The 57,671-nt window shown below is 71.2% G+C and carries 49 protein-coding genes (2 of these 49 cut by a window edge); 21 read left to right on the top strand and 28 right to left on the bottom strand.

What is annotated here, in order from left to right:
• The 3 genes from B0I28_RS12175 to B0I28_RS28265 all read right to left on the bottom strand — a co-directional run.
• Positions 1-1,100, bottom strand: partial view of a potassium channel family protein gene (locus tag B0I28_RS12175; RefSeq protein ID WP_106364102.1) — the 5' portion only. The gene continues 712 nt to the left of window position 1, outside the view; only the first 1,100 of its 1,812 coding nucleotides appear in the window; it begins with the start codon at positions 1,098-1,100; the stop codon falls past the left edge of the window.
• 84 nt (positions 1,101-1,184) lie between these two features.
• Entirely contained in the window at positions 1,185-2,210 is a 1,026-nt protein-coding gene (locus tag B0I28_RS12170) for a GNAT family N-acetyltransferase (RefSeq protein ID WP_106364101.1), read from the bottom strand.
• A gap of 71 nt (positions 2,211-2,281) precedes the next feature.
• Complete coding sequence (locus tag B0I28_RS28265; protein ID WP_106364100.1) at positions 2,282-3,136, bottom strand: lytic transglycosylase domain-containing protein; 855 nt, start codon at positions 3,134-3,136, stop codon at positions 2,282-2,284.
• 598 nt (positions 3,137-3,734) lie between these two features.
• Between B0I28_RS28265 and B0I28_RS12160 the strand changes: the two genes are divergently transcribed.
• The 8 genes from B0I28_RS12160 to ccsB are packed head-to-tail and all read left to right on the top strand — an operon-like array spanning position 3,735 to position 11,859.
• Positions 3,735-5,732 carry an adenylate/guanylate cyclase domain-containing protein gene (locus tag B0I28_RS12160; RefSeq protein ID WP_181245765.1) on the top strand — a complete coding sequence of 666 codons (1,998 nt, stop codon included), beginning with the start codon at positions 3,735-3,737 and terminating at the stop codon, positions 5,730-5,732.
• On the top strand, positions 5,729-7,033 hold the full coding sequence (gene hemL / locus B0I28_RS12155) for a glutamate-1-semialdehyde 2,1-aminomutase (protein WP_245888957.1): 1,305 nt from the start codon (positions 5,729-5,731) through the stop codon (positions 7,031-7,033). The genes B0I28_RS12160 and hemL overlap by 4 nt, the downstream gene beginning before the upstream one ends.
• Positions 7,030-7,683 (top strand): histidine phosphatase family protein, encoded by a 654-nt coding sequence (locus B0I28_RS12150; protein WP_106364097.1) that lies wholly within the window; start codon positions 7,030-7,032, stop codon positions 7,681-7,683. The genes hemL and B0I28_RS12150 overlap by 4 nt, the downstream gene beginning before the upstream one ends.
• Before the next feature lie 23 nt (positions 7,684-7,706).
• Positions 7,707-8,276: a TlpA family protein disulfide reductase gene (locus B0I28_RS12145; protein WP_106364096.1), complete on the top strand. Its 570-nt coding sequence runs from the start codon at positions 7,707-7,709 to the stop codon at positions 8,274-8,276.
• A complete protein-coding gene (locus tag B0I28_RS12140; protein WP_106364095.1) occupies positions 8,276-8,494 on the top strand; it encodes a hypothetical protein in 219 nt (72 codons plus the stop codon). The genes B0I28_RS12145 and B0I28_RS12140 overlap by 1 nt, the downstream gene beginning before the upstream one ends.
• A 40-nt stretch (positions 8,495-8,534) precedes the next feature.
• Positions 8,535-9,287 carry a cytochrome c biogenesis CcdA family protein gene (locus B0I28_RS12135; protein ID WP_106364094.1) on the top strand — a complete coding sequence of 251 codons (753 nt, stop codon included), beginning with the start codon at positions 8,535-8,537 and terminating at the stop codon, positions 9,285-9,287.
• Positions 9,284-10,885, top strand: a complete 1,602-nt coding sequence (gene resB / locus B0I28_RS12130; RefSeq protein WP_245888956.1) for a cytochrome c biogenesis protein ResB — start codon at positions 9,284-9,286, stop codon at positions 10,883-10,885. The genes B0I28_RS12135 and resB overlap by 4 nt, the downstream gene beginning before the upstream one ends.
• Entirely contained in the window at positions 10,882-11,859 is a 978-nt protein-coding gene (gene ccsB, locus B0I28_RS12125) for a c-type cytochrome biogenesis protein CcsB (RefSeq protein WP_106364093.1), read from the top strand. The genes resB and ccsB overlap by 4 nt, the downstream gene beginning before the upstream one ends.
• A gap of 134 nt (positions 11,860-11,993) precedes the next feature.
• Here ccsB and B0I28_RS12120 read toward each other — a convergent pair whose 3' ends face one another.
• From B0I28_RS12120 to B0I28_RS12100, 5 genes are all read right to left on the bottom strand, one after another.
• A complete protein-coding gene (locus tag B0I28_RS12120) occupies positions 11,994-13,604 on the bottom strand; it encodes a hypothetical protein (RefSeq protein ID WP_106364092.1) in 1,611 nt (536 codons plus the stop codon).
• A gap of 2 nt (positions 13,605-13,606) precedes the next feature.
• Positions 13,607-14,317: a hypothetical protein gene (locus tag B0I28_RS12115; RefSeq protein ID WP_106364091.1), complete on the bottom strand. Its 711-nt coding sequence runs from the start codon at positions 14,315-14,317 to the stop codon at positions 13,607-13,609.
• Positions 14,318-14,329: 12 nt separating this feature from the next.
• Entirely contained in the window at positions 14,330-14,659 is a 330-nt protein-coding gene (locus tag B0I28_RS12110; RefSeq protein WP_106364090.1) for a hypothetical protein, read from the bottom strand.
• Between the two features lie 201 nt (positions 14,660-14,860).
• Positions 14,861-15,940 (bottom strand): MHYT domain-containing protein, encoded by a 1,080-nt coding sequence (locus B0I28_RS12105; RefSeq protein ID WP_106364089.1) that lies wholly within the window; start codon positions 15,938-15,940, stop codon positions 14,861-14,863.
• Between the two features lie 80 nt (positions 15,941-16,020).
• Positions 16,021-16,824: an MHYT domain-containing protein gene (locus tag B0I28_RS12100; protein WP_106364088.1), complete on the bottom strand. Its 804-nt coding sequence runs from the start codon at positions 16,822-16,824 to the stop codon at positions 16,021-16,023.
• A 637-nt stretch (positions 16,825-17,461) separates the two neighbouring features.
• Between B0I28_RS12100 and B0I28_RS12095 the strand changes: the two genes are divergently transcribed.
• The 4 genes from B0I28_RS12095 to B0I28_RS12080 all read left to right on the top strand — a co-directional run bounded on the left by B0I28_RS12095 (position 17,462) and on the right by B0I28_RS12080 (position 22,215).
• The gene (locus B0I28_RS12095) at positions 17,462-20,584 is read left to right on the top strand and encodes a sensor histidine kinase (RefSeq protein WP_106364087.1); all 3,123 of its coding nucleotides are present in this window, start codon (positions 17,462-17,464) and stop codon (positions 20,582-20,584) included.
• Between the two features lie 45 nt (positions 20,585-20,629).
• The gene (locus tag B0I28_RS12090) at positions 20,630-21,028 is read left to right on the top strand and encodes a roadblock/LC7 domain-containing protein (protein ID WP_030161947.1); all 399 of its coding nucleotides are present in this window, start codon (positions 20,630-20,632) and stop codon (positions 21,026-21,028) included.
• Between the two features lie 215 nt (positions 21,029-21,243).
• Positions 21,244-21,621 carry a DUF742 domain-containing protein gene (locus B0I28_RS12085; protein ID WP_106364086.1) on the top strand — a complete coding sequence of 126 codons (378 nt, stop codon included), beginning with the start codon at positions 21,244-21,246 and terminating at the stop codon, positions 21,619-21,621.
• Positions 21,622-21,627: 6 nt separating this feature from the next.
• Complete coding sequence (locus B0I28_RS12080; protein WP_106364085.1) at positions 21,628-22,215, top strand: GTP-binding protein; 588 nt, start codon at positions 21,628-21,630, stop codon at positions 22,213-22,215.
• 576 nt (positions 22,216-22,791) lie between these two features.
• On the opposite strand, the gene B0I28_RS12075 is transcribed toward B0I28_RS12080, so the two are convergent.
• The 7 genes from B0I28_RS12075 to deoC all read right to left on the bottom strand — a co-directional run bounded on the left by B0I28_RS12075 (position 22,792) and on the right by deoC (position 31,111).
• Positions 22,792-24,381, bottom strand: a complete 1,590-nt coding sequence (locus B0I28_RS12075) for an HNH endonuclease signature motif containing protein (RefSeq protein WP_146148063.1) — start codon at positions 24,379-24,381, stop codon at positions 22,792-22,794.
• A gap of 283 nt (positions 24,382-24,664) precedes the next feature.
• Positions 24,665-25,090 (bottom strand): roadblock/LC7 domain-containing protein, encoded by a 426-nt coding sequence (locus B0I28_RS12070; protein WP_091048495.1) that lies wholly within the window; start codon positions 25,088-25,090, stop codon positions 24,665-24,667.
• Positions 25,087-26,622 carry a hypothetical protein gene (locus B0I28_RS12065; RefSeq protein WP_146148062.1) on the bottom strand — a complete coding sequence of 512 codons (1,536 nt, stop codon included), beginning with the start codon at positions 26,620-26,622 and terminating at the stop codon, positions 25,087-25,089. The genes B0I28_RS12070 and B0I28_RS12065 overlap by 4 nt, the downstream gene beginning before the upstream one ends.
• Positions 26,623-26,932: 310 nt before the next feature.
• Positions 26,933-27,769 (bottom strand): DNA primase, encoded by an 837-nt coding sequence (locus tag B0I28_RS12060; RefSeq protein ID WP_106364082.1) that lies wholly within the window; start codon positions 27,767-27,769, stop codon positions 26,933-26,935.
• A gap of 141 nt (positions 27,770-27,910) precedes the next feature.
• On the bottom strand, positions 27,911-28,783 hold the full coding sequence (locus B0I28_RS12055; protein WP_106364081.1) for an aldehyde dehydrogenase family protein: 873 nt from the start codon (positions 28,781-28,783) through the stop codon (positions 27,911-27,913).
• Complete coding sequence (locus B0I28_RS12050; protein ID WP_106364080.1) at positions 28,776-30,194, bottom strand: aldehyde dehydrogenase family protein; 1,419 nt, start codon at positions 30,192-30,194, stop codon at positions 28,776-28,778. Before B0I28_RS12050 ends, B0I28_RS12055 begins: the two co-directional genes overlap by 8 nt.
• Positions 30,195-30,196: 2 nt before the next feature.
• Positions 30,197-31,111 (bottom strand): deoxyribose-phosphate aldolase, encoded by a 915-nt coding sequence (gene deoC, locus B0I28_RS12045; protein ID WP_106364079.1) that lies wholly within the window; start codon positions 31,109-31,111, stop codon positions 30,197-30,199.
• A gap of 94 nt (positions 31,112-31,205) precedes the next feature.
• On the opposite strand from deoC, the gene upp reads away from it, so the two are divergent.
• Positions 31,206-31,838 (top strand): uracil phosphoribosyltransferase, encoded by a 633-nt coding sequence (gene upp, locus B0I28_RS12040; RefSeq protein ID WP_106364078.1) that lies wholly within the window; start codon positions 31,206-31,208, stop codon positions 31,836-31,838.
• A gap of 49 nt (positions 31,839-31,887) precedes the next feature.
• Here upp and B0I28_RS12035 read toward each other — a convergent pair whose 3' ends face one another.
• Both B0I28_RS12035 and B0I28_RS27235 read right to left on the bottom strand, forming a co-directional pair.
• On the bottom strand, positions 31,888-33,561 hold the full coding sequence (locus B0I28_RS12035) for a phospho-sugar mutase (RefSeq protein ID WP_106364077.1): 1,674 nt from the start codon (positions 33,559-33,561) through the stop codon (positions 31,888-31,890).
• 56 nt (positions 33,562-33,617) lie between these two features.
• Positions 33,618-35,564 (bottom strand): serine/threonine-protein kinase, encoded by a 1,947-nt coding sequence (locus B0I28_RS27235; RefSeq protein WP_181245764.1) that lies wholly within the window; start codon positions 35,562-35,564, stop codon positions 33,618-33,620.
• A gap of 176 nt (positions 35,565-35,740) precedes the next feature.
• On the opposite strand from B0I28_RS27235, the gene B0I28_RS12025 reads away from it, so the two are divergent.
• Together B0I28_RS12025 and B0I28_RS12020 are read left to right on the top strand one after the other, a co-directional pair.
• A complete protein-coding gene (locus B0I28_RS12025) occupies positions 35,741-37,327 on the top strand; it encodes an acyl-CoA mutase large subunit family protein (RefSeq protein WP_219926724.1) in 1,587 nt (528 codons plus the stop codon).
• A 550-nt stretch (positions 37,328-37,877) separates the two neighbouring features.
• Positions 37,878-39,068 carry an amidohydrolase gene (locus B0I28_RS12020; protein WP_106364075.1) on the top strand — a complete coding sequence of 397 codons (1,191 nt, stop codon included), beginning with the start codon at positions 37,878-37,880 and terminating at the stop codon, positions 39,066-39,068.
• Here the strand turns inward: B0I28_RS12020 and B0I28_RS12015 are convergent.
• Complete coding sequence (locus B0I28_RS12015; protein ID WP_245888953.1) at positions 39,065-39,514, bottom strand: gamma-glutamylcyclotransferase; 450 nt, start codon at positions 39,512-39,514, stop codon at positions 39,065-39,067. The genes B0I28_RS12020 and B0I28_RS12015 overlap by 4 nt on opposite strands.
• Before the next feature lie 108 nt (positions 39,515-39,622).
• Between B0I28_RS12015 and B0I28_RS12010 the strand changes: the two genes are divergently transcribed.
• Positions 39,623-41,008: an NAD(P)H-quinone dehydrogenase gene (locus tag B0I28_RS12010; RefSeq protein ID WP_106364073.1), complete on the top strand. Its 1,386-nt coding sequence runs from the start codon at positions 39,623-39,625 to the stop codon at positions 41,006-41,008.
• 63 nt (positions 41,009-41,071) lie between these two features.
• Here B0I28_RS12010 and B0I28_RS12005 read toward each other — a convergent pair whose 3' ends face one another.
• The 3 genes from B0I28_RS12005 to B0I28_RS11995 form a co-directional block, all read right to left on the bottom strand.
• Positions 41,072-42,082 (bottom strand): L-type lectin family protein, encoded by a 1,011-nt coding sequence (locus B0I28_RS12005; protein WP_146148061.1) that lies wholly within the window; start codon positions 42,080-42,082, stop codon positions 41,072-41,074.
• Positions 42,083-42,234: 152 nt separating this feature from the next.
• Positions 42,235-42,990, bottom strand: a complete 756-nt coding sequence (locus tag B0I28_RS12000) for an ABC-2 transporter permease (protein WP_106364071.1) — start codon at positions 42,988-42,990, stop codon at positions 42,235-42,237.
• Complete coding sequence (locus tag B0I28_RS11995) at positions 42,987-43,718, bottom strand: ABC transporter ATP-binding protein (RefSeq protein WP_181245763.1); 732 nt, start codon at positions 43,716-43,718, stop codon at positions 42,987-42,989. Before B0I28_RS11995 ends, B0I28_RS12000 begins: the two co-directional genes overlap by 4 nt.
• Before the next feature lie 109 nt (positions 43,719-43,827).
• Here B0I28_RS11995 and B0I28_RS11990 point away from each other — a divergent pair, with 109 nt between their 5' ends.
• Complete coding sequence (locus B0I28_RS11990; RefSeq protein ID WP_106364069.1) at positions 43,828-44,691, top strand: sensor histidine kinase; 864 nt, start codon at positions 43,828-43,830, stop codon at positions 44,689-44,691.
• A complete protein-coding gene (locus B0I28_RS11985; RefSeq protein ID WP_106364068.1) occupies positions 44,688-45,329 on the top strand; it encodes a response regulator in 642 nt (213 codons plus the stop codon). Before B0I28_RS11990 ends, B0I28_RS11985 begins: the two co-directional genes overlap by 4 nt.
• Here the strand turns inward: B0I28_RS11985 and B0I28_RS11980 are convergent, their stop codons facing one another.
• The 3 genes from B0I28_RS11980 to B0I28_RS11970 form a co-directional block, all read right to left on the bottom strand.
• Entirely contained in the window at positions 45,330-46,766 is a 1,437-nt protein-coding gene (locus B0I28_RS11980) for a GuaB1 family IMP dehydrogenase-related protein (protein WP_106364067.1), read from the bottom strand.
• A 186-nt stretch (positions 46,767-46,952) separates the two neighbouring features.
• A complete protein-coding gene (locus tag B0I28_RS11975; protein ID WP_106364066.1) occupies positions 46,953-48,695 on the bottom strand; it encodes an acetyl/propionyl/methylcrotonyl-CoA carboxylase subunit alpha in 1,743 nt (580 codons plus the stop codon).
• Between the two features lie 153 nt (positions 48,696-48,848).
• Positions 48,849-49,523 carry a PadR family transcriptional regulator gene (locus B0I28_RS11970; RefSeq protein ID WP_106364065.1) on the bottom strand — a complete coding sequence of 225 codons (675 nt, stop codon included), beginning with the start codon at positions 49,521-49,523 and terminating at the stop codon, positions 48,849-48,851.
• A gap of 151 nt (positions 49,524-49,674) precedes the next feature.
• Here B0I28_RS11970 and B0I28_RS11965 point away from each other — a divergent pair, with 151 nt between their 5' ends.
• Together B0I28_RS11965 and B0I28_RS11960 are read left to right on the top strand one after the other, a co-directional pair.
• Positions 49,675-50,643, top strand: a complete 969-nt coding sequence (locus B0I28_RS11965) for an ATP-binding cassette domain-containing protein (protein WP_106364064.1) — start codon at positions 49,675-49,677, stop codon at positions 50,641-50,643.
• Between the two features lie 2 nt (positions 50,644-50,645).
• A complete protein-coding gene (locus tag B0I28_RS11960; RefSeq protein ID WP_106364063.1) occupies positions 50,646-51,407 on the top strand; it encodes an ABC transporter permease in 762 nt (253 codons plus the stop codon).
• A 70-nt stretch (positions 51,408-51,477) separates the two neighbouring features.
• On the opposite strand, the gene B0I28_RS11955 is transcribed toward B0I28_RS11960, so the two are convergent.
• On the bottom strand, positions 51,478-51,882 hold the full coding sequence (locus tag B0I28_RS11955) for a hypothetical protein (protein WP_106364062.1): 405 nt from the start codon (positions 51,880-51,882) through the stop codon (positions 51,478-51,480).
• A gap of 248 nt (positions 51,883-52,130) precedes the next feature.
• Positions 52,131-53,417 (bottom strand): nucleotide sugar dehydrogenase, encoded by a 1,287-nt coding sequence (locus B0I28_RS11950; protein WP_106364061.1) that lies wholly within the window; start codon positions 53,415-53,417, stop codon positions 52,131-52,133.
• A 338-nt stretch (positions 53,418-53,755) separates the two neighbouring features.
• On the opposite strand from B0I28_RS11950, the gene B0I28_RS11945 reads away from it, so the two are divergent.
• Complete coding sequence (locus B0I28_RS11945; protein WP_181245762.1) at positions 53,756-54,859, top strand: glycosyltransferase family 2 protein; 1,104 nt, start codon at positions 53,756-53,758, stop codon at positions 54,857-54,859.
• On the opposite strand, the gene B0I28_RS11940 is transcribed toward B0I28_RS11945, so the two are convergent.
• Positions 54,776-56,200: a glycosyltransferase family 2 protein gene (locus B0I28_RS11940; RefSeq protein ID WP_106364059.1), complete on the bottom strand. Its 1,425-nt coding sequence runs from the start codon at positions 56,198-56,200 to the stop codon at positions 54,776-54,778. The genes B0I28_RS11945 and B0I28_RS11940 overlap by 84 nt on opposite strands.
• 9 nt (positions 56,201-56,209) lie before the next feature.
• Positions 56,210-57,671, bottom strand: the 3' portion of a protein-coding gene (locus B0I28_RS11935; protein ID WP_181245761.1) for a glycosyltransferase family 2 protein. The gene runs 38 nt beyond the window's last position; the window shows 1,462 of its 1,500 coding nt (coding positions 39-1,500); its start codon lies off the right edge, out of view; its stop codon occupies positions 56,210-56,212.

The following is a 57,671-nucleotide window of genomic DNA, read 5'->3' as shown; positions in this document are numbered from 1 at the left end:
CCGACGACGATCACGTGGTCGCGGACCGCGCGCACCATGCGGCCCTCCGCGAGCGCGTACCGGCGCTCCACGACGGCCTGCACGATCGCACCGGTGACGACCGGGATGAGCAGCGCGCCCGAGACGACCACGACGACGTGCGTCAGCCGCAGCTCCCAGTGGTCGGTCGTGTCCGGGTCGGCGCCGCCCGCGGCCATCATCGCGAGCATGTACAGGGCGTCCCAGAAGTCGCCGTTCACTTCGCGGCTCGCGTTGAGGCTGTTCACCGTCAGCAGCGTCGTCATGCCGCCGAGCATCACCACCATGAGGACGGCCGCGGCCATCCACAGGCCCTTGGAGAACGTGCGCCGCAGCGTGTGCAGCGACTGCCGGAACCACTGCGCGACCCGCCCCAGCATCGGCTTGACCCACCGCCGCGCGGCGACCGGCTCCAGGCACAGCAGCCGCACGGCCTCGTCGGCGTCCTCGGGGTTGTCGGGGTCCGGGGGGATCATGTCGACGCCGAACTCGTTGCCGGTGGCGACGACCCACTGCGCCTGGGCGCGCGGGTCGGCGGCGCGCGCGAGGTACAGGCGCCGGTCCCAGATGACGATGTCGCCGGGTGGGATCTGCTCCAGGGCCGCTGCCGCGTAGGTGCGGGCGACCATGTCGGCGTCGGACTTGACGAACACGCCGTCGTCGCCGAGGAGCTTCTGCATGTGGGCGCGCAGGCCGCTGTTGTACATGCGGATGACTAGGCGCGGGAGGGTGTCGTCGTTGAGGTAGCGGGACATCTCGCGCAGCTTCAGGGCGAGGTGGAGGTTCCCGACGTCGTTCTGGTCCATGAGGGCCACGGCGTACGCGTCGGTGAGGCCGGCGTCGCGGATGACGTCGGCGTCGACGGCGCGGGCCTCGCGCACGGTGAGGCGGGGGTTGTGCTCGGCGGCGCGGCGGATCTCGTCGCGCTGGCCGCCGGGGCCGGAGGGGATGACGGCGACGACGTGGAACGCGAAGTTGTCGACGAGGTTCCTGATGAACCTGAGGGTGAGCCCGTTGTCGCCGACGACGATGACGCGGCGCTCGTGGCGCGCGTCGTCGAAGCCGTCCTGCCGGGGGTGCATGACTGTCAGTGTAAAGAATGTTCGCAAACGGTTGCGGTACAGCAGTTCACGGAATCTTCACAAGTGGCCGGTCCGGCGGGCCGGTCAGGCCGGGCGGGCGAGGCGGGACAGGAGCTTGTCGACGTCGGTCTCGTAGTCGTACCAGTCGACGTCGTGGACGAAGCCGAGCTCGCCGTTGATCCAGCGGACGTCATCGGCGGTGTCGAGGGTCCAGGTCTGGACGTCGACGAGCTGCGGCTCGGCGCGGCGCAGCTCGGTGAGGAGGCGGGCCTTCATGGTCATGGCGAGCCCGTAGGAGCGGTGGGCGGGGGCGACGACGGTGTCGTACTGGTCGGCGCGGGTGGGCCGCTGCGCGGAGACGACGAGCTCGGTGAGGCCGACGACGTTCCCGAAGGGCTCGGAGACGGCGACGGCGATGTGGGACCGCATGCCGCGGCGCGCGAGGGTCTGGAACGAGTCGCGCAGGGCCGGGGCGTAGGCCGAGCCGCGCCACTCGGGCACGAACGCGACGTTCCCGGGCGCGGACCGCAGGTTCGCCTTGACGTCGGCGTAGGAGTCCATGAGGCGGTCGGGGACGCCCCCGGCGTGGTATTCGAGGCGGTACCCGGCGGCGAGGCGCCCGGCGGCGTGCTCGATCTTCTCCCAGTCGATCTCGGCCCAGCGCAGGAGGTGGCGCTGCTCGACGGTGGAGCGCGCGAAGCCGTGCCGGTCGTAGAACCCGACCGCGGGGGTGGTGGCGATGACCTCGACGGAGAGGGTCCGGCAGCCGCCCGCCTTCGCGCACTCGGCGACGGCGCGGAGCAGGCGCGTGCCCACGCCCTTGCCGCGCGCGGAGGGCCGGGTGGACATCTCCACGACGCCGGTCCCGGCCTGCTCGCCGCCGAAGACGATGAGGCTGGCGTGGCCGACGAGGTCGCCGTCGGCGTCGCGGTCGAGGAAGAGGTGCCGCTCGTCCTCGGGGAGGGTCGCTTCGAGGTAGTCGCGGAGGCGGTCGGTGCGCCAGCGCGGTTCGGCCGGCATGTCCGCGGCGGTCATGTCGTTGAGCACCGAGCACCAGTCGCGGAGGTCGTCGTCCGTCATCTCGCCGGGGGCGAGCTGCTTCAGGGGCATCTCTTATCCTTACCCGAAATCGTCACCGAACGGAACCCCCGGCTCACGGAAAGCAGCGGTCGGGGGCCCTGTCAGGCGGTGCTCGTCCGGCCGTACTGGTCGGCGCGGTCGAACACCTTCTGCACGTAGTCGTCCCTGGGGTTGTAGGAGTGGACGGCGGCCTGCCAGCCGTCCGGGGTCGCGAGGTTCCGGTCGCCGTGGCACAGGTAGTCGGCGGCGGCGGTGACGGCGTCGTCGATGTCGTCGGGGTTGTACAGGCCGTCCTTGTCGCCGTCGGCCTTCCAGTTCTCCCAGGTGCTGGGGAGGAACTGCATGGGGCCCATCTCGTCGTACTCGGCGCCGCGGATGGGGGTGAGGGTGGTGCCGTCGGCCTGGACGCGGTTGCCGCCGGTGGTGCCGTGGTTGGTCTCGGTGGCGCCGATCCCGGCGAGGGTGGTCCAGGAGAGGTTGCAGCCGGGGTTCTCGACGGCGGAGACGAGCTCGGCGCGGCCGTAGGCGACGAGGACGCGCTCGGGGATGCCGAGGTGGGCGAGGCTCTGCGCCCACGAGTCGAGGTCGGTGGCGCCCGCCTGGGTGGTGGTGCCGTCGGTGGGGGCCCCGGTGCTGGACTCTTCGAGGTCGTCGGTCTCGGCGGGGAGCCCTGCGGCGGGGGCGTCCTCGGGGGTGAGGACGAGCGGGGCCTCCTCTTCCTCGGGGCTGGGCTCGGTGCCGAACGACCAGGCGGGCCCGGCGCCGGGCACGACGAACCATCCGGCGGCGAGCGCCCCGGCGACCGCGAGGACCGTGAGCGCCACCTGGACGCCGAGGCGGCCCGCGGGCGCGCGCAGGGCGCGGAAGCAGGCGCGGACGCCCCTGCCGGCGGCCTTGAGGGCGCGCCAGGGGAGGAGTGCGAGGCGGCGTGCGAGGCGTCGGAGGAGGAGCAGCACGGGAGCGGGTCGTCCTTTCTCGATCGTGGCGGCCGGAGCGGAGGCGGGGCGGCGGGGGGCGGGAGTGCGCGCGGGCGGTGCGGCGCGCCCAGTATGCACCCGCGGGGCGGCGCGCGTGCGGCGCCGCGGCGGGACCGGACTGAATGCGAGTATTCCCTAGTTTCGTTCCCGCGGGCAACGCCTGAGACGCAACAATTCTCTCCACTGCCCGCTACCGGCGGGCGGCCGGATCGTTCTCCCATATCGGAACGGTGGTTGCCACGAGCAAACCCGCGTCGAGAACGCCTCGCGTCCGCGAAAGGGCAGGAGACACGGCCATGCGGAGTGCCAGTTCCCATCACGGCAGGTAACCGACTGAGATGGGGGTGACACTGTGAGGCCGCTGGGCATTTGTGCCCGCGCACCAGCGCGCCACAGCCCGGCATACGGGGGCTGAACGAAAGTTGACCGACACGTGGATACGACAACGGCATCGCACGCCGCACTGGCTTCCCTTCCGATGCTCGGCACCGAGCGACCGGATCGCCCGAACCCTTGCGAAAGGGACGGGGTCCGGCCGCTCGCGAATGCGGCACCGGCATATCCGGCGCAGTCCGATGTGGCCGGACTTCCGGCCGCGGCCGGGCGCGCCGACGAGGGGGCCGGCGGCCCGATCGATCCGGCCCTGCTGCCCGCAGGGGACGTCACGTTCCTGTTCACCGACATCGAGGGCTCGACCCGCCTGGCCTCGGGGCTCGGCGCCGAACGCTACCGGGTGGTCCTCCACCGCCACCGCGCGCTCGTGCGCGAGGTCCTGAAGGAGCACGGCGGCGTGGAGATCGACACCGAGGGCGACTCGTTCTTCGTGGCGTTCCACGACGCGGCCTCGGCCTGCGCCGCCGCGTCCGGGATACAGGCGGCGCTCCAAAGCGCGCACTGGCCCGACCACGGCTCGGGGCCGCTGCGGCCCCGCGTCCGCATGGGACTGCACACCGGCGAGGCCTGGCCCTCCGCGGGCGGGTACGCCACGCCGGAGGTGCACAAGACCGCCCGCATCTGCTCTGCGGCCCACGGCGACCAGATCCTCGCGTCCGCGGCGTGCGCGGCCGCCGCGGGCCTGCCGCCGACCCGGGTGCGCCGCCTCGGCGACTTCGAGCTGCGGGGCCTGCCCGGCGCCACCGAACTGGTCCAGATCGACACGCCCGGCCTCCCCGAGTCGTTCCCGCCGCCGGCCTCGCGGCCCCGCAGGCACAACCTGCCGCACGCGCTGAAGCCGCCCGTGGAGCGGCCCGAGGACGCGCGCGAACTGGACCGGGCGTTCGCCGTCAGCCGCATGGTCGCCCTCTCCGGGCTCCCCGGCTGCGGCAAGACCGTGTTCGCGAAGGCCTGGGCCCGCAAGCGGCTCGCCTGCTACGAGCACGGCGTCTGGTACTCCGACACCGGGCCCGACCTCGGCCGGGCCCTGCTGGACGCGCTCGACCTTCGCTCGGAGCCGCTGCGCGACCCGATGGCCACGGTGACCGACCACTTCCGCGACCGCCGCGCGCTCCTCGTCGTCGACGGCGCCGACCGGCTCGGCGCCGAACGCCGCGCCGAGCTGCTCGTCCTCCTGGAGTCCTGCCCCGAGCTGCACCTGCTCGCGGTCGGCCGCAGGCCCGTGGACCTGCCCGGCGCCGTCAAGCGCTCCCTGGACCTGCCCGCCGGGACCGTGGGCGCCTCGATGCTCGCCGGGTTCTGCGAGGACCGCGGCGCGCCGTGGACCGCCGCCGACTGCCGCGGCCTCGCCGCCGCCGTCGAGAACTTCCCGCCCGCGCTCCTCGCGCTCGCCGACCTCGTCGCGCTCGCCTCCCCGCAGGCGGCGCTGCGGCGGCTGCGCGACGACCCGGTCGCGGTCCTCGACTCGGGCGGGCGGTTCCGCGCCGCCATCGACGACGCGGTCGCCGCGATCTCCGGCCCCGCCCGCGCGGTGCTCCTCGAACTGGCCGCGCGCGAGCGCGGCGCGAGCGTCGACGAGGTCCTCGACCTGTGCCGCCAGCGGGACGGCAGCCTCGAAGCGCTCGTCGAGCTCGTCGACGCCGCCCTCGTCGTCATCGAGCGGCCCGCCATGGACCAGGCCGTGTACCGGGTCCCCGCGCCGCTGCGCTGGCTCCTCGCGGGCCCGGACGCCGCGCCGGGCCCGGTGAACGACCCGGCCCCCGCGGCCCCGCTCGACCTCGCCGAGCGCCTGGTCCACCCGGTCCCGTTCAATGCCCCGCGCCTGCGCGCGGTCGCCTTACACCGCTGCTGCGGCCCGGCCGGAACGGCCGGGCCGCTCTCGCCCTGTCGGCCGCGAAGCGCACTCGCCGTCGGGGCCCGGCCCGCTGGCGGCGGCCCGGCCGGTCCGATCCGGCCCGGGCCGCCGCCACTCTTCCGGGTGACACGGACGGCCCGGGGCGGCCGTTCTGTCGGACCCGCGAGGGAGGCTGGTCCGGTCCGGTCCCCGGGGTGGGTGGGGGCTTGGGATGGAACTACTACTAACCCCGCCCACCCGCCCTCCGGGCGGCGCGCGTCGCGCCCGCCATGCCGCCCGAGGCGAACCCCTGCGCCGCGCGGGGCGTGTGCGATGCTGGGCCCGTGACTGACAGGCAACCGGAGCCGCTCGACCGCTCCCGCTCGAAGGCCGCCGCCGAACGGGCGGCCCGCGTCATCCCCGGCGGCGTGAACTCGCCGGTCAGGGCCTTCCGGGGCGTCGGCGGGGACCCCGTCTTCATCAAGGAGGCCAAGGGCGCCCGCATGACCGACGTCGACGGGAACACCTACATCGACCTCGTCGGCTCCTGGGGCCCGCTCATCCTCGGCCACGCCCACCCCGACGTCGTCGAGGCCCTCGCGCAGGCCGCCGCCCGCGGCACCTCCTACGGGGCGCCCACCGTCGGCGAGATCGAGCTCGCCGAGCTCATCACCGGCCGCACCCCCTGCGAGATGGTCCGCCTCGTGTCCTCCGGCACCGAGGCCACCATGAGCGCCGTGCGCCTCGCCCGCGCCGCCACCGGCCGCGACAAGATCATCAAGTTCGCGGGCTGCTACCACGGCCACGCCGACTACTTCCTCGCCGAAGCCGGGTCCGGCGTCGCCACCCTCGGCCACCCCGACTCGCCCGGCGTCCCCGCCGCCGCCGCGGCCGACACGATCGTCGTGCCCTACAACGACCTCGACGCCGTCGAAGCCGCGTTCGCCGCCCACCCCGGCCAGATCGCCGCAGTCATCACCGAGGCCGTCCCCGGCAACATGGGCGCCATCGCGCCCCTCGACGGCTTCAACGAGAAGCTCTACTCCGTCGCGCACGCCCGCGGCGCGCTCCTCATCTCCGACGAGGTCATGACCGGCTTCCGCGTCGCCCCCGGCGGCCTCGCCGCCCCCGCCGACCTCTACACCTACGGGAAGGTCATGGGCGGGGGCCTGCCCGCCGCCGCGTTCGGCGGCCGCGCCGACCTCATGTCGCAGATCAGCCCCGCCGGACCCGTCTACCAGGCCGGGACGCTCTCAGGGAACCCCCTCGCCGTCGCCGCCGGGCTCGCGACCCTCCGCGCCTGCGACGACGCCGTCTACCGCGCGCTCGACGACACCGCCGCCGAGATCCAGCGCCTCGCCGCCGAAGCCCTCGCGAAAGCCGGTGTCCCGCACTACGTCTCCGCGCCCTCGAACCTGTTCTCGATCTTCTTCGCCGAGGAGCCCGTCACGAACTTCACCGAGGCGAAGGCCCAGGACACGGCCGCGTTCGGCGCGTTCCACAACGCGATGCTCGAACACGGCGTGTACCTGCCGCCCAGCGCGTTCGAATGCTGGTTCACCTCCGCCGCGATCGACGAGGAAGCCCTGTCACACATCGAACAGGCGCTGCAACCCGCCGCCGAAGCCGCGGCTAAGGTGCGCTCATGAGCGGCTCCAAGACCATCGTCCACCTGCTGCGCCACGGCGAGGTCCACAACCCGGAAGGCATCCTCTACGGGCGCCTGCCCGGGTACGGCCTGTCCGAGCTCGGCAAGGAGATGGCCGTCGCCGCCGCCGAACGGCTCGCCAAGCGGGACATCGTCCACGTCGGCGCCTCCCCGCTCCAGCGCGCCCAGGAGACCGCCGAGCCCGTCGCCGCCTCCCACCGCCTCCACACCGTCACCTACGACGGCATCGTCGAGGCCGGGAACTCCTTCGAAGGACTCAAGGTCGGCGTCGGCGACGGCGCCCTGCGCGAGCCCCGCTACTGGTGGCGCCTGCGCGACCCCTTCCGGCCCTCCTGGGGCGAGGCGTACCTCGACATCGCCCGCCGCATGATGGACGCCGTCGACAAGGCCCGCGCCGCCGCCGACGGCGCCGAAGCCGTCCTCGTCTCCCACCAGCTCCCCATCTGGACGGTCCGCCGCTTCGCCGAGCGCAAGCGCCTCTGGCACGACCCGCGCAAACGCGAATGCGCCCTCGCCTCGGTCACCAGCTTCGTCTACGAGGACGAGACGCTCGCCCGCATCGAGTACTCCGAGCCGGCCGCGCACCTCGTGCTCAGGTCCGCGTCGGCCCGGCGGGCCAAGGGCGCCTGACCGTGGGGCTGCGGCGGAGGACCATGCTGGCTGCGGCGCCGCTGCTGGCCCTCGCGGCCTGCGGCGAGTCCGGCGCGAACACCGACCGGGTCAACGAGATCAACCGCGACCGGTTCGTCTCCGGCGACGGCTCGAACTACCGGTGGGAGGACCCGGAGGACCGCTTCGACGCGCCCCGCCTCCAGGGCACCGACCTCGACGGGAACCCCGTCGACACCGACGACTGGGCCGGCAGCGTCCTCGTCGTCAACTTCTGGGGCTCCTGGTGCCCGCCCTGCGTCGCCGAAGCCCCCTACCTCGTCGAGGCCGCAGCGGCCCTCGAAGGCGAGCCGGTGCAGTTCCTCGGCGTCAACATCCGCGACACCGGCGACGCCGCCAAGGCCTTCGAGCAGCGCTGGGGCGTCCAGTACCCGTCCATCGAAGACGAGGCCGGCCGCATCGCCGACCAGTTCGTCGACTACGGCCTCTCCCCGAACGACATCCCCGCGACGATCGTCATCGACGCCGAGCACCGCGTGTTCTCCATCTGGCGCGGCGGCCTCGACGACGCCGAGACGATCACCGCCGACGTGACCAAAGCCCTGGAGTCCTGATGAGCACGCCCGCCACCCCCGGCAACCCGGCCCTCCGCAAGGCCGCCAAGCGCGCCGTCATGGCCGGGACCGCCGCCCTCGCCGCCGTCGCCGTCACCTCCCTCGTCAAGCGCCGCCTCAACCCGACCGAGCCCTCGTCGGCGAAGCGGCAGACGCCGCCGTTCGCAACGCCCGCAGACGCACCGGCCGAGCCCCGCCCCCGCGAGGAGGCAGCGTGACCCGCCCCGAGACCACCCGGCCCGCGACGAAGGGGGCCCCGTGAACCCCGCCGAGACCGCCGCCTCCGGGCCGCTGCTCCTCGCCTTCGGCGTCGCCGCGCTCGCCGGGCTCGTCTCCTTCGCATCCCCGTGCACCCTCCCCCTCATGCCCGGGTACGTCTCCTACGTGACCGGCATGAGCGGCACCGAACTGCGCGGCGACCGCCCCGCCGACCGCCGCATCGGACGCGTCCTCACCGGCGCGCTCCTCTTCGTCGCCGGATTCACCGCCGTCTACACCGTCCTCGTCTTCGCCCTCCAGAGCGCCGGACGCGCCCTCCTCCAGAACACCTCCGTCCTGGAGACCGTCGCCGGGATCGTCATGATCGCCATGGGCCTCATGTTCATCGGCCTCATCCCCACCCGCGGCGGCTTCGCCCCCACCTGGCGGCCCGCCGTCGGCCTCGCCGGGGCGCCCCTCTTCGGCGCCGTCTTCGCGCTCTCCTGGATCCCCTGCACCTCACCGGTCCTCGCCGCGATCACCAGCCTCGCCGTCGTCCAGGACGGCACCGCCCGCGGCGTCGGCCTCATGATCGCCTACTGCGCCGGGCTCGGCGCCCCCTTCGTGCTCTTCGCCGTCGGCATGCACCGCCTCGCCCGCGCCCTCGACTTCCTCAAGCGCCACGGCCGCGCCATCTCCATCGCGGGCGGCGTCATGCTCGTCGCCGTCGGCCTCATGCTCGCCACCGGCGCCTGGGGCGACTTCACCAACTGGCTCAGGGCCACCGTCGGAACCGGGGTGAGCGCCCTGTGACCGCCACCCTCACCTCCCAGCCGCGCAAACCCAAGGCCGCCAAGCGCTTCCGCGCGTTCTGGCGCCGCTGGTGGCACCAGCTCACCGCCATGCGCACCGCGCTCATCCTCCTCCTCGCGCTCGCGCTCGCCGCGATCCCCGGGTCCACGTTCCCGCAGCGGTCCATCAGCACCGTCGACGTCACCGCCTACTTCGACGAGCACCCCGACCTCGCGCCGTGGCTCGACCGCCTGTGGGCCTTCGACGTCTACACCTCGCCGTGGTTCTCCGCGATCTACCTGCTGCTCATGATCAGCCTCGTCGGCTGCATCGTCCCGCGCCTCCGCGTCCACTGGAAAGCCCTGCGCGCCAAGGTCCCCGACGCCCCGCAGCGCATGTCGATCCTCCCGTACCACCGCGTCCTCGACGCCGGGGCCGACGCCAACCAAACCCGCGCCCGCGCCGTCCTCAAGCAGCGGCGCTGGCGCACCGAGGTGCGCGAGCACGAGGACGGCACCGTCGTCATCGCCGCGGAGAAGGGCTACCTGCGCGAGACCGGGAACCTGCTGTTCCACACCTCGATCATCTTCGTGCTCGTCGGCGTCGCCGCCGGGAGCCTCATGAGCTGGTACGGGAACCGCATCCTCTCCGAGGACAAGGCGTACTGCAACAACCTCCAGCAGTACGACGAGTACGGGCTCGGCGCGTGGGTCGACGAGACCGACCTCCCGCAGTTCTGCGTCACCCTCGACGAGTTCGACGCCGAGTTCACCAACGGCGGGCCCACCGCCTTCGACGCCGACGTCACCTACGAGACCACCGGCGACGGCGGCGAAGTCGAGTCCGGCGAGTACGACCTCAAGGTCAACCACCCGCTGAACATCGACGGCACCAACGTCTTCCTCATCGGCCACGGCTACACCGCCGTCGTCACCTACACCGACCGCTACGGGCAGACCCAGACGCTCCACCAGGAGTTCCTGTCGATGGACGCGGCCCTGAACTCCGAGGGCGCGTTCAAGTTCCCCGACGTGAACGTCGACCCCGCCACCGGCGCGGTCGACCCGGACGCCGAGGTCGGCTTCGACGCGATCCTCGTGCCCACCTTCGATGACTCGACCGCGATGCTCCTGGGCTCCGACCCCGAGCTGAACAACCCGGTGCTCGCGCTCACCGCGTACACCGGCGACCTGGGCCTGGGCGACGGCCTGCCCGAGTCGGTGTACTCGATCAACGAGGACCAGATCGCCTCGGGCGAGCTGGAGCAGGTCAACGACGACGTCGAGGTCATCGGCGTCGGCGACGCCATGACCCTCCCCGACGGGACGACCCTCACCTTCGACGGCGTGGAGCAGTACGCGGTCCTCCAGGTCCGCCACGACCCCGGCGGGCCCGTCGTCCTCGCGGGCGCGGTCCTGCTGCTCCTCGGCCTCCTGCCGGGGCTCGCCGTGCGCCGCAGGCGCTACTGGATCCGGTGGAACCCCGACGGCACCGTCGAGACCGCCGGCCTCAACCGCAACGACTTCGACGGCCTCGACGAGGAGTGCGACGAGCTCACCGCCGCGATCGCTCCCGACTACGAGCCGCCGGGACCAAGTACCGACAGGAGTGACCAATGACCGGTGCCGAAGTCGCGAACGCCCTGTTCGTCGCGACCATCGTCGTCTACGCGGCGGCGATGTTCTCCTACGCCGTCGAATACGCCTTCGACAAGCGCGCCCCCAAGCGCGCCAAGGCCCTCGTCGCCTCCGGCGGCGGAGGCGGTATCGACGCTGACGCCGACGCCTCCGACGAGGCGCCGACCGAAGCCCCCATCAGCCCCGCGGCCGCCCGCGGCGCGGGCCGCCTCGGCCTCGTCCTGACGTTCCTCGGCACCGCCGCGCTCCTCGCGAGCATCGTCGTCCGGGTCGTCTACACCGGACGGTGGCCGTGGGGCAACATGTTCGAGTACACCGTCGGCGTCGCCCTGGCGGGCATGACGACCTGGCTGATCCTCGTCACCCGCGGCTCGGTCCCGCGCCGCCTCGGCCTCTTCGCGACCTTCGCCGTCACGATGGTCCTCGGCACCTCGGTCCGCGTCTACACCGAGGCCGGACCGCTGGTCCCCGCCCTCGACTCGTACTGGATCATCATCCACGTCACCGCCGCCATCTGCGCCTCCGGCATCCTCCTCATCGGCTGCGTCTTCGCGATCCTCCACCTCCTCAAGCGCGCCCACGACCGCCGCGTCTCCGACGGCAAGCCGGTCCGCTTCCCCGTCAACATCGCCGAGCGCCTCCCCGACGCGACCGCCTTGGAGCGCTTGACGTTCAAGATCCACGTCTTCGCGTTCCCGCTCCTCACCTTCGGCATCATCGCCGGATCGGTGTGGGCCCACCTCGCGTGGGGCCGCTACTGGAACTGGGACCCCAAGGAGGTCTGGGCCTTCATCGCCTGGGTCGTCTACGCCGCCTACCTGCACGCGCGCGTCTCCGGCCGCTCCGCCAAGGCCAACGCCCCCTGGATCGCGATCCTCGGCTACGCGGTCATGCTCTTCAACCTGACCGCCGTGAACCTCGTGTTCGGCGGCCTGCACTCGTACGCGGGAGTCTGAGGACTTCTCCGCCTGACACCGATCGGGCCCCCTTGCGCGCCAGTGCAAGGGGGCCCGATCGCATCATGAGGCCGCACAGCATCAGGTCGTGTGGTCATGCGGTCATGTGGTCGTGTGGTCAGGTGGTTGTGCAGTCACGCAAGCGGGTCGTTCTCGTCCTCGAACCGGGCCAGACCCCAGACGTCCTCGTCCTCGGTCAGCCACGTCTCCTGGCCTTCACCGTCCTCATCGCCTGCGGCACCGGGCCTTCCGCCCGCACCGCCGGCCATCATCCCGGCGCCGCCCGCGGTCTTCCCGAACAGCCCCTGGCCCTTCCCGAGCCCGGCCCCACCGGCTTTCGCGCCAGCACCGGTCCCGGCACCGCCTCCGGCCGCGGGCCCGAACAGCCCCATCCCGGAACCGATCCCGCCGCCGACGCCGCCACCGGCACCACCACCTGGCAGCCCGCCACCGGCGCCACCCCCGGGCAACCCGCCCGACCCCAGCCCGCCACCGGCGAGACCGCCCGACGGGTCGTCATCGCTCCCGGCGTCGTCGGGGGACCAGGATGGCACCGTTGAGGTGGTCGTCCCCTCCCCGAACTTGGTCGTGGTCGGCGGCGGGGTCATCCCGCTCGACCCGGTACTGGTCGGGGAGCCGTTGAAGTCCCCGCCGCTGGGCGGCGAGTACCCGCCGCTGTCGAGGTCGGCGCCCGATTCGCGGAAGGTGGTGTCCTGCACGGTCTCCACGGAGGGTGTGAACTCCTGGGCGGCTATCTCGGCGTCTTCCCAGCGAGCCAGGACGGTGTCGTTCTGCTCGGCCGCGCGCGATTGGAAATCCTGGGAACCGGCGTCGTAGTCGCGCTTCGCGCGCTCATCGCCGTCTTGGGTGGCGAGCTGCTCGGCCTGGGGGCGCAGCTCCTCCTCGGTGGCCTCCGGGTGCTCCCGCTTGAGCCGTGCGAGGTGGCGCTCGGTCTGGTCGGTCACGTACTGGCCGAGCTCGTTGGCGTAGTCGCCGTCGAACCCGCCGAGTTCCATGGCGCGGTTGGCGGAGTCGTCCTCGCCGTCCCACGAGCATCCGTCGGTGATCTCGCAGTCGCCGTCCTTGAAGGGGACCCGGTGGTGCACCGTCGGGTCGGAGAAGAGGCCGCCCTCGTCCTCGACCCAGTACTGCGGCGCGGGGTAGGGGAGTTCGTACGACTCGCCGCCCTGGAGGGCGAAGATCTCCTCGGCCTTGAACTCCAGGAGCCCGATGAGGCCGGAGGTGTTGTCGCCGATGTCGGCCTGGATCTGGGCGCAGTTCGCGAAGACTGTCTCCATCTGCTCGGCGAACGCGTCGAAGTCCTCGCCCTGCCAGCCGTTCGCCAGCTCGGTGAGCTTCTGGTCGAGGACCTTCGCGACGCCTTCGTTCTCGTCGAGTGCGAACTGCTGGTTGAACTCGATCCAGTGCCGGGAGATCTCCCGAAGCGCGAGATCGTCCTCGTTCATGGGGCGCACCTGCGCGACCAGTCCCCGGACCTCTTCAGGGGTAGGGGCGGCGGTGCCCGCGGCGACGCAGGTGAACCGCTGGACCTGCCCGGTGACGGGGATCGCGGACACGAGCTTGATCCAGGCCTCTTCGAAGGTCGTGTTCGTGTTGGTGCAGCTGGAGTTCGAGCAGGGCGTCCGGTTGCGGTACACCGCGTTCGCGGAGGCGTCCTGGCCGCTGATCTCCTCCTGGCCGGTCACGCCTCCGTAAGTTTCACCGGCGAATTCGATGTCGCCCATGGTCACTGCACCTCCGCTATCTTCGCGTTCACGGTCTGCTCGACCTCTGCCGCGTAGGTCCCGGCGAACCACTCTTCGAGTTCGTCGCTGGTGAACGAGTAGGCGGGTTCGCCGTCCTCCTCGCCGAAGTTGTGGTCGTAGTTCAGCTGGATGTGGAGGACCCACTGGCCGCTCTGGCCGATGACCTCCAGGTAGTGGGCGTTGGCGCTGCCGGTCCACCCGTAGAGGACTCCCTGGTCCCAGCCGCCTTCGAGCGGCAGTTCGACGAGGCCTTCGCCCCCGGACCCGCTCGACTGGGCTGCGGCCGCGCGCTCCTCGTACGCCGAGGCGGCCTGGTCGGCGCTCTCGGTGGGCACGAGCTTGACTTTGAGCTCGCCGCCGCCGCCGAAGTTCACGTAGTCGCCGCCGCTGGTGATGTTGAGCAGGCTTCCGCAGCCCATGGCGTCCGGGTCGAAGGTGTTGCCCAGCTCCGAAGGTCCTGGTTCGCCACCTTCGGCGTTGGTCCCGCCCCAGCCCTCGATGGCCATCTCGTCGGTGATCGGCTGGAGGTTCCCCAGGATCTCGCAGACGTTCCAGGCGGACATCGCCGCGTACACGGGATTCTCGGCTGCGGCGTCCGAGCCGTCGTCGGAGGCGTCCGCCCCGGTGTTGCAGGCGGACAAGAGGAGTCCGGCTGCGACAGCGGCGGTGCAGGTCTTGGCGAATCGGTTCATGGTGACGGATTCCTAGCTGTCGTCGGTCGAGCCGGCGGTGTTCAGGTGGTTGACGTTCAACTCTTCGGACTCCATGTGGAGTCCCATGGCGTCGTTGATCGTCACGATCGCGCCGTACAGGTCCTGCCGGAGCTTCTGGAGGTTGTTCCAGACCTCCTCGTGCGCGTCCTTGTAGTAGCGCCTGGCGTCCTGCGACGATTCGAGCAGTCCGAAGCCGGGCTCGTAACCGAGTACTTGGCCGGGCAGCAGCATCTCGGTCAAGGTCGTCACATGGTTGAGCCGGTTCACCAGCTCGTCTCGGAAGGCTTCCAGGTATGCGGGATCGAGGATCCGTTGGGCCACGACGGGACCTCCGGGGGTGAATCGGGATCATTTGCACTGAACCTCATGGTATCGGCTCGTCACTGATCGTGTGGTACACCGAAACTCGGTCGGGCGCAGGAAATCGACGGTGCGTAGCCGCGCATATATATAAGGTGTAGCGCGCGACGGCCCCCGCTCGGATGAGCGGGGGCCGTCGCGCTGCTTGACGTGGTGCGGGCGTCAGTGGCCGCGGCCGTTGTTGCGGGCGGCTCCGTAGCGTTCGGCGGTGACGTCGAGGTCGGCCTGCTGGAAGGAGCGCTGCGGGCGCGGGTGGTCGGGGACGATGCGCGGGATGTCGTCGTGGCCTTGGGGAGCGGGGATCGGGGCGGTGGCGGGGCGCTGGTCGGGGACGTAGCCCGCGGTGCGCTCGGTGCGGTTGCGGACGCGGCCCGGAGTGCGGGGGCGGTCCTGCTGCCGCTGCTGCGCGCGGGTGCGGTCGACCTGGATGGCACCGGTGGCGGTGGGGAGGGGCTCGTCGTCGTCGACGTGGATGCCGAGCTGCTCGCGGCGGCTGACGGTCTTCGGCGTGGTCCCCATGAGCGCGAACAGGAGCACGATGATGCCGAGGGTCGCGACGCCGAGGATCGGGAGGATCAGCATGATCGGGTCGATGCCCTCGACGGTGTCGCGGCCCTGGTTGTAGAGCGTGACGCGGACGCCGGCCATGCCCGTGTAGTGCATGCCGCACACCGCGATCGCCATGACCACGGCCGCGGCGGTGTGCCACTTCCAGCCTTCGAGGTACATGCCGCAGAACAGGGCCGCGGTCGCGGCGACGACCGCGATGACGACCGAGGCGATGAAGTAGGTCTGGTCGTGGGTGATGTGGCCGGAGACGTTGATCGCGGCCATGCCCGAGTAGTGCATGACGACGACGCCGAGGCCGGTGAGCGGTCCGGCGATGAGGATCTTGCCGACGGTGCCGCGGCTGCCGGTGCCCGCGACCAGGAGGCCGAAGAACACGGAGCCGACGGAGGCGACGAGGCTCAGGAAGGTCTTGAGGGGGTCGTAGGCGATGTCGGACTCGACGACCTTGAAGCCGATCATGGCCGTGAAGTGCATCATCCAGATCGCCGTGGCGCCCAAGGAGAACGAGGCGAGGGCGATCCACTGGACGCGCTTGCGGGCCGCCTTCACCGTGCCGTCCTGGCTGCGCGCCTGCGTCATGCACATCAGCGCGAGGATCGATCCCGCGAAGGCGAACCCGAACGACATGATCGGGTTGATCCACCCATAAGTGAAGTGACTCACATGTTCCATCAGTGGTCTTCCTCCTCAGGCAGATGCCCGTATCCGGAATGTTGCGCGATTGGGATCTGCGCGGTTTGAAACCTATACGACTACTGTCCGGCTGCATCCGCAAGACGGACAGTTGCACTAGGACGGTCATTTCGGTCGACGCGGTCGAGGTTCGGCGAGGCCAGGACGCCGAACACCATGCCCACGATCGCGATGAGCGCCAACAGCATGATGGGAAGCAGGAGGATCAGCGGGCTGATCCCCGCGACGTTCCCCCGCGCCGGGCCCTCGACCTCGACGGCGGCCATGCCGGTGTAGTGCATGCCGACGACGGCGACGCTCATGACGGCCGCGGCCAGGGCCATCGAGCCGCGGCGGTCCACGACCGCCGTGAAGCGCAGCGCCACCGTGGACGCCACCACCGCGACGGCGGCGGAGGCCGCGACGAGGACCGGGTCGTAGACGACCCGCCCGCCCGTCGCGACCGCCGCCATGCCGGTGTAGTGCATCCCGACCACGCCGGCGCCGCAGAGCAGCCCGCCGAGCAGCAGGCGCGGCCAGCCAGCGCGCCTGCCGCCCGAGACGGACAGCCCGGTCCCCACGGCGAGCACCGCGAGCCCGAAGGACAGGGCGGTGAGCGCGGGGTCGTACGCGATGTCCGCACCGGTGACGGTGAAGCCGATCATCGCGATGAAGTGCATCATCCAGATGCCGATCCCGCCGATGGCCAAGGAGGCCATGAGGGTCCAGCGCAGTCGCGACCCCCGCGTCGCGGCGGCGCGGGCGTAGCGGGAGGCGGTCAGTCCGAGGAAGGACCCGGCGGCGGCGAAGGCGAGGCCCATCGCCGGATTGAGCCAGCCGTATGTGAAGTGGTGGTGCTCTAGGGTGACCGCGAGCGGGTCCATGGGGTTACCTCCTGGAAGGCGTTGTGGGTCAACGGTGCCTCAACGGGGGGTGGAGTCTGTCGCACAAGAAGTGCGAGTTGTCCGGGAAGCGGCGGCGGATATGGAGGATCTGTCCGGAAGGCGTGCTCGCATGGACGCGGTGGGTGAGTGGACTAAGGTGGCGAAACGGTCGCTACCGACCGTGCTCGCACTGCCGCGCAATGTATCGACGGCGGTGATTTTCTGTGGACGGGGCCGTTGGTCTGAGCCTCATCGTCCAAGTAGTCGCTTTTCTTGGCCGGACGGCCGAATACGGAGTAGGCGTGTGTCCGAAATACCAGGCTTTCTTGAGATTCGCCCGGTAACTCGGTGCGAAACGGGGCCGAGTTCAGTACTCCGGTACGCCCCTGGATTTCGCCGCCCTGATTCGTCATGATGGAATCTGCTGGGCTTCACATGCCGAACCCCCGCCGCCCCCGGCGGCAGGACGGCAGCCGGCGCGCGCCGTCGGCCCGAGACCGAGCCCGGCCCGGCACGGGCCCGTCGGTCTGACACAGAGGACCACCCCAGGAGGCTAGACAAGGTGAGCAAGCGCAGCTCGAACCGTGCGGGTTCAGCGGCTCGACGAGGACCGCTCGGCCTGCCCCGCATCGCCGACATGCGAATCCGGTCCAAGCTGGGACTGATCCTCCTCGTGCCCCTCATCGTCCTGGTGGCGGTCGCCGGCCTCCGCCTGTACGACCTCGCGGACCGGGTGTTCGAGTCCGACGACATGGTGAATCTCGTCGAGTTCAACGCCGTGACCGCCGAACTCCGCTACGACCTCCAGGTCGAGCGGTCCCTGCTGGTCACGCACCTCCGCATCGGCGACGACCACGTCGCGGACATCGACCCCGCCCAGTACGACGAGGCGGCCGTGGCCGCCCAGCAGGCCGAGACCGACGACGCCCTCGCCCAGTTCAACGAGAAGGCCGACGGACTCCCCGACGTCTCCGACGACATCTCCAACCGGATCGACGCGGTCCGGACCCAGTACGAGACGCTCGTCCAGATCCGCCAGGCCGCCGCCGACAGCCCCGACGGCGTCTCCATCGACCAGACCTCCCGCGTCTACCAGCGCCTCGTCGCCGAGCTCGTGACGATCACCGACATCTCCTCGCGCATCGTCAACGACCCCGAGATCGCCCGGAACCTCCAGGCCATCGCCGCCGCCACCACCGTCCTGGAGACGCTGGAGGAGGAGCGGTCGATCGCGATCAACGTCGGCAACGGCAAGAACTTCATCAACAACACCCGCTGGCAGAACTTCATCGCCTTCGCGAAGCTCCGCGAGACCGCCGAGGACGAGTTCAAGACCGTGGCCGACCGCGACGAGCAGCTCGCGTTCTTCTTCAGCCCCGGCGGCCTGAACACCGGCGAGGCCGAGGCGGCCCTGACGTTCGAGAACGCCGCGGTCAACGCGGGCACCGCGAAGCCCCTCGAAGTGAACGCGGCGGTCATCGACTCGTACAACGCGATCCTCGAAAACGGCCTCGACTACATCAACGACGAGTCCGAGCAGGTCCTCGAAGACGCCCGCGCCGACCTGAACGCGCAGATCTTCCAGCTCCTGCTCGAAGCCGTGCTCATCCTCGCGGCGTTCGTCATCGCGACCGTGGTCGCCCTGCTCATCGCCCGCAACATGGCGACCGGGCTGCGGCGCCTGCGCGAGGGCGCGCTCGACGTGGCGCACGTGTCGCTGCCGCAGGCGGTGGCGCAGATGCGCGACGCGGAGACGATCGGCAACCGGACGCCGGACGAAGTCGCCGCCGACACGGGCGCGGTCATCGACATCGACCAGCGCGACGAGATCGGCAACGTGGCGCACTCGTTCAACATCGTCCACACCGAGGCGATCCGCATCGCGGCCGAGCAGGCCGCCCTGCGCGCCAACGTCTCCCAGATGTTCATCAACCTGGCCCGCAGGTCCCAGAACCTGGTCGACCGGCTCATCGGCCACCTCGACCACCTGGAGCGCGGCGAGGAGAACCCGGACCGCCTGGCCGAGCTGTTCCAGCTCGACCACCTCGCGACCCGCATGCGCCGCAACGACGAGAACCTCCTGGTGCTCGCCGGCGCGGACTCCACCCGCCAGGAGCGGTACCCGGCCCCGGTCGGCGACATCCTCCAGGCCGCCCAGTCCGAGGTCGAGCAGTACACCCGCATCGAGTTCGGGTCCCTGGAGGCCGAGCGGGAGATCCGCCCGGCCGCCGTCAACGACCTCGTGCACCTCATCGCCGAGCTCATGGACAACGCGACCGCGTTCTCCCCGCCGGAGTCCCCGGTCCTGGTCGAGGCCGAGCAGCTGCGCACCGCGGAGAGCCCGCAGGGCGCCATCCGGGTCCGCATCCACGACGTCGGCATCGGCATGCCGCCCGCGCAGATCGAGGACATCAACCGGCAGCTCTCCGAGTCCGCCGACGTCATCGACCTCGCGTCCTCGCGCATGATGGGCCTGGTCGTGGTCGCGCGCCTCGCGAAGCGCCACGAGGTCCACGTGGAGCTGCGCCCCGGCGAGCACCGCGGCACGGTCGCGGAGGTCATCCTCGGCGAGGCCGTCCTCACCGAGGCGAAGCTCCCCGAGCGCGGCCTGCGCTCCGGCGTGCCGCTCAACGGCTCCGCGCCGCGCGGCGAGCTCCTGTCGGGCATGGAGTCCACCGGCGCCCTGCCGCGGGTCCCCGAGAGCCCCGCGGGCCTGTTCGACACGGCCGCGCCCCAGGCGCCGCACTCCCCGCCGCCGCCGCAGCCCACGCCCCCCGCGTGGCAGCCGAGCGCCCCGCCGATGCCCTCGCGCCCGAACAACGCGCCGCCGCCGGTCGAGCCCGTCACGGGCGAGTACCCGACCCAGCGCCAGCCGCAGCAGTCGTTCCAGCCGCCGTTCCCGCAGTCCGCGCCCGCGGACGAGGAGCCGGGCTTCATGTTCCGGCCCGGCGGCCTCGCCGACGAGCGCAAGGCCAACGGCAAGGTCATGGAGGTGACCGGGGAGATCGTGTCCTCGGAGCACGTCGCCCTGCCGAAGATCCAGCTCGAAGCGTGGACCCCCGAGCCCGAGCCGGCGCCCCCGTCGTGGCCCGACGTGGCCGCGGCCCCCTCCGGCACCGAGGCGCCCCGCGCCGCCCGCCGGGACCGCGTGTCCGCTCTGGACGCGACGACGGAGCTCCCGATCTTCCGCGAGGTGGAGTCCGCCTGGTTCAAGGCGGTCACCCCGGCGCCCAAGAAGGTCGAGGAGGGCGCCGCCCGGGTCGAGGACGCCCCCGAGTCGTCCCTGCGGCCCGCCCCGGCCGCGGAGGTGGCGGACGCAACCTCGCCGCGCTACGCTGACCAGTCAGGTGCGGCCGAGTCCCCCGCTCCGGCTTGGGACGCGGCGCCGCCCTCCCCTCCGCAGCCCACGGAAGGCCCGACCATGCAGCACACCCCCGCCGCCGACGAGTCGCCGGCCGCTGCCCCGGGCCCGGAGCGCCGCCGCCTGACGTCCCCCGAATCCGACACCGGGTCCTACGCCTGGCGCACCGCCGCCGACGACGGCTGGTCGCGGGTCGACAACGCCTTCGCGGAGACCATCGACGAGACGACCTCGGTGGGCCTTCCCAAGCGCCGCCCCATGGAACGCCTCGTTCCCGGCGCGGTGGAGGAATCTCAGGAGACCGTCAGCGCGCAGAAGCGCAACCCCGAGGGCATTCGGGGCCTGCTGTCGGCCTATCACCGTGGGGTGCAGCGAGGACGTGGCAATGACGGCAACTGAGTCGCTGATCCGCAACACGGCAGACGCTACTAAGGAGCGCAAACGATGAGCACTGGTGGAACCTCGGTCCAGGACCTGGGCTGGCTGCTGGCCGGCTTCGCCGAACGCGTGCCGGGCGTGGCCCACGCCGTGGCGGTCAGCGCCGACGGTCTGCTGCTGGCGTCCTCCCGGGACCTCCCCAGGGACCGCGCCGACCAGCTGTCGGCGGTGACCTCGGGTCTGGTGAGCCTGACCCAGGGCGCGTCCCGCTGCTTCGAGGGCGGCGCCGTCCTCCAGACGGTGGTCGAGATGGACCGTGGCTTCCTGTTCCTGATGTCCATCAGCGACGGTTCCTCGTTCGCGGTGCTGGCGTCGAAGAACTGCGACGTGGGCCAGGTCGGCTACGAGATGGCCCTCCTGGTCGACCGGGTCGGCCAGGCGCTCACGCCTTCGGCCCGAAGCTGATCCGGGCCGCATCCGGTGCACGCTTGGCGCAACGGGTTGCGGCACGGTAGGCTCCATTCGAGCGAAGCGCTAAAGAGTGGGACGAACTGAACAACGACCCCTCCGTCGCATCCCCAGGCGACGGGCCGGTGCCTCCCCGGGCACCCGGTACATGGATAACTGACAAGACTGCGGCACAAGGATTGTGGGATCCAAGGCCGTGGTTGGAGGTAACAATGGTCCTCGGTGGTGATGAGCCTACCGGCTCACTCGTCAGACCGTACGCGGTCACGCGCGGCCGTACGCGGCCCCAATTGGAGATCGCCCTCGAAGCGCTGGTGGAGACCACCGCGCGCGGCCGGTCCGGGCAGTTCCTCGGCGGCAGGGAGCAGAAGGTGATCGTCGACCTGTGCGGCGGCCGCCTCCAGTCCCTCGCGGAGATCGCCGCACGCATGGAGGTGCCCCTCGGCGTCGCCCGCGTGCTGGTCGCCGACATGGCAGCGGACGGCTTGCTGGCAGTGCACGAACCCACCGGCTTCGACGCGGACGGCGGCGACGAATCGGTCGGAACCGAGCTCCTTGAGCGCGTTCTCAGTGGACTCAGGAGGCTATAGACCCTAATGAACTCACCCGAAGACACCTCTCGTGTGACCTCTGCCAAGATCGTCATCGCCGGTGGCTTCGGCGTCGGCAAGACGACCTTGGTCGGCTCGGTCTCCGAGATCACCCCGTTGACGACCGAGGCGATCATGACCTCCGCCTCTGAGGGCGTCGACGACAACAACCTTGTGCCCGACAAGGCGACGACCACGGTCGCGATGGACTTCGGCCGCATCACGATCGACCAGGACCTGATTCTGTACCTGTTCGGCACCCCCGGCCAGACCCGCTTCTGGTTCATGTGGGACGAGCTGGTCCGCGGCGCCATCGGCGCCATCGTCCTGGTCGACACCCGCCGCCTCGCCGACTGCTTCTCGGTCATCGACTTCTTCGAGCACCGGAAGCTCCCGTATCTGGTGGCGGTGAACTGCTTCGACGGCAAGCAGCTCCACGAGATCCAGGACATCCGCGACGCGCTCCAGATCTCCCAGGAGGTCCCGGTGCTCTACACCGACGCGCGCAACCGGGAGTCCACCAAGCAGGTGCTCATCAAGCTCGTCGAGTACGTGCTGTCGATGCGGCGCACCCGCACCGTCGGCGTCCACTAAGTGCCCACAAACGGACGCACGGCGACAACCGCGAACCGCGCCTGACCCGCGCGGGAACCGTCTAGGCTGACCCAACCACCTGGACCATAGCGAGAAGGGGCGCAAGGCAACTCATCTGCCTTGCGCCCCTTTCGCGTTGCCTGGAGGGAAAGGCGGCGCGGAGCAGCGCGGCTGCAAGACAAGAACGGTCGGAAAGCCTGCATTGACGCCCATCGCATTCCGTCGGCCTCGTCGGCCTCCTCCAGGCCGCCGCCCGTGGCTAAGAGTCCGACGGCTCCAAGCACATTCAGAAGGGCCGGGTCCGCTTGAGTGAGCCCGGTCTTTCGGTGTCTTGAGTTGGATTGCGGCTTCGCTGCTAATCGGTGCTTCCGGTCAGAGCGGGCAGCGACAACGGGGTGGGTGGTGGGGCGGGGTTGGGTTGTGCGGCTTTGGGGTGTGTTGGGGTGCGGGTCTTTTGGCGGCGACGGGGATATGTGGGAGGCGGCCCAGGGTGGGGTGCCGGGTCTGGGGTTTGGTCTTCGTGTGTGCCTCCCTTGGTGTCTCCCGCCCTGGTTGGCTGGTCCGGGGCGGGCGGGGTCAGAAGGGCGGGTCGCCTGGGCTGCCGACCGGGATCGGTTCCCGATGGCTGGGTGGGGGCGGTGGCGGTCCGGTCGGTCCGCTTGCCTTGGCCGGTGCGGGTTCCTTCGCCTGGGGTGTGAAGCGTGTTCGGCATTTGGCTCTGGCTGCCCGGATCGAGGCGAGGGCTCGTTGTCGCTCGGCCTCTTCGGCTCTGGAGTCGAGGTCGGGTTTGAGGGTGGGGGACCATTCGCTGCGGTAGAGGCCGGTCGGGAACACGTCCCAGTCCGTGTCCTGGTTTTCGGTGTCCATGTCCGCATCGGTGCGCCAGTCGGAGCATCCGCATTCCCTCGCCTGCCCGGCCCCGGTGTCATCACCGGTGGCGGGGTGGTCGTGGTGGGTGATGGTCGCCTGGCCGGGGCCGGTCTTCTCGACGGTCCAGCCTGCCGTGTGGATGCGGCCGTGGTGGAACCGGCACAGGAGGATCAGGTTGTCGGCGTTGGTGTCGCCGCCGTCGGCCCAGTGGGTGATGTGGTGGGCTTCGGTCCAGGCGACCGGGCGCGAGCAGCCCGACCAGGCGCACCCTTCCCGCTGCTCCAGTTCGAGCTTGCGGCGCAGCGCCTGGTTGGGGAGGCGGGCGGCTCTGCCGAGTTCGATTGCCTCGCCGGTGTCGTAGTCGAAGACCCCGGGGATGATCCCGGCTTCGCAGGCGAGGTGGCGGGCTTTGGCGACTGAGATGGGCTGGCCTTCCAGGAGCGGGGTGCGGCCGGTGTCCTTGCCCTGCAACGTGTCGATGTCGACGGTCAGGTCGAGGGTGGCGGTGTGGCCGTGCCGCTTGACCGCGTCGGGGTTGGTGCCGTAGCCCGCAATGAGCTGGTGGAGGGCCTCGGCATGCCGGTTCGGCTGGGCCGGGAGCACGCCGTCGAGGTCTTGTTCGTCTTGGCGGGGTGGCGGGCAGGCGGTCTTGAGGTACTTGTCCAGGAGCCTGCCCGTGTCGCCCGACAACTCGCCGGAGAGGGCCCACATGCCGTTGTCGGTCTCGGCCAGTTCGATCCACTGGAGCGACTGCTCACCCAGGCTGTCAAGGAGTTCGGACTCTTCGGCGAGGTGGGCGGCCAGTTCGTCAAGGTGGCGCTGGAGGTCTTTGAAGGGGGCGTGCTGGCAGTACTGGGCGATGAGGTGTTCGGGTGTCGCGCAGAGGGTGTCGGCTTCGAAGGGGGAGGGGACCGGGGTGCGGAAGGGGGTGAGTGCGAACAGGCGTACCGCGGGGGTGCGGTCGAGTTGGCGGACGGCGTAGGCGACCTGGTCGATCCTGGCCTGCCCGGAGACGGCTGCTTCGACGAGTGCCCGGAACTTGGAGGAGAGGCGGGCGATGGCGGCGATGTCGGCGGCGGTGCGGTGGGTGAAGTCGAACTGGGACAGCAGGAGATCCCTCAAGGCCGAGTAGCCGAAGGCGGTGCGGTGGAGGTTCTGTTCCTTCATCGCGATGACCGAGGACAGGACCGCCGCGTGGTGGGTGTTGATCGCGGCGGCCGCAGTGTCGAGGGCGGACCGGATGGCTTGGGCCTGGTCGCTGCCGCTGGTCCGGCTGTGGATCGTAGTGGCTGCCATCGGGTTCACCCCCGTCCTGCTGTTCTCGAATCTCTTGCTTGTTTCCGTCTATCTGTTCGATGATCGTGCTTCAATTGTGACGCTGTGTGCTAAAGTGCGTCAACACCCAGAAGGGTGATCTTTGGTGAGGAAGTCTCATCACGCCCTGCCCGCACCACCCGCAGACCCCATGGCCGCCAAGCCGACCCAAGCGAAATAGAACCTCTTCGTCGCTGCCCGCTCTGACCCAAAACAAAACGGCCCCAAGGCAGCAGAGCTACCTCAGGGCCGTGTCAGCGCTTGCTCAGACGACCTTCGGAATCGAACCCGTATTGGTCAGAGCCTCGTTCAACAGAGGCCCCACCTGCATAGTGAACTGCCCCAGCTCGTACCCGAGCTGCTCCCGATCGCACTGCGACACGGCCAAAAGCGTCAAACAAATCTGCGGCCCGACCGGGGCCGCCAGCAGCACGCCCTCGGCCATCTCCACGATCACCTGCTGCGCAGGACCGTGGTCCATGGACCGCCCAGCGCCCTCGCCAATCGAAAGCAGACCGGAACCGATGCCCGCCAACTGATCCGCGCGCTCCTTCGGAAGGCCGGCGGACACCGCCAGCGGCAGGCCGTCGACGCTCACGAGCACCGCATGGGACAGCCCAGGCGTACGCGCCACCAGCGACCCGAGCAGCATGCTCAGGGAGCGCTCGTAGACGCCGAGATTGGCGCTCATCGGGCGGCCATCCTCTCCGTCCTCGCGGGGCTGCCCGGACGCCCGCCGCGGGCGCGGCCCCAGCCGCGGAAGTAACCGGCGGTGTTCTGCGCCAGCAGTTCCGGGTCGCGGTCGATGGGCTCGTCGAAGCGCGGGTGCTCGTCGGCGACGACCGCGCCGGGGACCAGGTTGGCCTGCGGCTTGCGGCGGGGGAGGCCGGCCGCGGTGGTCGGCTCCTCGGTCGCGGGGGTCTCGGTGGCCGTGCGGGCGGTGCGCCAGCCGTCGTCGCCGGGGAGGTTCCACGACTCCGACTCGGGCTCTTCGCTTTCGGGCCGCTTGAACCAGGCGCTCTTGGCCTGGCCGAAGATCAGGAGGCCGTCGTCGTCGGCCGCGAGGCTCGCGACGTCGACCATCGCGATGTCCTCCCTGGGCTGCCAAGGGTGGCGGCGCACCGGCTCCTCGGTGTGGGGGAGCTCGGCGGGCTCGGCGCGGCGGCGGCGGATCGAGCGGGTCTGACCGCCCTCGCTGTCCACCGGCTGCTGCATCGACGGCGAGGAGAACGAGTCCGGGATGACCTGCGTCGCTTCGAGGTCCGGCATGACCACCGAGTGGAGCTGCGACGCGGGGTCGAGGGCGCGCAGGCTCTGGCGATCGGGGAGGTCGCCGGGGAGGCGCACGGTCCGGTGCGTGTCGGAGTCGTGCCCGCGTCCGCGGCGGCGCGTGGCGCGGTCCTCGTCGAGGGGCGGCGAGACGTGGTGGGGGAGCGCGGACTCGGGCTTGGGGCGCTTGGCCTGGAGGAGGCCGATGAGCCCTTCGAGCGAGCGGTCCCAGGCCGAGACGGCCTCGGCCGTGGCGGAGACGGAAGGCGCGACGGACGGGTCGTCGCCGCCGCCGATCTCGCGGATCGCCTCGGTGAGCGCGCCGGCCATGGCCGCGACCTGTCCCGGGTCGGCCACGGTCGCCAGGTCGGCGGCGAGCTCCTCGGTGGAGATGGACTGGAGGGCGCCGGGCTGGGGGAGCCGGGTGAGGATCGCGACGGCGTTGGCCTCGCTCGGGTCGTCCCACGCGGCGAGGGCCGCCGGGAAGACGGCCCGCAGGAGGCACGTGAGCGCCTCTGCCGCGTCGTGGCGGGCCCTGGCGGCCGAGGCCACCGTGTCCAGGATCGGGCGCAGAGCGGCGACCTCAGGGCGTGCGGCGAGGGGCTGCCCGGCGACCTCGCCGGTGGCGAGTCCGCGGGCGATGGCGATGGCGTCGTCGAGCGCGTCCTTCGAGCGGAGCGCCCGGGCGTCGGCGCGGACGACGAGCTGTCCGGCGGCGGCCGCGAACTCGGCGAGCTGGACGACGTCCCCGGCGACGGAGACCGAGACGGACTGGCCCGGGGCCGACCTGGCGAGGAGCCCGTTGAAGCGGACCCAGCCTCGGGGATCGTCGCCGAAGGTGTCGGTGGCGATGAGGCCGCCTCCGGCGGCCACGAGGGCGACGGCGCACGCAGTGTCGCCGTGCCCGGCGCCGGACGCCTGCTGGTCGGTGGTGATGCCGCAGAACACTTGCACCCGCGGAGCTCCTCTCGTAGGGCGCGCAGCCGGCGCAGTCCCCTGTCGCCGGGGCTGGTGCCCGGCCCGTTTTTACCAGTCCGTTATCAGTTTTCCGCAGAATACTCGGTTCTGCAAGCGGACTGCCTGTGCGGGTTCGCCTACGGAGCGAAGGCCATAGCACACATATCCGTCAATTCGCTGGCAGCCGTCACCTGGTCATTCCCTTGTGGAATAACGCGGCGAAGCCGCCGCGGGACTCCCGCGGCGGCTTCGGAAATCGGACTCGGCGGCCATCGGAGTGTGGCCGTTCGGCTGAGTGGGGCGTGCGCTATCCGCGCCATTCCACATGGTCGTTGATCTTGGCGATGACGCCGCGCCAGGCGATGGCCGCCTGCTGCGCGTCGTTGCGCTTCAGGCGCCGCTTCGCGAGCTTGCCCTTGAAGCCGCCGTCGACGACGACGCGGAACGTCTCGTCGAGGTCGTCGAGGGGGGACCCGGGCGCCAGCGCGGCGATCACGGAGTCGTTCTTGAGGGCGTAGCCCAGGTCGCGGCCGACCTCGGCGGCCTTGATGAGCAGCTCGGGCTCCCACGTGTCGTGGCCGCCGCGGAGGTTCGCGACGACGAGGTCGAGCTCGTAGGTGTCGGCTTCGTCACAGACGATGTCGTCCTCGGTCACGCGGTCCTTGAGGTCGGTCCACTCGTCGATGGCGGCGAGGTCGTGGTCGTCGCTCTCCTTGACGTAGGCGACGAGCGCGGCGGGCTCGCGGAAGACGAGGAGCTTCCCCTTGCGGGTCAGGAAGACCGGGACCTCTTCGGGCTCGGCGTCGAGGGCGTCCTCCTCGGGCTCGTCGTCCTCGAAGTCCTTGGGGTCGGGCTCCTCGGACTCCTCGTCCTCGTCGCCGTCCTTGTCCTCGCCGTCGTCATCGCCGTCGACGGGCGCGCCCTCGGCGACCATCTCCTCTTCGGCGAGCTCTTCGTCCGACTCCTCCGACTCCTCGGAGGGCTCGTCGTCCTTCGTCCCCGGCAGGGTGTCCGACATCCGGTAGGCGCGGAGGGTGTACCCCGAGTCCTTGCCCAGGTGAAGTTCCACCGGGTCGACCCCGGTCTCGTTCCAGAGCTTCTCGGTGTCGGCACCGCGCTCCGGCGCGTCAGATTCGGCCGCCATGTCGCGTCCCTCCCGTAAGTCGTCTAGCTGGGGAACAGCCTACGACGCAAGCGCGCGCCGCATCGCATCCGGTGTGCGCTTTTCTTTGTGGATAGCGACAGGGCCCTTTCCGTCGCTACGGAAAGGGCCCCGGATCGATCACTAGTACGCGCCCCCGGCGCCCGCGGCCATCCCGGCCGGGTGCCACACGGTCTTGTACTCGGTCCACTGCCGCAGCAGGTCGAGCGCCTTCCCGCTCTTCCCGGGGCGGCGCACGACCTTGAGGGTCTCGGCCGCGGCGGCCTCCAGGGAGGCGGCCAGCTCGGGGTCGGCTCCGGTGAGGTCGAGCCCGTTGACGTCGGCGTGGGACGCCAGGTGCGGCGCGACCTCGGCGGCCTTGCCGCTCAACAGGTTCACCACCCCGCCGGGCAGGTCGGAGGTCGCGAGCACTTCGCCGAAGCTCAACGCGGGCAAGGGCTTCGCCTCGCTGGCGAGCACTACCACGGTGTTCCCGGTCGCGATGGCGGGTGCAATCGCCTCGACGAGGCCCAGCAGCGGGTCGTCCTGCGGGGCGATCACCGCGACGACGCCGAGCGGTTCGGGGGTCGTGTGGTTGAAGTACGGCCCGGCCACTGGGTTCGCGCCGCCGAGGACGGAGGTGTACTTGTCGGTCCAGCCCGCGTAGTGGACGAGCCGGTCGATCGCGGCCTCGACGGTGCCGAGCGCGTCGTGCGGGTCGGCGCCGGTCGCATCCGCCAGCTCTTCCGCGAACTGCCCGGCGCGGCCTTCGAGCATCTCGGCGGCCCGGTACAGGATCTGCCCGCGCAGGTACGCGGTCTGCCCCGCCCACGGCCGCTGGGCCTTGCGCGCGGCGGCCACGGCGTCGCGGGCGTCCTTGCGGCTGGCGAGCGCGGCGTTCGCCAGCTCGGTCCCGTCGGGGCTGCTCACCGGGTAGCTCCTTCCGGACTCGGAGCGGGGGAACTTCCCGCCGACGTACAGCTTGTAGGTCTTCTTCACCCGCAGTCGCTCAGACATCGAGGTACGCCTCCAGTCCCTGGCGGCCGCCTTCGCGGCCGTATCCGGACTCCTTCAGGCCGCCGAAGGGGCTGGCGGCGTCGAACTGGTTGAACGTGTTGGCCCACACCACGCCCGCGCGCAGCCGCTCGGCGGCCCACAGGATCTTCGACCCCTTCTCGGTCCACACCCCTGCCGACAACCCGTACGGCGTGTTGTTGGCCTTGGCGATCGCCTCGTCAGGGGTGCGGAACGTGAGGACGCTGAGCACGGGCCCGAAGATCTCCTCCTGGGCGATCCGCATGGACTGCTGGACGCCGGTGAACACGGTGGGGCGGAACCAGAACCCGTTCTCGGGGAGGTCGCAGGCGGGCTGCCACACGTCGGCGCCCTCGCCGCGCCCAGCCTCGGTGAGGGCCGTGATGCGGGCGAGCTGCTCGGCGGAGTTGATCGCCCCGATGTCGGTGTTCTTGTCGAGCGGGTCGCCGACCCGCAACGTCGACACCCGCTCTTTGAGGCGCGCGAGCACGTCGTCGGCGACGGACTCCTGGACGAGGAGGCGCGACCCGGCGCAGCACACGTGGCCCTGGTTGAAGAAGATGCCGTTGACGATGCCCTCGACGGCCTGGTCGATGGGCGCATCGTCGAAGACGATGTTCGCGGCCTTGCCGCCCAGCTCCAGGGTGACCTTCTTCTTGGAGCCCGCGACGGCCTTCGCGATGGCGCGGCCCACGGCCGTGGAACCGGTGAAGGCGACTTTGTCCACAGGGCTGTTGACGACGGCCGCACCGGCGGCACCGGCGCCGGGGAGGATGTTGACGACGCCCGCGGGCAGGTCGGCCTCCTGGCACAGCTCGGCGAACATGAGGGCGGTCAGCGGCGTGGTCTCGGCGGGCTTGAGCACCACCGTGTTCCCGCACGCGAGCGCGGGCGCGATCTTCCACGCCAGCATGAGGAGCGGGAAGTTCCAGGGGATGACCTGGCCGACGACGCCCAAGGGCTTCGGGTCCGCGCCCAGCCCCGCGTAGGAGAGCTTGTCGGCCCATCCGGCGTGGTAGAAGAAGTGCTGCGCCGCCGTGGGCACGTCGAAGTCGCGGGTCTCCTTGATGGGCTTGCCGTTGTCGAGGGACTCGGCGACGGCGAACTCGCGGGCCCGCTCCTGGAGGAGCCGGGCGATGCGGAAGAGGTACTTGCCGCGCTCGGTGCCGCTCATGGGCCCCCACACGGTCTCCTGGGCGCGGCGGGCCGCGGCGACGGCGCGCGCGACGTCGGCTTCGCCCGCCTCGGCGACGGTGAAGAGGACTTCCTCGGTCGCGGGGTTGACGGACTTGAACACGTCCTGGCCGTCGACGAACTCGCCGTCGATGAAGAGCCCGTAGTGCTCTTTGATGTCGGGCCGCACCGACTCGGGCGCGGGGGCGTACTCGAACATGGCTAGTCCACCGTCACGTAGTCGGGGCCGGAGTAGTGGCCGGTCTTGAGCTTCTGGCGCTGCATGAGCAGGTCGTTGAGGAGGCTGGACGCGCCGAAGCGGAACCAGTGGTTCGAGAGCCAGTCGTCGCCGAGGACCTCGTTCACGGTGACGAGGTACTTGATCGCGTCCTTGGTGTTGCGGATGCCGCCCGCGGGCTTGACGCCGACCTGGATGCCGGTGGCGGCCCGGTAGTCGCGCACGGCCTGCATCATCAGCAGGGTCACGGGGAGGGTCGCGTTGACGCCCACTTTGCCCGTGGAGGTCTTGATGAAGTCGGCGCCCGCGTACATCGCGAGCCACGATGCCTGCCGCACCGCGTCGTAGGTGGCGAGCTCGCCGGTCTCCAGGATCACCTTGAGCCGGGCGTCGCCGCTGGCGGCCTTGACGGCCTTGATCTCGTGGAAGACCCGTTCGAGGTCCCCGGCGAGGAACGCGCCGCGGTTGATGACCATGTCGATCTCGTCGGCCCCGGCGCGCACCGCGGACTCGGTGTCGGCGAGGCGCACGTCGAGCGGGACCTGCCCGGCGGGGAAGCCTGTGGCGACCGAGGCGACGAGCACGCCGCTGCCCTGAAGCGCCTCCTTCGCGGTGGCGACCATCGACGGGTAGACGCAGACGGCGGCGGTGGCGGGCGCGTCGCCGTCGGGGCGCATCGCCTTCGCGGCGAGCGAGCGGACCTTGCCGGGGGTGTCGGCCCCTTCGAGGGTGGTGAGGTCGATCATGCTGATGGCGAGGTCGATGGCGTGCGCTTTCGACGTCGTCTTGACCGAGCGGGTGGAGAGCCCCGCCGCGCGCGCTTCGAGGCCGACCGCGTCGACGCCCGGGAGGGCGCGGACGAGGGACGCGGCCTCGGCGCCGCTCAGAATTGATCCCATGACCCGATCGTATCCGTCTCTCGGTGACGCTTGAACCAGACTGTGGTGACCAGCTCACATTAGCTCGCGGAGCTGGGCGTTAAGGTTATGAACCGTGGATGTCAAGATCGTCGAACACCCGCTCGCCGCCGCCAGGCTCACCGCCATGCGCGACGAGCGCTCGGACTCACCGCGGTTCCGGGCCGCCCTGCACGAGCTCACCATGATGCTCGTCTACGAGGCCACGCGCGGCGTGGCCGTCACCGAATACGGGATCAGGACGCCCGTGGCGGCCGCGACGGGCTACCGGCTGGGGAACCCGCCGGTCCTGGTCCCGGTGCTGCGCGCGGGGCTCGGCATGGCCGACGCCGCGCAGGCCATGATCCCCGACGCCTCCATGGGCTTCGTCGGCCTCGCCCGCGACGAGGAGACGCACGAGCCCTACGCCTACATGGAGTCCCTCCCCGACGACCTGGCCGGGCGCCACGTCATCGTCCTCGACCCCATGGTCGCCACCGGCGGCTCGCTCCTGCGCTGCTGCGAGATGATCGCCGCGCGCGGCTGCACCGACATCGACCTGGTCAGCGTGCTGTGCGCGCCCGACGGGATCGCGAAGCTCGAATCCTCCGGGATCGCCATGCGCATGACCACCGCCGCGGTGGACCCGGAGCTCAACGACAAGGCCTACATCGTCCCCGGCCTCGGCGACGCGGGCGACCGCCAGTTCGGCGCCTACCGCCGCTTCTGAGACACGAAAAAAGGGGGCCGCTCGCCGCGGCCCCCTTTTTTCGTGTCTTCTAGTGCGGCACGCCGAGGATTCCGGCGACTTCAGCGCGCAGGGCCTCGACGCCCGCGCGGGCGCGCTCGCGCGCCGCGGTCAGGTCGCCGCCGGTGTCCTCGCGGACCTCCAGGTACGCCTTGAGCTTCGGCTCGGTCCCGGACGGGCGGCACACGACGCGCGCGTTCGCCGTCGTCACCGTGACCACGTCCGCTTCGGGGAGCCGGTCGAGGTAGTCGGTCACCGGCTCGTCCAGCAGCGAAGCGGGCCTGTTGGCGCGCAGGCGCTTCATGCACGCGGCGATCTCGCTCAGGTCCTCGACGCGCACCGACAGCTGGCCGGTCTCGTACACGCCGAACTCCTCGGCGAGCTCGTCCAGGCGGTCCTGGAGCGTCGCGAACCGGGCCGCCTGCCCGGCGGCGATCTCGGCGACCACGAGCGACGCGGAGATGCCGTCCTTGTCGCGCAGGAACTCCGGCGCCACGCAGTACCCGAGGGCCTCCTCGAACGCGAACGCCAGGTCGGGGCTGGTGCGCGCCAGCCACTTGAAGCCCGTGAGGGTCTCCATGTACTTCAGCCCGCGCTTCTCGCACATGGCCTTGAGCTGCGTCGTGGACACGATCGTCGTCGCGTAGGTCCCCGTGCGGCCCTTGCGCATCCAGTGGTCGGCGAGGAGCACGCCCACCTCGTTGCCCGAGAGCTGGCGCCACCCGCCGTCGCCGGTGGGGACGGCGACCGAGCAGCGGTCGGCGTCCGGGTCGAGCGCGAGCGCCACGTCGGCGCCCTCCTCGGCCGCGAGGGCCTTGAGCAGGTCGATCGCGCCGGGCTCCTCCGGGTTCGGGAACGCCACGGTGGGGAAGTCCGCGTCGGGCTCGGCCTGCTCGGGCACGAGCGTCGGGGCCCGGAACCCGGCCCGCTCCATGGCCTTCACGAGCGTCGCGCCGCCGACGCCGTGCATCGGCGTCGCGACGGAGGCGAGGCGCTTGGGGTCGTCGGGGTCCACGACCGAGGCGATGGCGGCGAGGTACTCGTCCAGCACGGACCCGTCGAGGGTCTCGCCCTCGTCGCCGAGCGGGATCTCCGAGAGCGGTCCGAGGGCTTCGATAGCGGCCTCGATCTCGGTGTCTGCGGGCGGCACGATCTGCGCGCCCGCGCCGAGGTCACCGCCGAGCTCGCGGCCCAGGTACACCTTGTACCCGTTGTCCTGCGGCGGGTTGTGGCTCGCGGTCACCTGCACCGCGGCGGCGCCGTCCAGGTGCGTCACCGCGAACGCGGTCACCGGGGTCGGCAGCGGGCCGGGCATGAGCAGGGCCCGGCGGCCCGAGCCGGTGACGACGCGGGCGGTCTCGACGGCGAAGTCCCGGGACCCGTGGCGCGCGTCGTAGCCGATGACGACCGGGCCTTCGGCCCCCTTGGCGTCCAGCCAGTTGGAGAGCCCTGCGGCGGCGGCCCGGACGACGGCGAGGTTCATCCCGTTGGGGCCGGCGCGGAGCGGGCCGCGCAGGCCCGCCGTCCCGAACTTCAGGCGGCCCGAGAACCGGTCGGCCAGTTCGGCCGCGGTGCCCGGGAGGCCGTCGAGGAGCCGGTACAGCTCGTCGCGGCCGGCCTTGTCGGGGTCGTCGGTGATCCACTGGAGCGCTTCGGCGCGCAGGGCGTCGAGGTTCGCGTCGATGGCGGGCGCAGAGTCGGTCATGGGGAAATGGTCGCATATCCGCTGCCTGGGAGACCGGTGTTGCGGACGGTGTGGCCTCAGCCGGTAGCGAACGACGCCGCCGCGGTGTCGTACACCCCTCGTGATAGATCCCATGTATCCGCGTCGCCGGAGATGAAGATCCCGAACGTGGACCCGTCGCCCGCGTCGACCACGGCCCACACCGAGTGCCGCTCGGCGCCGACCTCGTCGAGGTTCGTCCCGGTGTACTCCAGGACCGAGCCGCTCAGTCCGCCGATCTCGGTGTCCTCCAACCGGACCTGCTCCAGGTCGGTCATCTCGGAGCCGAGGCCGTCGAAGTACTCCGAGAGGTAGCCCTCGGGGTCGCCCGCGCCGCGGTCGGACTGGGAGTAGAACCGCACCCACTGGGTGTCGTCCTCGGGGTTGAAGAACGACACGAAGTCGTCGCCGCTCTCCCCTTCGGACCAGTCCTTCGGGTACGCGACCGAGAAGCCGTCCCCCTCATAGGTGCTCGTCTCGAACGGGGCCGCGCCGTCGCTCTCGTCGGGGGACTCGCCCCCGTCCGACGGGGACTCCCCGCCGTCGGACGCGCCCTCGCTGGCACCGGGGTCCGCGCCGCCCTCGCCGCCGCCGTCGTCACCGGTGAGGAGCTTGTAAGCGCCCCAGCCGAGGACGAGCACGAGCATGATGCAGATCGCGATGACCGCGCCGGACTTCCACGGGTTGCCGCGCTCGGGTTCGGGCTCGACGTCGCGCACCCGCGGGCGCGGGCCCGTCGTCGCGGGCGGCCCCTCCTGGTACGCCTCGTTGCCGCGGTAGGGCGGCGACTGGTGGCCGGCGGGGCCCGCGAACTGCCCGGCGAGCAGCGTCTGGAGTTCATGGCGCACTTCGGGAAGCTGCATGCGCTGGTTCGGGTCCTTCGCGAGCATCCCGCCCAGCAGCGGCGTCAGCGGCCCGGCGTTGCGCGGGCTCTCCGGCGGCTCCTGCACGACCGCGCGCATCGTCGAGACCGCGTCGCCCCGGTCGAACGGCGGGCGCCCCTCGACGGCCGCGTACAGGGTCACGCCGAGGCTGAACACGTCCGAGGCGGGCTCGGCCGGGTGCCCAACGGCCCGCTCGGGCGCGATGTAGTGCGCCGAGCCGAGCACTTTCCCCGGGGTCGTGCCGCCCGAGACCTGGTGCAGCTGCGCCGCACCGAAATCGGAGAGCACGCAGCGCCCGTCGGTGGAGATGAGGACGTTCCCGGGCTTGACGTCGCGGTGGATGATCCCCGCGTCGTGCGCCGCCTGGAGCGCCCCCACGAGCGCGAGGCCGATCTTCGCCGCCACGCGCGGCTGGAGCGGCCCGTCCTGCGAGAGGATCTCGGCGAGGCTCCGCGACTGGAGCAGCTCCATGACGATCCACGGCAGGCCGCCGTGCTCGACGACGTCGAACACGCGGATCACCGACGGGTGCGACAGCCCCGCCGCGATCTGCGCCTCGCGCCGCGACCGGTCGATGAGCTGGACCCGCTCGTGCGGCGGGAGGTCCGGCGGCAGGAACACCTCTTTGAGGGCCACCTCGCGGCGCAGCACCGTGTCGGTCGCGCGCCACACGGACCCGTTGCCGCCCTTGCCGACCAGGTCTTCGAGCCGGTACCGGTCGCCCACCAGGTCGCCGGGCCGGGCCCGGTTCCCCGGGCCCCCGGGCCCGGGCGGGCGCTGGCCCTGCTCGGGGCCGACCGCGAAGCTCTGCCCGAGGTTCCCGTAGTTGCCGTACGAGGAGCTGTGCCGGTACGAGGAGTCGCCGTACGAGTCGCCGCCGTACGGGTCGCGGTTGTAGCCCTGCTGGCCCGAGGGGTACGGGTCCGATCCCGTGAAGCGTCCGCCGAAGGACGGATGCGGGTCGCGCCGCGGCTCCGATCCGTACGGATCGCCTTGCGGCGCTTGGGGTTCAGGGGGATACCGAGGGGACGGCACCGGGCCGGATCGGGGGTCCTCATAGGCGCCGGGACCACCGCGACCGTAGTCAGATGAGTACGTCATGCAACCACTCCTCGCGAGGGATCCCTCCTAGTCTGCCGCGTCCCGGCCACCGGTGCGGTACCGGGGATACACAAGTGATCCTCGGTCACGGCGGGACGCCGTCCCAGGTGCGCGAAGGCGCCGCCGGGAGGCGCGCTGCTTCCCGGAGGCGCGGTTCACCACCTAGGATGGCAGCCATGCAGTCGTCACCGCAAGGCCGAGACGGGATCGAGATCCGGCCCGTCTACGGTCCCGGCGACGCCGCGGAGGATCTGGCGGAGCGGCTCGGCGAACCCGGGTCCTTCCCCTACACGCGCGGCGTCCACCCGACCATGTACACGTCCCGCCCCTGGACCATGCGCCAGTACGCGGGCTTCGCCACGGCCGCCGAGTCGAACCGCCGCTACCGGGACCTCCTGGCCGCGGGCACCACCGGCCTGTCCGTCGCGTTCGACCTGCCCACCCAGATGGGCTACGACTCCGACGCCCCCGAGGCCGCCGGAGAGGTCGGCAAGGTCGGCGTCGCCGTCGACTCCCTCGCCGACATGCGGACCCTCTTCGCCGACATCCCGCTCGGCGAGGTCTCCACGTCGATGACGATCAACGCGCCCGCCGCCGTCCTCCTGCTGCTCTACCAGCTGGTCGCCGAGGAGCAGGGCGTCGACCCGGGCTCCTTGCGCGGCACGATCCAGAACGACATCCTCAAGGAGTACATCGCCCGCGGGACGTACATCTTCCCGCCCGCGCCGTCCCTGCGGCTCGTCGCCGACACGTTCGCGTACTGCGCCGCCGAGCTGCCGCAGTGGAACACCATCTCCATCTCCGGCTACCACATGGCCGAAGCCGGGGCCACTCCCGCGCAGGAGCTGGCGTTCACGCTCGCCGACGGCATCGAGTACGTCAACTGCGCCCTCGACGCCGGGCTCGACGTCGACGCGTTCGCGCCGCGCCTGTCCTTCTTCTTCGTCGCCCGCTCCACCCTCCTCACCGAGGTCGCGAAGTTCCGCGCCGCCCGCCGCATCTGGGCCCACGTCATGCGCGACCGCTTTCATGCGAAGGACCCCCGCTCGATGCGCCTGCGGTTCCACACCCAGACCGCCGGGGTCGAGCTCACCGCGCAGCAGCCCGAAGTCAACCTCGCGCGCGTCACCGTCCAGGCCATCGCCGCCGTGCTCGGCGGCACCCAGTCGCTCCACACCAACGCCTACGACGAGGCCATCGCGCTGCCCACCGACACCTCCGCGCGCCTTGCCCTGCGCACCCAGCAGGTCATCGCCGCCGAGACCGACCTGACCGCCACCGTCGACCCCTTCGCAGGGTCCTACGCCGTCGAGGCCCTCACCGACGAAGTCGAGGCCGAGGCCCTGCGCCTCATCGACGCGGTGTTCGCGCACGGCTCGGCCGTCGCCGCCATCGAGGAGGGCTTCCAGAAGGGCGAGATCGAGCGCAGCGCCTACGAGACGGCCAAGCGCATCGACTCGGGGGAGCAGACCGTCGTCGGCGTCAACAAATACGTCCTCAATGGGGACGAAGCGCCCTATTCACCGCTCAAAGTGGACCCCGCTATCGAAGCGGCGCAGGTCGAGCGCCTCGCCGCCCACCGCGCCGGACGCGACGCCGCCGAGCTGGAGGCCGCGCTCGCCGAGGTCACGGCCGCCGCCGCCGGGACCGCGAACGTGCTCTACCCGCTCAAGCGGGCGCTCAAGGCCGGGGCGACCGTGGGCGAGGTGTGCACGGCGCTCGCCGCCGAGTGGGGCCGCCACGTGCCCGCCGAGACCTGGTGAGCGGCGCCTAGCCAACGGATCGGCCCGGACCGGTGAACGCACACCGCGTCTGTCGCCGGAAACCTCTTGCGGGGAAAGACTCGACCGCGGACGCGTCATCGAACGGCGACGCGTCCACGGTCCGTTCAAAAGTCGGATCTCAGCCGTAACTTATCGGCTCGGCAAGCGTTATGCCTTATGACGGCAGGTTCGGCCCGCAGGGCCGTGACCGGCTGTCGCGCGGCCGTGACCCCGGGCTCGCCGTGATGCACCCGGACGCGGCCGCCGGGCGTCGCAAATCACGGCGCTAGCCGCAACGGAGTGCGATCGGATTAAGCTTGCCGGATCGCCTCCATTGGCTTTGATCCTCGAACGCGAATTGCGAGGCGCGAAGGAAATGTACACGCTCACTGCGGAGAAAGTCGTCGAGATGGGTACCGCCACGAAATCGAATGAGCCGCTGCCGAGTGCCGTCGCACCGGAGTCGTGTCTCGTGGTACCCGCCGCCTTGCCCTCGTTCGACACCGCAGCCGGGAGCGCTGTTTCCGGCACCACCGCTTCGGAGCAGGTCATGTCCACATCGCTGCCGGACTTCCTCGACGCCTGGCTCGCCGCCCACGCGGACGAGGTCGTCGCGGCCCGCCGCCACATCCACGCGAACCCGCGCCTGTCGCGCCAGGAGCACGACACGGCCGACTACGTGGCCGCGCGGCTCCTCGAAGCCGGGCTCCAGCCGCAGATCATCCCCGACGGCACGGGCCTGACCTGCGACATCGGCACCGGCGACCGGGTCATCGCGATCCGCGCCGACATGGACGCGCTGCCGATCCACGACCCGAAGCAGGTCCCGTACCGCTCGACGGTCGACGGCGTCTGCCACGCGTGCGGCCACGACGCGCACACCGCGATGCTTCTCGGCGTCGGCCGCGTCCTCCGCGAGCTGGAGGCCCGCGAGGGCCTGCCCGGGCGGTTCCGCCTGGTGTTCCAGCCGTCCGAGGAGCAGTTCCCGTCCGGTGCGCCCACGATGATCAAGTACGGGGCGCTCACCGACGTCGACGCGATCTTCGCGTTCCACTGCGACCCGCAGTTCCAGGCCGGGAAGATCGGCGTCCGCAACGGGCCGCTGACGGCCGCGTGCGACGTCATGGAGGTCCGCATGAAGGGCCGCGGCGGCCACACGTCCCGCCCGCACCTGACCACGGACCTCGTGAACGCCATCGGGCGCGTCGTCGTCGACGTCCCCGCGCTGGTGAACCGCCGCCTCGACCCGCGGCAGTCCGTCGCGATCGTCTTCGGCGCGGTGCAGGCCGGGGAGGCCGCGAACGCGATCCCGCAGGAGGCGCTCGCGCGCGCCACCGTGCGTGTCCACGGCCGCGAGACCTGGGACATGATCCCGGACCTGGTCCAGGAGATCACCCGTTCCGTCGCGCGGGCCTCGGGCGTCGAGTGCGAGATCGACTACCGCCGCGGCGTGCCGCCGGTCGTCAACGACCGCGCCGCCTCGGCGATGTTCGCGGGCGCCGCGGCCGCGGCGCTCGGCCCGGACGCGGTGGTCGAGGCCCCGATGTCCATGGGCGGCGAGGACTTCGCGTACTACCTGGAGCAGATCCCCGGCGCCATGGCGCGGCTCGGGGTCGGGCGGCCGGGGGAGCGGCTCGACATCCACCAGGGCAACTTCGACATCGACGAGGTCGCGCTCTCGCACGGTGTGCGCGTCATGGTCCACACGGTCCTCGCCGCGGCGCAGAGCCCGGCGTTCTAAGACGGCGGTGAAGAGGGGAGGCGCGCCGCGCCTCCCCTTTCGCGTGTTAATTCCGCGGTGGGGCGTTTGCGGAGGGCTTCGACGTAGTCCTGCGGGGCGCCCGCGGCTTCGGCGGCGCGGAGGATCTCGTCGAGGTACCACTGGGAGGGCAGGCCGCCCTCGAAGCCCTCGAAGACGTAGAGCCACACGGGGCGGTTCGCCTCCAGGGTCGCGGCCTGGGAGTGCATCTTGCGGTAGAGCTTCGAGTTGAAGCCCTCCAGCTCGTCGAGGACCTGGCGGTCGGCCGGGTCGAGGTCGTAGAGCGACACGAAGACCCGCTCGCCGGGCGCCTCGACGACGGTGGCGACCGCGGACTCCCAGCCGAGGTCGGCGCCGCCGAACGTCAGGCGCCAGCCCTCCAGCCAGCCCGTGCCGACCAGCGGCGACCGCGGGCAGGTCGCGCGCATGCGGGCAGGGTCGAGATTCGAGCCATACGCGGCATAGAGATGCACGACTCGAAGATACCCTTAAACCTGCCCGCACTGAAGCATCCCGAACACCGAAAGGCGCGCCCCGTGGCACGAGTAGCGATCATCGGCGGAGGCCCGGCCGGGTACGAGGCCGCCCTCGTGGCGGCCCAGCTCGGCGCCGACGTCACCCTCATCGAGGCCATGGGGGCCGGCGGGGCCTGCGTCCTCTCCGACTGCGTCCCCTCGAAGACCTTCATCGCGGCCTCCAACGTGCTCACCGAGATCCACGAATCCTCCGAGCTCGGCGTGGCGGCCAAAGAGGCCACCACCGACCCCGTCGCGGTGAACGGCCGGGTGCGCCGCCTCGCCACCCAGCAGTCCGCCGACATCGCGCAGAAGCTCGTCAACGCGGGTGTCAACATCGTCTACGGGCGCGGCGCCCTGCGCGTCGACAAGGGCTACAACTACGTCCACGAGCTCCACGTGGTCCCCCTCGAAGGCGAGCCGTACGACGCCGACGCCGACGTCGTCCTCATCGCCACCGGCGCCACCCCCCGCACCCTCACCTCCGCCCCCGTCGACGGCGAGCGCATCCTCACCTGGCGCCAGCTCTACGACCTCAAGGAACTCCCCGAGCACCTCATCGTCGTCGGCTCCGGCGTCACCGGCGCCGAGTTCGCCTCCGCGTACCTGTCCATGGGCTCCGCGGTCACCCTCATCTCCTCCCGCGACCGCGTCATGCCCCACGAGGACGCCGAGGCCGCCGAGACCGTCGGCCGCGTGTTCGTGCGCCGCGGCATGGACGTGCGCAACCACTCCCGCGCCGCCGCGGCCCGCCGCACCGACAACGGCGTCGAGGTCGAGCTCGACGACGGCACCGTCATCGAGGGCTCCCACGCGCTCATCTGCGTCGGCTCGATCCCCAACTCCGACAACCTGGGCCTGCACGCGTACGGGATCACCGTCGACGAGCGCGGGTTCATCCCCGTCGACAAGGTCTCCCGCACCAACGTGCCCGGCGTGTACGCCGCGGGCGACGTCACCGGCGTCCACGCGCTCGCCTCCGTCGCGGCCATGCAGGGCCGCATCGCGATCTGGCACGCGCTCGGCGAGGCCGTGCGCCCCATCAAGCTCGCCCACGTCGCCGCGAACGTGTTCACCGACCCGGAGCTGGCCTCCGTCGGCGTCACGCAGGCCGATGTGGACTCGGGGAAGGCGGACTGCCGCGGGGTGCTGCTGCCGTTCGCGTCGAACCCGCGCGCCAAGATGGTCGACCGGACCGAGGGCTTCGTGAAGCTGTTCGCGTGGAACTCGTCGGGGATCGTCGCGGGCGGCATCGTCGTCGGCTCGCGCGCCTCCGAGCTCATCACGCCGATCGCGCTCGCGGTGGAGCAGCGGCTCACCGTGGAGCAGGTCGCGCGGACGTTCACGATCTACCCGTCGCTGTCGGGCTCGGTCGCCGAGGCCGCCCGCCAGCTCATGGAGTTCTAGCGGCAGCAGACATGAAAAGGGCCCGCGCCGGGAAGGCGCGGGCCCCTCTTATTCCCGGTTCCCCTATTCGACGAAGGTCTCCACCCGCAGGTGACGGATCAGGTGGACGTCGGTATGGCGGCCCGTGGAGGAGGCGAACCCGATCTTGAACGTGTCGGGCGCCTCGAACGGCATGGTGGCCTCCAGGACCCGGGTCCAGCCGGCGCCGTCCATGAAGTCGATGTCGACGGTGACCTTCGGGTGCGCCCCGTCGGTGACCTTCAGCTTCACGACGCGCTTGGCGTCGGCGAGGGTCTCGGCGCGCAGGCTCTCTGGAAAGTCCGTCCCGTAGATGTCGCCGTAGGCGTACTCGCCGATTTTCTCGCTCGTGGCGGTCGTAGCGAGCAGGCAGTAGCCCTCCTTGCCGTTGCCGGGGCCGCGCAGCGCGACGTTGTCGGGCGCCCGGTTCCGGTCGACGCTCAGGTAGGACGGGGCCCGGTAGTCCTCGGGGCAGCCGCTGCCGCGGCCCTCGGTGTCGGCCGAGAAGTTGCCCCAGGCGTCGAGGCCGAGGCCCAGGTAGCCGCCGTCGACGCCGTCGAAGTTCTCGTTCTGCGCGTAGCCGAGGCTGCCGCCGAGGGCGCCGGGCTCGGTGAGGTCGGTGTCGCCGTCGACGAGGAAGAACGAGATGCCGTCGGCGCCGGTGCCGCCGTACTGGTACTGCGCGAACGTGACCTCGATGCCGCCCTTGTTCGGGAGCGCGTGGTTGTAGATCGCGGCGCCCTTGTCGTAGTCGCCGGTGTCGGTGAGCTGGAGGTAGCCGGGGGACTTGCCCGACTCGGGTACGGGGCCGACGTTCTGGTCGGCGCAGGAGTCGAACTCGTTGACGCCCTTGAGCTCGGTGGCGGCGGTCAGGCAGGCGTTGAGCGACAGCGCGTCGGTCGGGAGGTTGTCGCCCTTGCCGGTGAACGGGGCGCTCACCAGGAGTTTCTTGGCGAGTTCTTCCGCTCCCTGGGCCCCGGCGGCGGTCGCGGGGATCGCGGCGAGGGCGGCGGCGAGCAGCATCGAGCCCGCGCCGAGGATGGCCATGCGTTTCACAAGTGCTCCTTCGTTCCAGTCGCGCGACCTCGCTGTGACGGGTCGACTACAGAGCGAAGTTATATGAGAACGGTCCGCGAAGTGTGGATCTTCCCTCAATTGGGGACGGTCCACAGGGGTGCGGGACGGCCGGGCCGTCCCGCACCCGTCCGTCAGGCGTCCCTGCGGCGCATGGCGATCCAGCCGCCGACGAGCGCGGCCGCGGTCCACAGGACGAGGATCGCGATGCCCTCCCAGGGACCGTAGTCGCGGCCGAAGCGCTCGTCGCCGGGCACCGTCAAGTGCATGATGACCATGCCGACCTGGTCCGGCAGGTACTGGACCACCGGCTTGATCGCCGGGAGGTTCCCCAGCCCCTGCGAGGACAGGAACAGGACCGGCAGCAGCACCGACAGCGCGACCACGGTGCTGCGGAGCATGACCGCCACGGCCGCGGTGAACAGGCTCAGCAGCGTCAGGTGGATCCATCCGCCCAGGAGCGCCTGGATCGTCCACCACTCGGTCAGCGGTGCGGCCGCATCGCCGATGACGAGCCGGACCGCGGTGTACGAGGCGAGCTCCACGACCAGCGAGGCCGCGGCGAGGGTCAGGCCGACCGCGGTCATCTTCGCGGCGTAGAACCGGCCGCGCGAGGGCACCGCCGCGAGGGAGGTGCGGATCGTGCCGGTGGAGAACTCCGCGCCCACGGTCGCGACGGCGAACGTGACGAGCACGAGCTGCCCGGTGAGCAGCCCGAAGAAGACCGGGAGGACCGCGTCCTCCTTCGGGCCGCCGGACTCGAAGCCGCGGGCGATGAGCAGGCCCAGGCCGAGCGCGACGAACGCGAACAGGCCCAGGGTGATCGCGGTGGACCGCACGGAGCGGATCTTGACCCATTCGGCGGCAGTCGCCTGCGCGAAGCCGTTCATCGGGTGCCTCCCGCGCGGTACTGGACCGCGTCGCTCGTCAGGCGCATGAACGCCTCCTCCAGGTTCGATCCGGAGTGCGCGGCCACGAACTCCTCGGTGGACAGGTCGGCGAGCAGGCGCCCGCGGCCGATGACGACCAGGTGCGAGGCGGTCAGGGCCATCTCCGACATGAGGTGGCTGGAGACGAGGACCGTGCGGCCCTCGCCCGCGAGGCGCTTCGCGAGGGTGCGGATCCAGATGACGCCCTCGGGGTCGAGGCCGTTCACCGGCTCGTCGAGGATGAGCACCTCCGGGTCGCCGAGCAGGGCCGCGGCGATGCCGAGGCGCTGCTTCATGCCCAGGGAGTACGTGCGGGCGCGCTTGCCCGCGACCTCCGTCAATCCGGTCTGCTCCAGGACCTTCGCGACGCGGGCGCGCCCGAGCCCGTTGGTGCGGGCGATCCACGTCAGGTGCTCGCGGGCCGAGCGGCCCGGGTGCAGGTCGCCCGCCTCCAGGAGCGCGCCGACGACGGTGAGGGGCCGCTCCAGGGCGGCGTACGGGCGGCCGCCGACGCGTGCGGTCCCCTCGGTGGGCCGGTCCAGGCCCAGGATCATGCGGATGGTGGTGGACTTGCCCGCGCCGTTGGGTCCGAGGAAGCCGGTGACGCGGCCCGGCTCCACGGTGAAGGTGAGACCGTCGACGGCCGTGCCGCCGCGGTACCGCTTGGTCAGGTTGTGGACTTCGATCACGCGGCCAACGTACGGACGCCGAAGGGGGACAGGGGAGTCCCCGAACGTCGCTTCTCTGCGCGACGAAAGCGGACGGCCGGACCCGGCCGCGGGTGCGTACCCTGGCCGCATGAGAGGTCTCCTCGCGGCGGTCGCGGTCGTCCTGGTCGAGTTCGCGGTGTTCGCCATGATGCCGACCGGCCCCGTCCCCGCGGGCGTCCTCGCCCTGCTCGCCGCCGCGGTCGTCGTCGCGCTCTGGCAGCGGTACCGGCGTGCCGAGCGCGAGCAGGAGGCCGCGGTCAACCGCGAGCGGCTGCGCCTGGCCCGCGACATGCACGACCGCATCGGCCGCCGCCTCGGTCTCGCCGCGGTCCAGGCCGCGGCCCTCGAAGTCCGCGAGACCGACCCGGAGCGGCGCGCCGAGGCCCGCCGCGTCGGCGACTCGCTGCGCGGCGCCGTCGAGGACCTGCACGGCCTCGTGGCGGTCCTGCGCGGAGGTGAAGCAGCAGCGGAGGTCGACTTCGACCACGCCGCCGCCGCATCGCTGGCAGCCCGCTTCATCGAGGCCGGTGCGCAGGTCGAGTTGCGCCAGCGCGGCGAACCCGGCCCTTTCACCGCGGCCGGGTCCCGCGCGGCCTACGCGGTCCTGGAGGAGGGCCTCGCGAACGCCGCGAAGCACGCCCCCGGGACCCTCGCGGTCGCGACGGTGACGTGGGAGGAGGACGCCCTGCTCGTGACGGTGGAGAACCCGCTCCCGGACACGGCGTCCGAGACGTTCGCGGGCGGCCACGGCCTGACGGGCCTCCGTGAACGGGTCGACGCCGCCGGGGGCCTGCTCGACCACCGCGCCGAGGAGGGCCGGTTCCGGTTGAGCGCCATGCTGCCCCGCGTCCGGGAGCCGAAGGTGGCGCGGCGCGTCAAGGCCGCCGCGTTCGCGACGCTCGTGCTCCTGCTGGTGCTCGTGCCGCTCACGTCGGTTGCGGGGGTCCAGTGACCACTGTGCTCATCGCCGACGACGAACCGCTCGTGGTCGAAGGGGTCCGCACGGTCCTCGAAGCGGCCGGGTTCCGGGCCGTGGCCACCGCGCACGACGGCCGCGCCGCGATCGCCGCGGCCGAGCGGCACCGGCCCGACGTGGCGCTCCTCGACCTCCACATGCCCGGCCTCGGCGGCCTCGCGGTCGCCGAGCGCCTCGCCGCCGCCTCTCCGCTGACGCGGGCCCTGGTCCTCACCTCGTTCGGCGACCAGGCGAACGTGCTCGCCGCGGTCGAGCGCGGCGCGGCCGGGTTCGTGCTGAAGTCGTGCACTCCGGAGGAACTGGTGACCGCGGTCCGCGCGGTCGCCGCGGGGGAGGCGTACCTCTCGCCCGCGGTCACGCGCATGGTCCTGGGCCTGGTCGCGCCCGAATCGGCGCCGCGCCGCCGGGACGCCCTGGCCCGCGTCGACCGCCTCGCGGCCCGCGAGCGCGAGGTCCTCGACCTCCTCGCCGAGGGCCTCTCGAACGCCGAGATCGCCGCCCGCGCCCACATGAGCGAGGCCACGGTGAAGACCTACGTCAGCCGCGTCCTCGCGAAACTCGGCTGCGCCAACCGCGTCCAGGCGGCCCTCCTCGCGAGGGACGCCCGGAGCTGACTACCAGGAGCTGGGGACCGGGGCGCCTTCGGTGTAGCCGGCGGCGGACTGGACGCCGACGGCGGCGCGCTCGTGGAACTCCTCCAGGTTGGTGGCGCCCGCGTAGGTGGCGGCGGAGCGGATGCCCGCGACGATGGAGTCGAGGAGGTCCTCGACGCCGGGGCGCTGCGGGTCGAGGTACATGCGGCCGGTGGAGATGCCCTCCTCGAACAGGGCCTTGCGGGCCTGGTCGAAGGAGGTCTCGCCGGCGCTGCGGGCTTTGACGGCGCGGGCCGAGGCCATGCCGAAGGACTCCTTGTAGGGCTTGCCGTTCGCGTCGTAGTGCATGTCGCCGGGGGACTCGTGGGTCCCGGCGAACCAGGAGCCGATCATGACGTTCGAGGCGCCCGCGGCGAGCGCGAGGGCGACGTCGCGGGGGTGGCGGACCCCGCCGTCGGCCCACACGTGGCGGCCCATGCGGCGCGCGGTGGCGGCGCATTCGAGGACCGCGGAGAACTGGGGGCGGCCCACGCCGGTCATCATGCGGGTGGTGCACATGGCGCCGGGGCCGACGCCGACCTTGACGATGTCGGCGCCCGCGTTGATGAGGTCCATGGCGCCTTCGGCGGTGACGACGTTCCCGGCGGCGACCGGCAGGTGCGGGGCGGCGTCGCGCACGAGCTTGAGCGCGTCGAGCATCTTCTCCTGGTGGCCGTGCGCGGTGTCGACGACGATGGTGTCGGCGCCGGCCTCGACGAGGGCCGCGGCCTTGCCGGTGACGTCGCCGTTGATGCCGATGGCGACGGCGACGCGGAGCTTCCCGTCGGCGTCGGTGTTCGGCCGGTAGATGGTGTTGCGCAGGGCTCCGGCGCGGGTGATGACGCCGTGGAGGCGCCCGTCCGCGTCGAGCACGGGCGCGAGCTTCACGTTCGACTCTTCGAGGACCCGGAACGCCTCGGCCTCGCTGGTCCCGATCTGGAGGGTCACGAGCCGGTCGGACGCGACCTGCTCCAGCTGCGTGAACCGGTCGACGCCGCGGCAGTCGGCCTCGGTGACCACGCCGAGCGGGCGGCGCTCGGAGTCGGTGACGATGACCGCGCCGTGCGCGCGCTTCGGGAACAGCGCGATGGCCTCCGCGACCGTGGCGGTCGGCGGGAGGGTCAGGGCCGCGTCGCAGTCGAGGGGGCGGGACTTGACGCGGGCGATGACGTCGGCGACGACGTCGACGGGGATGTCCTGGGGGATCACGGCGAGCGCGCCGCGGCGGGCGAGCGTCTCGGCCATGCGCCGGCCCGAGACCGCGGTCATGTTCGCGGCGATGATCGGGATCGAGTTGCCGGTGCCGTCGTTCGTCGAGAGGTCGACGTCGAGGCGGGACGCCACGTTCGACCGGTTGGGGACCATGAACACGTCGGAGTAGGTGAGGTCGTGCTCGGGCTGGCGGTCGATGAAGCGCATGGCGAGGCCCCCTGTAGGGAGTGGTCGAGGTCCGGCGGCAGAGTAGCCGCCGCCGGGTACCCTAACCCGTTTTCGGTCGTGATCCGCAGTGCTTGTGGTGCTACGCACAGCACTGACCATTGTCCCCCGGGAAATGCCGGGTTGTAAGTCTTGCACCCGACAGATCGGTTACGCCTTCGCGGCGCGCTACTCGGAGATGCGGCAGATCGGGGCGCCCGCGGCGACGACGTCGCCGATGCCGATCTCCAGGCCGGAGACCGTCCCGGACTTGTGCGCCTCGATGGGCTGCTCCATCTTCATGGCCTCCAGGACCACGATCGTGTCGCCCTTGACCACGGACTGGCCCTCGGTCACGGCCACCTTCACGATGGTGCCCTGCATCGGCGAGGGCAGCGCGTCGCCGCCGATCGCGGGACCGCCGTCGGCCTGCTTCTTCGCGGCGCGCTTCTTCGGCTTGCTGGAGGCGACGGGGTTGAGCAGCCCGGCGGGGATCGACACTTCGAGGCGCTTGCCGCCGACCTCGACGACGAGGCTGGTGCGCTCCTCGGCCTCGCCGTTCCCGGCGCCGCCCGCGGCGTACGGCTCCAGCGTGTTGTCCCACTCGGTCTCGATCCAGCGGGTGTGGACCGTGAAGTCCTCGGCGAACGCCGGGTCCTCGACGACGAGGCGGTGGAACGGGAGCACCGTCGCGATGCCCTCGACCTCCATCTCGGCGAGGGCGCGCGCGGAGCGGCGCAGGGCCTCCTCGCGGGTGGCGCCGGTGACGATGACCTTCGCGAGCAGCGAGTCGAAGTTCCCGTCGATGACGGACCCCTCCTCGATGCCGGTGTCGACGCGCACGCCCGGCCCGGCCGGGAGGCGCAGCTTCGTGACGGCGCCGGGCGCGGGCAGGAACCCGCGGCCGGGGTCCTCGCCATTGATGCGGAACTCGATGGAGTGGCCGCGCGGCTCGGGGTCCTCCAGGAGCGGGACGGCCTCGCCGGAGGCGATGCGGAACTGCTCGCGCACCAGGTCGAGGCCGCTGGTCTCCTCGGAGACGGGGTGCTCGACCTGGAGGCGGGTGTTCACTTCGAGGAAGGAGATGGTGCCGTCGACGGCCACGAGGAACTCGACGGTGCCCGCCCCGTGGTACTCGGCCTCCTTGCAGATGGCCTTGGCGGCGTTGTGGATCACGGCGCGCTGGTCGTCGGTGAGGAACGGCGCGGGGGCCTCCTCGACGAGCTTCTGGTGGCGGCGCTGGAGGGAGCAGTCGCGGGTGCCCACGACGATGACGTTCCCGTGCGTGTCGGCGAGGACCTGCGCCTCGACGTGGCGGGGCCGGTCGAGGTAGCGCTCGACGAAGCACTCGCCGCGGCCGAACGCGGCCTCGGCCTCGCGGACCGCGGACTCGTACAGGTCGGGGATCTCCTCGCGGGTGCGCGCGACCTTGAGGCCGCGCCCGCCGCCGCCGAACGCGGCCTTGATCGCGACGGGCAGGCCGTGCTCGTCGGCGAACGCGAGGATCTCGGAGGCGTCCGAGACGGGGTCCTTGGTGCCGGGCACCAGCGGCACGTCCGCCTTCATGGCGAGGTGCCTGGCGGTGACCTTGTCGCCGAGGTCCCTGATGGACTGCGGGGTCGGGCCGATCCAGGTGAGCCCGGCGTCGATGACGGCCTGGGCGAACTCGGCGTTCTCCGAGAGGAACCCGTACCCGGGGTGCACGGCGTCGGCCTCGGACCGCTCCGCGATCCGCAGGAGCTTGTCGATCCGCAGGTAGGTGTCGGCGGCCGTGAGGCCGTCGAGGGCGAACGCCTCGTCGGCCAGGAGGGTGTGGGGGGCATCGCGGTCGCCGTCGGCGTAGACGGCGACGGACTCGAAGCCGGCGTCACGGCAGGCCCGGATGACTCTCACTGCGATCTCGCCGCGGTTGGCGATCAAAACCTTGCGCACGTCCCGCAGTGTAGTTGCCGGGTATCCGGGACCGGGGGCGCGCCGAGACGCAGGGCCCGGAAGAACCGGCACGAACCGGACTGTTTTTAGAGGGTCTCCATAAGACGGGTTGTGGATTTTTTAGCGTGATCTATTAAACGATCGTTCAGGGGTTTACTTTCCGATCCCCTCGCGCCACATCTGGACCTGCTCCACGAACCTGTCGCTCTGGATGGCCTCGCGCCAGTAGCGCGCCTGCTCCTCGTCGAGGTCCGAACCGATGTCGAGGTCCCCGGACTCGATGCGCGCGGCCGTGTTCTCGCACCACTCGGCGTCCACGGCCCACAGGTCGGCCTGGCGGCGGATCATCGCCCGCGCGTGTGCGGGCACGAACGCGTCCCCGTTGGCCTCCTTGAAGTCCGAGGTCGTCGCCGCGAGCACCTGGGTGACCAGCTCGACGCGCTCGTAGAGCGTCTCGGCCCGCTGCCGGAGCATCGCCACGTTCTCGGCGGGGCTGAGGACCTGCGCGAACGTCCACGCCGTGTGGAACGGGTCCTCTGAGGCCGAGACCTCCCACAGCTTCTCGCGCAGCGTCCGCTGGAAGTCGGTCTCGCCCTTCGCGGTGATCCGGTACGTCGTGCGCGCGGGGCGCGCGTCGACCGACTCGGTGCCGACGACCTCGATGCTCCCGTCGGCGGTGAGCCGCTTGAGCGCGTGGTAGATCGAGCCCGCGCCGACCTCCGACACCCCGGGCAGCCGCCAGGAGTCGAGCTCCCGGCGCACGAGGTAGCCGTGGACGGGGCCGAGCCACCTGACCAGGCCGAGGACAAGCAAGCGCGTGCTCCACATGCCGTCGATATTACTCCAGGCTTGACTATGGCGCTACGGACCCGGAATCCGAGTTGCGGGCGTCTCAGGGGTGTGGTTATAGTCAAACTTGAACAAGGAAACAGGTTCACAGAAACACCGTTCCATCGATCCGTCCACCCGTGAGGTACCCATGCTCATCGAGACCAAGGGGCTGAAGAAGACCTTCAAGTCCCGCGGCAAGGAGGTCGAGGCCGTGCGCGGCGTCGACCTCGCCGTGAAGGAAGGGGAGGTCTTCGGCCTCCTCGGCCCGAACGGCGCCGGCAAGACCACCACCATGCGGATGCTCTCGACCCTCATCGAGCCCACCGAGGGGCAGGCCGTCGTCTGCGGCCACGACCTCGCCCGCGAGGCCGGGAAGGTCCGCCGCGACATCGGCTACGTCGGCCAGGCCGGCGGCACCTGGGGCGAGGTGACCGCCCGCGAGGAACTCGTCATGCAGGGCCGCCTGTACGGCATGTCGAAGAAGCGCTCGCAGGTCCGCGCCGTCGAGGTCCTGGAGGCGTTCCAGCTCGGCGAGTACGCCGACCGCAACGTCAAGACCTACTCCGGCGGCCAGAAGCGCCGCCTCGACATCGCGCTCGGCATCATGCACGAGCCGAAGCTCCTGTTCCTCGACGAGCCGACCACGGGCCTCGACCCCCAGTCGCGCGCCCACATGTGGGACGAGGTGCGGGCCCTGCGCGAGCGCGGCACCGCGATCTTCCTGACCACGCACTACCTCGACGAGGCCGACGCCCTGTGCGACCGGCTCGCGATCATCGACCACGGCGAGATCGTCGCCGAGGGCACCCCGATCGCCCTCAAGAAGGAGGTCGCCGGGGACGTCGTCGCCGTCGGCGTCGCCGACCGCGCCGCCGAGGCCCACGACCTGTTCGCCGCCAAGGACTTCGTGCGCGAGGTCGAGACGGGCGAGGCCGACCCGGCCACCGGGATCGCGATCCTGCGCCTCTACGTCGACGACGGCGCCGCCGCGCTCCCCGAGCTGCTCCGCGCCCTCGACGGCGCCGACCTCTCCCCGGCCTCCATCGAGCTCCACCGGCCGAGCCTCGACGACGTCTTCCTGAAGCAGACCGGCCGGTCCCTGCGAGAGGAGAAGTAGCCGTGAAGGTCTTCCGCGACACCTGGCTCGTGTACTCCCGGGCCATGAAGCTCAACCTGAAGCAGCCGGTCTGGCTCATCGTCATGCTGGTCCAGCCGATCTACTTCCTGTTCCTGTTCGCCCCGCTCCTCGAACCCATGGACGGCATGCCCGGGTTCGAGAACGGCGCGATGGAGACGTTCGTGCCCGGCCTCATCATCATGATGGCGCTCTTCGGGTCCGCGTTCGTCGGCTTCGGCCTCATCGCCGAGCTGCGCCAGGGCGTCATCGAGCGCATGCGCGTCACCCCGGTCAGCCGCATCGCCCTCATGCTCGGGCGCACCCTGTCCACGGTGACCACCACGGTGTTCCAGTCGCTCGCGCTGGTGCTGCTGGCCGCCGCGACCGGGAAGCTCGACGTCTACTGGCCCGGCGTGGCCCTGATGCTGCTCATCGTCATGCTCACCGCGTTCATGCTCGCGGCCGTCTCCCTCGGCCTCGCGATCATCCTCAAGAGCGAGGACGCGATGGCGCCGACGATCAACACGCTCGTCCAGCCGATCATGCTCATCTCCGGCATCATGCTCCCGATGGTCATGGCCCCCGCCTGGCTCCAGAACGTCGCCGACTTCAACCCGTTCTACTACGCCGTCCAGGCCTCCCGCGAACTCTTCGCCGGCAACCTCGACTCCAGCTTCGTCTGGGAGGCGCCCGTCATCCTCGGCGCCCTCACCATCGTCCTCGTCTGGTGGGCGACCCGAAAGTTCGCCCGCGCCGTGGCATAGCACCAGGAAACCCGAAAGCCGGAGGGCCGGACGCGCTTCGCGCGTCCGGCCCTCCGGCGATCAGGTTCGGCTACTCGCCGAAGGTCTTGTAACCGCACTTGATCGGGGTGGTGTCACTGGCTCCATCCTGGAGACAGACCTTCATCCGGTAGGTGAAGCCGTTCAATACGTCGTTCTGGAATCCGACGTACGTCCCCGCACCGGTGTTGTTGTACGCCGACTCCTTGTCGGCCCATTTCGAACTTGAGATGATCCAGACCTGGAGGGTGCCCTCGATTCCGTGGCCGTCCTTGTACCAGTCGTAGACGCGGAACTTGTCGCCGTCGTCGATGTGCCACATGTCGCCGACGAGGATGTCCTGGTAGACGAGGTCGTAGACGGTGTCCGCGGCGTATGCGGGACTGGTGATGCCGGCGATCATCGCGATCCCCGCTGCGGCGGTGACAGCCGCTCTGGCGACCCACTTCTTGATCATCGTTGGTGCTCCTCGATTCATGGAACGGCGGTTCGGGGACCGGGAAGGGTCTCCGGGAACCGAATTCGAGGAACAGCCTTACAGAAACCGTTTAACCGCAAATAAATCGAGGTCGCGGCCGTGCCTGAAACCAGCTCTCAGCGTGCAAGGTGCACCAGCCTCGAAGCCATGCGCGCGATCCAGGACCAGGTCTCCCGGAAATGAAAAGACCGCCGCGCGTCAGCGCGGCGGTCGTCGGGTCCGAGCGGCTACAGCGTCTCGACGCCGTCGGCGCCTCGGAGGGCGCCCCGGGTGTCGAGGACCGGGACGCCTGCGGGGAGGGCGTCGGGCTGGTACTCGCCGTGGTTGGTGAGGAGGACGATGAGGTCGGCCTTGGCGGTGGCGAGGTCGGCGACGCGCTCGACCTCGTGGCCGCCGACGGTCCAGGTCGTCACGTGCGGGTCGTGGTACGCGACCTCGGCGCCCGCCTCGATGAGCTTGCGGCCCACCGGGGTCGCGGGGGACTCGCGCTGGTCGGCGATGTCGGGCTTGTAGGTGACGCCGAGGAGGAGGACCCGGGCGCGCGAGAGCGCGATGCCGTTGCCGTTGAGCTTCGCCATGGCCCGGTTGACCACGTACTCGGGCATCCGGTTGTTGATCTCCTGCGCCAGCTCCACGAACCGGAACGGGTACCCGAGGGTCCGCACCTTGTACGACAGGTAGTTCGGGTCGATCGGGATGCAGTGCCCGCCGACGCCCGGCCCCGGGTAGAACGCCTGGTAGCCGAACGGCTTGGTCTTCGCGAGGCCGATCGCGTCCCACAGGTCCACGCCGAGCTCGCGGCAGAACACCGCCATCTCGTTCACGAGCGCGATGTTGACGTGCCGGTAGGTGTTCTCCAGGAGCTTCGCCATCTCGGCCTCGCGCGGGCCCTTGGCCTCCACGATCGTGTCGATGAACCGCGAATACAGCGCCTTCGCCGCGGCGGTGCACTCGGGCGTGAGGCCGCCGACCACCTTGGGGGTGTTGACGATCCCGTACACCGGGTTGCCCGGGTCGACCCGCTCGGGGGAGAACGCGAGGCAGAAGTCCGCGCCGGGCTCCAGGCCCGACTCCTCCTTGAGGATCGGGGCCACGACCTCCTCGGTCGTGCCCGGGTAGGTGGTGGACTCCAGGACCACGAGCGCGCCGCGCCGCAGGTGCTGCCCGGCGGAGCGGGACGCGCCGATGACCGCGGCCAGGTCGGGGCCGCCCGCCTCGCCCAGCGGCGTGGGCACGCAGATGACGATCGCCTTGGCGCGCGACTGAACGGAGGCGTCGGTCGTCGCGGTGTAGCCCTGCCCGAGCATCACGGCCAGTTCGGCGTCGGCGATGTCGTCGATGTGGCTGGAGCCCGCGTTGAGCGCGTCGACCACGGTCTGCGAGCGGTCGAGGCCGACCACGGCCAGGCCCCGGGCGGCCGCGGCCTGCGCGAGGGGCAGGCCCACATAGCCCTGGCCGACCACGACCAGGTCGACGTCGAAGGCCGGCTCGTTCGGTGCCGCGTCGTTAACCACAGTGGAGTCCTTTGCGAATCGGCAGGGTGGGATCGAGAGGGTCAACCGAGATTAGCAACGGCAACGTCCACGGGTCCAACCAGGGCAAACGTCAATTCCCGTTGGCTATTCGTTCATTTATTCGTCACGTAATGTGCGCGAAATCGTCGTTCCGCGGATCTGTTCACCGATTGATAGACGAAAGTTCACCATTCCCCGAAGGCGTCCGCGGGCTCGCGGACCTGCGCGAACCGCTCCCAGAAATCTGCCGTTCACATGCGGTTTCACCCGGTGCGCGGCGTGACCGCGGCCCCATTCTCCGGCCGGTCCGAAGTGCCGCCTGGGGCTACGATCGGTGCATGCCCGCACTGAGCATTGTCATCCCCGTCTACGAGGCCGAGGCGTACCTCGCCGGGTGCCTCCGGACGATCACCGGCGGGGGCGACCGGCTCGAAGTGGTCGTCGTCGACGACTGCTCGCCCGACGGCTCCCGCGCCGTCGCCGAGGCCTTCGCCGCCGAGGACCCGCGCATCCGCGTCGTCGCGACCCCGCAGAACGCGGGCTCGGGCCCGGCCCGGAACTTCGGCCTCACGCAGGCGAAGGGCGACTACGTGTGGTTCGTCGACGGCGACGACGAGCTCAAGCCCGGCGCCGTCGAGCGCGTGCTCGCCGCCGTCGAGGCCCCCGAACGGCCCGACGTGGTCCTCGTGCAGCACGAGAAGGTCCGCGACACCGGCGTCGTCGAGATCGGCGAGCTCGCCGACCTCGCCGCGCACTGCCCCGCCGACCCGGCCTCGTTCACGCTCGCCGAGTGGCCGCAGATCGTCGACTACACGCACACCCCGTGGACGAAGGTCTCCCGCCGCGAGTTCCTCACCGGCATCGACCTCGGCTTCCCCGCGGGCTGGTACACCGACATCCCCTGGACGTACGGGCTGCTGCGCCGCGCCGAGCGGATCAGCGTCGTCACCGAATGCTGCTACCAGTGGCGCCAGCGCGCCGGGTCCTCGATCACGCGGACCCGCGACGACCGCCACTTCGACGTGTTCACCCAGTGGCAGCGCGTCTGGGACGACTTCGAGGGCGTCACCGACCAGGGCGTGCGCGTCGCCTTGTTCAACCACATGGTCTGGCACCTGCTCCTCGTCATCGGGAACACCGAGCGCGTCGACCCGAAGAAGCGCCGCGAGTTCTTCCGCCGCACCTCGGGGCTCTACCGCCGCTACCACCCCGGCCCTGACGCGTGGCACCCCGCCGAGGGCGTCACCGGCCTCAAGCAGCGGCTCCTCGCCGCCCGCGCCTACCTCGGGTACGAGGCCCTGCGCCAGGTGTACCGGCTCGCCCAGCGGCTCAAGCACACCGACGTGAGCGGCCGCGACTCAGCGGCCGAGCCCGCGCCTGACGGCCCGGCGCAGCGGACCGAGGCCGCGCTCCCGGCCCCCACCCGCGTCACCGGCCCCTGAAGCCGGGGCGAACGCCTCCACGAGGGGGCCTTCACTGATCTTCTCCGCACCCCAGACGTCTGCAATGGACACGTTGAGGTGCGCTGCGCGCGCCGCCGCCGCGGCGCGTTCCAAGCGCACGATTCCTTGGGGCAGTATGACTTCCAGCAGTCCAAGTCGGTGCTCGTTCGCATGGTCCACGAGGACCCTGACGGCCTCCGGGCCGGGCTCGGCGTCGGCGGGCACCTCGATGCGGTACGGCACGCGCCGGTCCGGTTCGAACGCCTCGGCGAAACGCACCCGCCCTTCGCCCTTGAACGCCTCCAACAGGTTCCGGGACGCGAAGTGCGGGTCGTCCAGGGGCGCATGGCGGCCGGTGTGCGGCTCGGGCCACTCGCCCGTGACGGTGACGCGCACGTCCCGCACCGAACCGCCCAGAATCGCGTCCACACAGGACTCAGTGCCGTCACCGGCCGCGACCGCGACGTCGGCGAGCGGCGTGTCCCAGGACCGGTTCGCCCTGGGCCGCTTCAAGTCCACCTCCGGGACCCGGTTCGCGATCCGGGGACGCCGGTACGCCTTCGCGAGGTCGCCGCGCGAAGCGATCTGCCGCGGGCCCAGGTGCCACGCCGAGGAGTCCTCGTCGGGCACGAACAGCGCGCCCGCCTGGTGCAGCCGGTACCCGAAGACCGTGTCCGAACCGAGCAGCACGTCCGCGTCCATCCCGCCAGAGGCGTCGAACATGGTGCGCGCCACCGAGAACGACGCGCCCACGAGCACCCGGAACGCCCGGTGGTCGGCTTCGCGCAGACCCGCGGTGGCGCCGATGATCTGCTCGATCCACTGCGGCTCGGCCCGGTCGTACAGCGACGCGGCCTTCCCGGCCCGCACCGCCTCGAACACGTCCACGGGATCGAGGTCCCCGGCCCGGTAGTCCACGAAGCGCTTGTGCCCCAGCACCGCCAGGTAGTCGGCGGCGTGGTGCCACCGCAGCTGCGACTCCACGTGGTCGTCGAAGACCAGCATGTCCGAGTCCAGGCGCAGCACCACATCGCCGTCCGACTGCGCCGCACCGGAGTTCGTGGCGTGCGCGGAGGCCCACCCGCCCGGCAGCGGCTTGACGATCCGCGTCGACTCGGGCCGCAGCTCCGGCAGGCGCAGCGGCGGCTCCGTGCCGTCGTCGACCACGACCGCTTCCACGAGCGACGACGGATACGACTGCGCCGCAAGGGAAGCGAGCGTGACGTCCAGTTTGTCCTGATGGCCGTGCGCGGGGATCACGATGCTCACGCTGAGCTTCGGCCGCCAGTCCGCGCCCGGCCGGTCGAGGGGGCCGTAGTCGTTGCGGCGCAGGACGGTCACTGCTGGCTCCTAGCGTTTGAGCATGGCGCGCAGGCGGGCGCGCTGGCGGGCGTTGAAGTACTTGCGGGCGAAGCGGCGCGCGATGTCCGCCGGGGGCGGGCTGAAGACGGTGCCCTCGGGTTCATCGGCGGCGAGGTCGTCGAAGGTGGTGACGCCCCAGATCCCGGCGACGACCTGGTCGAGGCCGGTGCCGCCGGTGATGTGGCGGGCGCGCGCGAACGCGGCGGTGCGCTCCAGGCGGGCGGGCGGGCCGCCGGGGAGCTCGGCGAGCACGAGGCCGGCGTCGACGCGCTCCATGAGGTGCAGCATCCGGCCGAGCCCTTTGGCGCGCATGGGGACCGGTTTGGGCAGCAGCAGCCGGTAGGGGACGGCCGGGTCGGCCTCGGGGGCCTGCTGGGTGATCCGCACGCGGGATTCGGCGTCGTACAGCTCCTCGATGAGGCGCAGCTGCGCGCCGTCCCCGGCGAGGATCGACGCGCGGTCCTGCGGGGCCGGGCCCTGGCCGGTGACCAGGGTGATCCGCACGTCCCCGTCGGGGCCGCCGAGGACGGGCGCGACGGCCGCGTCCACTTCGGCCGCGGTCGCGTCGGCGATGTCGACCACCATGTCCACCAAGGGGACCCGCCATGCGCGGGGCGCGGCGGTGCGGCGCCAGCCGTGCAGCGGCACGCGCTGCGCGATGTACGGGACGCGCTGCTGGCGGCCCTCGTCGCCGCGCTCCAGCATCTGCGGCATCCCCAGATGCCATGCGGAGGAACGGGTCTCGGGGACGAACACGGCCCCGGCCTGCGCGAGCCGGTACGCGAACTCGGTGTCCGAGCCCAGGCGCAGGTCGGTGTCGAGGCCGCCGACGGTCTTGAAGAAGTCGCGGTGCAGCGACCCGGTGGCGCCGATGAACACCCGGTAGTTCGTGGGGTGGTGCGCGGTCAGGCCGTCGGTGTCGGCGATGACCGTCTCGATCCAGTGCGAGGTCGAGTCCTCGATCGCGAACAGGGCCGCGCCCTCGCCGACGAGGACCTTCTCGTGGACCTGCTCGGGCGTCAGGCGCCCCGGCTCCCACGCGGTGAACCGCTTGTGGCCCAGCACGGCCAGGTAGTCGGCGGTGTGGTGCCAGCGCATCTGCTGCTCGACGTGGTCGCGGTAGGCGACCATGTCGGAGTCCAGGCGCAGGATCACCTGCCCGTCGGCGTGCGCGACGCCGGTGTTCACGCCGTGCGCCGAGCCCCACGAGTCGGGGGTGGTGGTGACCAGGCGGGTGTGCTCGGGGCGCAGCTCGGGGAGGCGCAGGGGCGGGGACGAGTTGTCGTCGACGACGACGACCTCGGTCAGCTCGGCCGGGTACGTCTGGGCGGCGAGGGCGGCCAGCGTGAGGTCCAGCTTCTCCTGCGCCCCGTAAGCTGGGATGACGACGCTCACCGCGAGACTCGGCTTCCAGGTGTCGCCTTGCGGCGGGTGGAGGGCCCTATAGTCG

The organism is Glycomyces artemisiae, from assembly GCF_003002955.1.
Lineage (GTDB): Bacteria > Actinomycetota > Actinomycetes > Mycobacteriales > Micromonosporaceae > Glycomyces > Glycomyces artemisiae.
Note: the sequence above shows the minus strand (reverse complement) of the source record. Positions and strands in the feature narration are given on the sequence as shown.

Coding starts and splice junctions, on each gene's coding strand:
- B0I28_RS12050 (WP_106364080.1), bottom strand. CDS start 30,194: ATGTTCGAGTACGCCCCCGCGCCCGAGTCGGTGCGGCCCGACATCAAA.
- B0I28_RS12100 (WP_106364088.1), bottom strand. CDS start 16,824: ATGGACCCGCTCGCGGTCACCCTAGAGCACCACCACTTCACATACGGC.
- B0I28_RS12115 (WP_106364091.1), bottom strand. CDS start 14,317: ATGAACCGATTCGCCAAGACCTGCACCGCCGCTGTCGCAGCCGGACTC.
- B0I28_RS11945 (WP_181245762.1), top strand. CDS start 53,756: ATGCCCGCACTGAGCATTGTCATCCCCGTCTACGAGGCCGAGGCGTAC.
- B0I28_RS12070 (WP_091048495.1), bottom strand. CDS start 25,090: ATGAGCGCCAATCTCGGCGTCTACGAGCGCTCCCTGAGCATGCTGCTC.
- B0I28_RS12060 (WP_106364082.1), bottom strand. CDS start 27,769: ATGGCGGCCGAATCTGACGCGCCGGAGCGCGGTGCCGACACCGAGAAG.
- B0I28_RS12025 (WP_219926724.1), top strand. CDS start 35,741: ATGCAGTCGTCACCGCAAGGCCGAGACGGGATCGAGATCCGGCCCGTC.
- B0I28_RS12170 (WP_106364101.1), bottom strand. CDS start 2,210: ATGCCCCTGAAGCAGCTCGCCCCCGGCGAGATGACGGACGACGACCTC.
- B0I28_RS12140 (WP_106364095.1), top strand. CDS start 8,276: ATGAGCACGCCCGCCACCCCCGGCAACCCGGCCCTCCGCAAGGCCGCC.
- B0I28_RS11990 (WP_106364069.1), top strand. CDS start 43,828: ATGAGAGGTCTCCTCGCGGCGGTCGCGGTCGTCCTGGTCGAGTTCGCG.
- B0I28_RS12015 (WP_245888953.1), bottom strand. CDS start 39,514: ATGCGCGCGACCTGCCCGCGGTCGCCGCTGGTCGGCACGGGCTGGCTG.
- B0I28_RS12055 (WP_106364081.1), bottom strand. CDS start 28,783: ATGTCTGAGCGACTGCGGGTGAAGAAGACCTACAAGCTGTACGTCGGC.
- B0I28_RS11955 (WP_106364062.1), bottom strand. CDS start 51,882: ATGATCAAGAAGTGGGTCGCCAGAGCGGCTGTCACCGCCGCAGCGGGG.
- B0I28_RS12080 (WP_106364085.1), top strand. CDS start 21,628: ATGAACTCACCCGAAGACACCTCTCGTGTGACCTCTGCCAAGATCGTC.
- B0I28_RS12120 (WP_106364092.1), bottom strand. CDS start 13,604: ATGGGCGACATCGAATTCGCCGGTGAAACTTACGGAGGCGTGACCGGC.
- B0I28_RS12075 (WP_146148063.1), bottom strand. CDS start 24,381: ATGGCAGCCACTACGATCCACAGCCGGACCAGCGGCAGCGACCAGGCC.
- B0I28_RS12150 (WP_106364097.1), top strand. CDS start 7,030: ATGAGCGGCTCCAAGACCATCGTCCACCTGCTGCGCCACGGCGAGGTC.
- deoC (WP_106364079.1), bottom strand. CDS start 31,111: ATGGGATCAATTCTGAGCGGCGCCGAGGCCGCGTCCCTCGTCCGCGCC.
- B0I28_RS12020 (WP_106364075.1), top strand. CDS start 37,878: ATGTCCACATCGCTGCCGGACTTCCTCGACGCCTGGCTCGCCGCCCAC.
- B0I28_RS12085 (WP_106364086.1), top strand. CDS start 21,244: ATGGTCCTCGGTGGTGATGAGCCTACCGGCTCACTCGTCAGACCGTAC.
- ccsB (WP_106364093.1), top strand. CDS start 10,882: ATGACCGGTGCCGAAGTCGCGAACGCCCTGTTCGTCGCGACCATCGTC.
- B0I28_RS12105 (WP_106364089.1), bottom strand. CDS start 15,940: ATGGAACATGTGAGTCACTTCACTTATGGGTGGATCAACCCGATCATG.
- B0I28_RS11970 (WP_106364065.1), bottom strand. CDS start 49,523: ATGTGGAGCACGCGCTTGCTTGTCCTCGGCCTGGTCAGGTGGCTCGGC.
- B0I28_RS12090 (WP_030161947.1), top strand. CDS start 20,630: ATGAGCACTGGTGGAACCTCGGTCCAGGACCTGGGCTGGCTGCTGGCC.
- B0I28_RS12095 (WP_106364087.1), top strand. CDS start 17,462: ATGCGAATCCGGTCCAAGCTGGGACTGATCCTCCTCGTGCCCCTCATC.
- B0I28_RS12145 (WP_106364096.1), top strand. CDS start 7,707: ATGCTGGCTGCGGCGCCGCTGCTGGCCCTCGCGGCCTGCGGCGAGTCC.
- B0I28_RS11980 (WP_106364067.1), bottom strand. CDS start 46,766: ATGCGCTTCATCGACCGCCAGCCCGAGCACGACCTCACCTACTCCGAC.
- B0I28_RS12035 (WP_106364077.1), bottom strand. CDS start 33,561: ATGACCGACTCTGCGCCCGCCATCGACGCGAACCTCGACGCCCTGCGC.
- B0I28_RS12000 (WP_106364071.1), bottom strand. CDS start 42,990: ATGAACGGCTTCGCGCAGGCGACTGCCGCCGAATGGGTCAAGATCCGC.
- B0I28_RS27235 (WP_181245764.1), bottom strand. CDS start 35,564: ATGACGTACTCATCTGACTACGGTCGCGGTGGTCCCGGCGCCTATGAG.
- B0I28_RS11965 (WP_106364064.1), top strand. CDS start 49,675: ATGCTCATCGAGACCAAGGGGCTGAAGAAGACCTTCAAGTCCCGCGGC.